At 61.2% G+C, this 54,850-nt stretch carries 58 protein-coding genes and 5 pseudogenes (1 of these 63 cut by a window edge); 24 read left to right on the top strand and 39 right to left on the bottom strand.

Features of this window, described 5'->3' with window-relative positions; translation table 11 throughout:
* The 3 genes in view from XH80_RS16035 to XH80_RS16025 are tightly spaced (at most 24 nt apart) and all read right to left on the bottom strand, a layout consistent with a single transcriptional unit that may run on beyond the window.
* Nucleotides 1-260: the beginning of a baeRF10 domain-containing protein gene (locus tag XH80_RS16035; RefSeq protein ID WP_271599398.1), read on the bottom strand. It extends 964 nt beyond the left edge of the window; only the first 260 of its 1,224 coding nucleotides appear in the window; it begins with the start codon at nt 258-260; the stop codon falls past the left edge of the window.
* A complete protein-coding gene (locus tag XH80_RS16030) occupies nt 235-945 on the bottom strand; it encodes an RNA polymerase sigma factor (protein WP_271599397.1) in 711 nt (236 codons plus the stop codon). The genes XH80_RS16035 and XH80_RS16030 overlap by 26 nt, the downstream gene beginning before the upstream one ends.
* A 24-nt stretch (nt 946-969) precedes the next feature.
* Nucleotides 970-2,094 carry a glycosyltransferase family 4 protein gene (locus XH80_RS16025; protein ID WP_271599396.1) on the bottom strand — a complete coding sequence of 375 codons (1,125 nt, stop codon included), beginning with the start codon at nt 2,092-2,094 and terminating at the stop codon, nt 970-972.
* A 594-nt stretch (nt 2,095-2,688) separates the two neighbouring features.
* Between XH80_RS16025 and XH80_RS16020 the strand changes: the two genes are divergently transcribed.
* The 3 genes from XH80_RS16020 (at nt 2,689) to XH80_RS16010 (ending at nt 3,974) form a co-directional block, all read left to right on the top strand.
* Nucleotides 2,689-3,141 (top strand): Hsp20 family protein, encoded by a 453-nt coding sequence (locus XH80_RS16020; protein ID WP_271599395.1) that lies wholly within the window; start codon nt 2,689-2,691, stop codon nt 3,139-3,141.
* Between the two features lie 79 nt (nt 3,142-3,220).
* A complete protein-coding gene (locus XH80_RS16015; protein WP_271599394.1) occupies nt 3,221-3,718 on the top strand; it encodes an Hsp20/alpha crystallin family protein in 498 nt (165 codons plus the stop codon).
* Nucleotides 3,719-3,779: 61 nt separating this feature from the next.
* A complete protein-coding gene (locus XH80_RS16010) occupies nt 3,780-3,974 on the top strand; it encodes a hypothetical protein (RefSeq protein WP_271599393.1) in 195 nt (64 codons plus the stop codon).
* Between the two features lie 38 nt (nt 3,975-4,012).
* On the opposite strand, the gene XH80_RS16005 is transcribed toward XH80_RS16010, so the two are convergent.
* Both XH80_RS16005 and XH80_RS16000 read right to left on the bottom strand, forming a co-directional pair.
* Nucleotides 4,013-5,701, bottom strand: coding sequence for an ATP-binding protein (locus tag XH80_RS16005; protein ID WP_271599392.1), 1,689 nt, complete (start codon nt 5,699-5,701; stop codon nt 4,013-4,015).
* Nucleotides 5,691-7,202, bottom strand: coding sequence for an ATPase domain-containing protein (locus tag XH80_RS16000; protein WP_271599391.1), 1,512 nt, complete (start codon nt 7,200-7,202; stop codon nt 5,691-5,693). Before XH80_RS16000 ends, XH80_RS16005 begins: the two co-directional genes overlap by 11 nt.
* 112 nt (nt 7,203-7,314) lie before the next feature.
* Here XH80_RS16000 and XH80_RS15995 point away from each other — a divergent pair, with 112 nt between their 5' ends.
* Complete coding sequence (locus XH80_RS15995) at nt 7,315-8,127, top strand: MarC family protein (RefSeq protein ID WP_271599390.1); 813 nt, start codon at nt 7,315-7,317, stop codon at nt 8,125-8,127.
* A 254-nt stretch (nt 8,128-8,381) separates the two neighbouring features.
* Here the strand turns inward: XH80_RS15995 and XH80_RS15990 are convergent, their stop codons facing one another.
* Nucleotides 8,382-8,564 carry a hypothetical protein gene (locus XH80_RS15990; protein ID WP_271599389.1) on the bottom strand — a complete coding sequence of 61 codons (183 nt, stop codon included), beginning with the start codon at nt 8,562-8,564 and terminating at the stop codon, nt 8,382-8,384.
* A 661-nt stretch (nt 8,565-9,225) separates the two neighbouring features.
* Between XH80_RS15990 and XH80_RS15985 the strand changes: the two genes are divergently transcribed.
* From XH80_RS15985 to greA, 4 genes are all read left to right on the top strand, one after another.
* Entirely contained in the window at nt 9,226-10,392 is a 1,167-nt protein-coding gene (locus tag XH80_RS15985) for a COG1470 family protein (RefSeq protein ID WP_271599388.1), read from the top strand.
* Nucleotides 10,389-11,375, top strand: a complete 987-nt coding sequence (locus XH80_RS15980; RefSeq protein ID WP_271599387.1) for an ABC transporter ATP-binding protein — start codon at nt 10,389-10,391, stop codon at nt 11,373-11,375. Before XH80_RS15985 ends, XH80_RS15980 begins: the two co-directional genes overlap by 4 nt.
* Entirely contained in the window at nt 11,365-12,327 is a 963-nt protein-coding gene (locus XH80_RS15975) for an ABC transporter permease (RefSeq protein WP_271599386.1), read from the top strand. Before XH80_RS15980 ends, XH80_RS15975 begins: the two co-directional genes overlap by 11 nt.
* A 137-nt stretch (nt 12,328-12,464) precedes the next feature.
* Nucleotides 12,465-12,944, top strand: a complete 480-nt coding sequence (gene greA, locus XH80_RS15970) for a transcription elongation factor GreA (protein ID WP_271599385.1) — start codon at nt 12,465-12,467, stop codon at nt 12,942-12,944.
* A gap of 84 nt (nt 12,945-13,028) precedes the next feature.
* On the opposite strand, the gene XH80_RS15965 is transcribed toward greA, so the two are convergent.
* From XH80_RS15965 to rpoH, 9 genes are all read right to left on the bottom strand, one after another.
* Complete coding sequence (locus tag XH80_RS15965) at nt 13,029-14,123, bottom strand: Do family serine endopeptidase (RefSeq protein ID WP_271599384.1); 1,095 nt, start codon at nt 14,121-14,123, stop codon at nt 13,029-13,031.
* A gap of 5 nt (nt 14,124-14,128) precedes the next feature.
* A complete protein-coding gene (locus XH80_RS15960; protein WP_271599383.1) occupies nt 14,129-14,257 on the bottom strand; it encodes a hypothetical protein in 129 nt (42 codons plus the stop codon).
* Complete coding sequence (locus tag XH80_RS15955; RefSeq protein ID WP_271599382.1) at nt 14,257-14,592, bottom strand: hypothetical protein; 336 nt, start codon at nt 14,590-14,592, stop codon at nt 14,257-14,259. Before XH80_RS15955 ends, XH80_RS15960 begins: the two co-directional genes overlap by 1 nt.
* A 175-nt stretch (nt 14,593-14,767) precedes the next feature.
* Entirely contained in the window at nt 14,768-15,226 is a 459-nt protein-coding gene (locus tag XH80_RS15950) for an Hsp20 family protein (protein ID WP_061027349.1), read from the bottom strand.
* Nucleotides 15,227-15,431: 205 nt separating this feature from the next.
* A complete protein-coding gene (locus XH80_RS15945) occupies nt 15,432-15,683 on the bottom strand; it encodes a hypothetical protein (RefSeq protein WP_271599381.1) in 252 nt (83 codons plus the stop codon).
* Between the two features lie 59 nt (nt 15,684-15,742).
* A complete protein-coding gene (locus XH80_RS15940; RefSeq protein WP_271599380.1) occupies nt 15,743-15,979 on the bottom strand; it encodes a hypothetical protein in 237 nt (78 codons plus the stop codon).
* Nucleotides 15,980-16,274: 295 nt separating this feature from the next.
* Nucleotides 16,275-17,897: a chaperonin GroEL gene (gene groL / locus XH80_RS15935; RefSeq protein ID WP_271599379.1), complete on the bottom strand. Its 1,623-nt coding sequence runs from the start codon at nt 17,895-17,897 to the stop codon at nt 16,275-16,277.
* A gap of 36 nt (nt 17,898-17,933) precedes the next feature.
* The gene (groES, locus tag XH80_RS15930; RefSeq protein WP_271599378.1) at nt 17,934-18,248 is read right to left on the bottom strand and encodes a co-chaperone GroES; all 315 of its coding nucleotides are present in this window, start codon (nt 18,246-18,248) and stop codon (nt 17,934-17,936) included.
* A gap of 517 nt (nt 18,249-18,765) precedes the next feature.
* Nucleotides 18,766-19,644, bottom strand: a complete 879-nt coding sequence (gene rpoH, locus XH80_RS15925; RefSeq protein ID WP_271599377.1) for an RNA polymerase sigma factor RpoH — start codon at nt 19,642-19,644, stop codon at nt 18,766-18,768.
* Nucleotides 19,645-20,380: 736 nt separating this feature from the next.
* Here rpoH and XH80_RS15920 point away from each other — a divergent pair.
* Entirely contained in the window at nt 20,381-20,833 is a 453-nt protein-coding gene (locus tag XH80_RS15920; protein WP_237863274.1) for an Hsp20 family protein, read from the top strand.
* A 113-nt stretch (nt 20,834-20,946) separates the two neighbouring features.
* Nucleotides 20,947-21,174, top strand: coding sequence for a hypothetical protein (locus XH80_RS15915; RefSeq protein WP_237863275.1), 228 nt, complete (start codon nt 20,947-20,949; stop codon nt 21,172-21,174).
* Nucleotides 21,175-21,206: 32 nt separating this feature from the next.
* Here XH80_RS15915 and ftsH read toward each other — a convergent pair whose 3' ends face one another.
* Together ftsH and XH80_RS15905 are read right to left on the bottom strand one after the other, a co-directional pair.
* Nucleotides 21,207-23,048, bottom strand: a complete 1,842-nt coding sequence (gene ftsH / locus XH80_RS15910) for an ATP-dependent zinc metalloprotease FtsH (protein ID WP_271599376.1) — start codon at nt 23,046-23,048, stop codon at nt 21,207-21,209.
* Nucleotides 23,049-23,667: 619 nt separating this feature from the next.
* Entirely contained in the window at nt 23,668-23,958 is a 291-nt protein-coding gene (locus XH80_RS15905) for a glutaredoxin family protein (protein WP_271599375.1), read from the bottom strand.
* Between the two features lie 471 nt (nt 23,959-24,429).
* Here XH80_RS15905 and XH80_RS15900 point away from each other — a divergent pair, with 471 nt between their 5' ends.
* Nucleotides 24,430-25,254, top strand: coding sequence for a ribonuclease HII (locus XH80_RS15900; protein ID WP_271599374.1), 825 nt, complete (start codon nt 24,430-24,432; stop codon nt 25,252-25,254).
* 31 nt (nt 25,255-25,285) lie between these two features.
* Here the strand turns inward: XH80_RS15900 and ligD (XH80_RS15895) are convergent, their stop codons facing one another.
* The 5 genes and pseudogenes from ligD (XH80_RS15895) to ligD (XH80_RS15875) form a co-directional block, all read right to left on the bottom strand.
* Entirely contained in the window at nt 25,286-26,233 is a 948-nt protein-coding gene (gene ligD, locus XH80_RS15895; RefSeq protein ID WP_271599373.1) for a non-homologous end-joining DNA ligase, read from the bottom strand.
* Between the two features lie 12 nt (nt 26,234-26,245).
* Nucleotides 26,246-26,770: an MOSC domain-containing protein gene (locus XH80_RS15890; RefSeq protein ID WP_442869147.1), complete on the bottom strand. Its 525-nt coding sequence runs from the start codon at nt 26,768-26,770 to the stop codon at nt 26,246-26,248.
* 38 nt (nt 26,771-26,808) lie between these two features.
* Nucleotides 26,809-28,488, bottom strand: coding sequence for a DNA polymerase/3'-5' exonuclease PolX (locus XH80_RS15885; protein ID WP_271599371.1), 1,680 nt, complete (start codon nt 28,486-28,488; stop codon nt 26,809-26,811).
* Nucleotides 28,489-28,812, bottom strand: coding sequence for a hypothetical protein (locus tag XH80_RS15880; protein WP_271599370.1), 324 nt, complete (start codon nt 28,810-28,812; stop codon nt 28,489-28,491).
* 9 nt (nt 28,813-28,821) lie between these two features.
* Nucleotides 28,822-29,738: pseudogene (ligD, locus tag XH80_RS15875) on the bottom strand (non-homologous end-joining DNA ligase).
* Nucleotides 29,739-29,853: 115 nt separating this feature from the next.
* Here ligD (XH80_RS15875) and XH80_RS15870 point away from each other — a divergent pair.
* A complete protein-coding gene (locus tag XH80_RS15870) occupies nt 29,854-30,039 on the top strand; it encodes a DUF3606 domain-containing protein (protein WP_271599369.1) in 186 nt (61 codons plus the stop codon).
* A gap of 4 nt (nt 30,040-30,043) precedes the next feature.
* On the opposite strand, the gene XH80_RS15865 is transcribed toward XH80_RS15870, so the two are convergent.
* Nucleotides 30,044-30,307 carry a hypothetical protein gene (locus XH80_RS15865; protein WP_271599368.1) on the bottom strand — a complete coding sequence of 88 codons (264 nt, stop codon included), beginning with the start codon at nt 30,305-30,307 and terminating at the stop codon, nt 30,044-30,046.
* 187 nt (nt 30,308-30,494) lie between these two features.
* On the opposite strand from XH80_RS15865, the gene XH80_RS15860 reads away from it, so the two are divergent.
* Nucleotides 30,495-30,995, top strand: coding sequence for a hypothetical protein (locus XH80_RS15860; protein WP_271599367.1), 501 nt, complete (start codon nt 30,495-30,497; stop codon nt 30,993-30,995).
* Nucleotides 30,996-30,998: 3 nt separating this feature from the next.
* Here the strand turns inward: XH80_RS15860 and XH80_RS15855 are convergent, their stop codons facing one another.
* The 3 genes from XH80_RS15855 to XH80_RS15845 are packed head-to-tail and all read right to left on the bottom strand — an operon-like array spanning nt 30,999 to nt 32,605.
* Nucleotides 30,999-31,727: an SOS response-associated peptidase gene (locus XH80_RS15855; protein ID WP_271599366.1), complete on the bottom strand. Its 729-nt coding sequence runs from the start codon at nt 31,725-31,727 to the stop codon at nt 30,999-31,001.
* Between the two features lie 2 nt (nt 31,728-31,729).
* Nucleotides 31,730-32,179 carry a hypothetical protein gene (locus tag XH80_RS15850; protein ID WP_271599365.1) on the bottom strand — a complete coding sequence of 150 codons (450 nt, stop codon included), beginning with the start codon at nt 32,177-32,179 and terminating at the stop codon, nt 31,730-31,732.
* Nucleotides 32,180-32,209: 30 nt separating this feature from the next.
* On the bottom strand, nt 32,210-32,605 hold the full coding sequence (locus XH80_RS15845) for a hypothetical protein (protein ID WP_271599364.1): 396 nt from the start codon (nt 32,603-32,605) through the stop codon (nt 32,210-32,212).
* A 139-nt stretch (nt 32,606-32,744) separates the two neighbouring features.
* Here XH80_RS15845 and ku point away from each other — a divergent pair, with 139 nt between their 5' ends.
* The 6 genes and pseudogenes from ku (at nt 32,745) to XH80_RS15815 (ending at nt 36,767) form a co-directional block, all read left to right on the top strand.
* Nucleotides 32,745-33,668 (top strand): non-homologous end joining protein Ku, encoded by a 924-nt coding sequence (ku, locus tag XH80_RS15840; RefSeq protein ID WP_271599363.1) that lies wholly within the window; start codon nt 32,745-32,747, stop codon nt 33,666-33,668.
* A 20-nt stretch (nt 33,669-33,688) separates the two neighbouring features.
* Nucleotides 33,689-33,934 carry a hypothetical protein gene (locus tag XH80_RS15835; protein WP_271599362.1) on the top strand — a complete coding sequence of 82 codons (246 nt, stop codon included), beginning with the start codon at nt 33,689-33,691 and terminating at the stop codon, nt 33,932-33,934.
* Between the two features lie 27 nt (nt 33,935-33,961).
* Nucleotides 33,962-34,204: pseudogene (locus XH80_RS15830) on the top strand (cell envelope biogenesis protein TolA); the annotation flags it as partial.
* Between the two features lie 978 nt (nt 34,205-35,182).
* Nucleotides 35,183-35,341, top strand: coding sequence for a hypothetical protein (locus XH80_RS15825; protein ID WP_271599361.1), 159 nt, complete (start codon nt 35,183-35,185; stop codon nt 35,339-35,341).
* Complete coding sequence (locus XH80_RS15820; RefSeq protein WP_271599360.1) at nt 35,328-36,044, top strand: hypothetical protein; 717 nt, start codon at nt 35,328-35,330, stop codon at nt 36,042-36,044. The genes XH80_RS15825 and XH80_RS15820 overlap by 14 nt, the downstream gene beginning before the upstream one ends.
* 423 nt (nt 36,045-36,467) lie before the next feature.
* On the top strand, nt 36,468-36,767 hold the full coding sequence (locus XH80_RS15815) for a hypothetical protein (RefSeq protein WP_271599359.1): 300 nt from the start codon (nt 36,468-36,470) through the stop codon (nt 36,765-36,767).
* A gap of 181 nt (nt 36,768-36,948) precedes the next feature.
* Here the strand turns inward: XH80_RS15815 and XH80_RS15810 are convergent, their stop codons facing one another.
* Complete coding sequence (locus XH80_RS15810) at nt 36,949-38,031, bottom strand: hypothetical protein (protein ID WP_271599358.1); 1,083 nt, start codon at nt 38,029-38,031, stop codon at nt 36,949-36,951.
* A 501-nt stretch (nt 38,032-38,532) separates the two neighbouring features.
* Between XH80_RS15810 and XH80_RS15805 the strand changes: the two genes are divergently transcribed.
* Complete coding sequence (locus XH80_RS15805; RefSeq protein WP_271599357.1) at nt 38,533-39,489, top strand: DUF4145 domain-containing protein; 957 nt, start codon at nt 38,533-38,535, stop codon at nt 39,487-39,489.
* A gap of 448 nt (nt 39,490-39,937) precedes the next feature.
* On the opposite strand, the gene XH80_RS15800 is transcribed toward XH80_RS15805, so the two are convergent.
* The 5 genes from XH80_RS15800 to XH80_RS15780 form a co-directional block, all read right to left on the bottom strand.
* Complete coding sequence (locus tag XH80_RS15800) at nt 39,938-41,014, bottom strand: relaxase/mobilization nuclease domain-containing protein (RefSeq protein ID WP_271599356.1); 1,077 nt, start codon at nt 41,012-41,014, stop codon at nt 39,938-39,940.
* Nucleotides 41,011-41,526 carry a plasmid mobilization protein gene (locus XH80_RS15795; RefSeq protein WP_271599355.1) on the bottom strand — a complete coding sequence of 172 codons (516 nt, stop codon included), beginning with the start codon at nt 41,524-41,526 and terminating at the stop codon, nt 41,011-41,013. The genes XH80_RS15800 and XH80_RS15795 overlap by 4 nt, the downstream gene beginning before the upstream one ends.
* A complete protein-coding gene (locus XH80_RS15790) occupies nt 41,517-41,777 on the bottom strand; it encodes a hypothetical protein (protein ID WP_271599354.1) in 261 nt (86 codons plus the stop codon). Before XH80_RS15790 ends, XH80_RS15795 begins: the two co-directional genes overlap by 10 nt.
* 161 nt (nt 41,778-41,938) lie before the next feature.
* Nucleotides 41,939-42,925 carry a ParB/RepB/Spo0J family partition protein gene (locus XH80_RS15785; protein WP_271599353.1) on the bottom strand — a complete coding sequence of 329 codons (987 nt, stop codon included), beginning with the start codon at nt 42,923-42,925 and terminating at the stop codon, nt 41,939-41,941.
* Nucleotides 42,915-43,721: a ParA family protein gene (locus XH80_RS15780; RefSeq protein ID WP_271599352.1), complete on the bottom strand. Its 807-nt coding sequence runs from the start codon at nt 43,719-43,721 to the stop codon at nt 42,915-42,917. The genes XH80_RS15785 and XH80_RS15780 overlap by 11 nt, the downstream gene beginning before the upstream one ends.
* A gap of 366 nt (nt 43,722-44,087) precedes the next feature.
* Here XH80_RS15780 and XH80_RS15775 point away from each other — a divergent pair.
* Nucleotides 44,088-44,343, top strand: a pseudogene (locus XH80_RS15775) (type IV secretory system conjugative DNA transfer family protein); the annotation flags it as partial.
* A 370-nt stretch (nt 44,344-44,713) separates the two neighbouring features.
* Here XH80_RS15775 and XH80_RS15770 read toward each other — a convergent pair.
* The 4 genes from XH80_RS15770 to repA form a co-directional block, all read right to left on the bottom strand.
* Nucleotides 44,714-45,025, bottom strand: a complete 312-nt coding sequence (locus XH80_RS15770) for a DUF736 domain-containing protein (RefSeq protein WP_271599351.1) — start codon at nt 45,023-45,025, stop codon at nt 44,714-44,716.
* A gap of 999 nt (nt 45,026-46,024) precedes the next feature.
* The gene (repC, locus tag XH80_RS15765) at nt 46,025-47,257 is read right to left on the bottom strand and encodes a plasmid replication protein RepC (protein ID WP_271599350.1); all 1,233 of its coding nucleotides are present in this window, start codon (nt 47,255-47,257) and stop codon (nt 46,025-46,027) included.
* 197 nt (nt 47,258-47,454) lie between these two features.
* On the bottom strand, nt 47,455-48,474 hold the full coding sequence (gene repB, locus XH80_RS15760) for a plasmid partitioning protein RepB (RefSeq protein ID WP_271599349.1): 1,020 nt from the start codon (nt 48,472-48,474) through the stop codon (nt 47,455-47,457).
* Complete coding sequence (repA, locus tag XH80_RS15755; RefSeq protein ID WP_271599348.1) at nt 48,471-49,685, bottom strand: plasmid partitioning protein RepA; 1,215 nt, start codon at nt 49,683-49,685, stop codon at nt 48,471-48,473. The genes repB and repA overlap by 4 nt, the downstream gene beginning before the upstream one ends.
* Nucleotides 49,686-51,414: 1,729 nt before the next feature.
* On the opposite strand from repA, the gene XH80_RS15750 reads away from it, so the two are divergent.
* From XH80_RS15750 to XH80_RS15740, 3 genes and pseudogenes are all read left to right on the top strand, one after another.
* Complete coding sequence (locus XH80_RS15750) at nt 51,415-51,660, top strand: type II toxin-antitoxin system VapB family antitoxin (protein WP_271599347.1); 246 nt, start codon at nt 51,415-51,417, stop codon at nt 51,658-51,660.
* A pseudogene (locus tag XH80_RS15745) lies at nt 51,660-52,054 on the top strand (type II toxin-antitoxin system VapC family toxin). The gene XH80_RS15750 and the pseudogene XH80_RS15745 overlap by 1 nt, the downstream one beginning before the upstream one ends.
* A gap of 294 nt (nt 52,055-52,348) precedes the next feature.
* Nucleotides 52,349-53,545, top strand: coding sequence for an RHE_PE00001 family protein (locus XH80_RS15740; protein WP_271599346.1), 1,197 nt, complete (start codon nt 52,349-52,351; stop codon nt 53,543-53,545).
* Nucleotides 53,546-53,843: 298 nt separating this feature from the next.
* Here XH80_RS15740 and XH80_RS15735 read toward each other — a convergent pair.
* From XH80_RS15735 to XH80_RS15725, 3 genes and pseudogenes are all read right to left on the bottom strand, one after another.
* Nucleotides 53,844-54,003: pseudogene (locus tag XH80_RS15735) on the bottom strand (type II toxin-antitoxin system mRNA interferase toxin, RelE/StbE family); the annotation flags it as partial.
* Nucleotides 54,000-54,308 carry a type II toxin-antitoxin system RelB/DinJ family antitoxin gene (locus XH80_RS15730; protein WP_271599344.1) on the bottom strand — a complete coding sequence of 103 codons (309 nt, stop codon included), beginning with the start codon at nt 54,306-54,308 and terminating at the stop codon, nt 54,000-54,002. The gene XH80_RS15730 and the pseudogene XH80_RS15735, both read right to left, overlap by 4 nt.
* A 140-nt stretch (nt 54,309-54,448) precedes the next feature.
* Nucleotides 54,449-54,760 carry a DUF736 domain-containing protein gene (locus tag XH80_RS15725; RefSeq protein ID WP_028343038.1) on the bottom strand — a complete coding sequence of 104 codons (312 nt, stop codon included), beginning with the start codon at nt 54,758-54,760 and terminating at the stop codon, nt 54,449-54,451.
* Nucleotides 54,761-54,850: the final 90 nt, after the last annotated feature.

Here is a 54,850-nt window from a genome sequence, read left to right as displayed (position 1 = left end):
GTCCGAGAGATCCGGTGGCTGAGGGCTGATAGCGCGGACCGCCAGCCGCTTCCCACGCGCCGTTCCGGGGTCAGCTGTAGATAGAGGCTGACGACGGGAGGGCCGGCCGTGTCGAGCGCAGCGAGAGCACGGAAATGCTCGGGGGAGAGCAAGCGATAGGGGTGCTCTTGCATCCGCGTGCGAACGTTCTCAACGATCCGTTCCCGCAACTCAGGAGTAAGTGCATGATGCGCGTCAATGGCGAGGCTGAGAGCCCTCATTTGCAGTCCTCCTCATCAGTTCAGCCAAGCGGGCTTGCCCATCTCGCCAGAGTTGCGACAGGCTTTCCCGCGGAATTCGCAAACCAACTGCAATTTCGGTAAAGCTGAGGCGGTGGACATGACGCATCACCAGCACCTGGCGAGCGATGGGCGATAGACCCGGAATGTTCTGGTCGAACACTCCCGTGGCGGGCTCCAGATCGGACTCGGCACACAGAATGTCCTCCCAGCGCACCACCTCGTCCGGTTGAAACCATTCGTAGAAGCCTTCGTCATCGTCGTAGATCGGCGGCTCCGGCGCACGCGACTCCAACGAAACCGAAACGAGACGCCGTAACAGTTGCTCCTGCCGGACGATGCGCATCAGCACGCGGAACTGGAGCCCGAGCAGCCATGCACGAAGTCCGAGGGCTTGCGGACGAGTTCGGCGGTCTCGCCATGCCCTCAGCAGGGTCTCGCCAACGAGTTCCTCGGCAGACAAATCGCCGTCGCGCATATCGCCGACGGCGACGTGATATCGGAGGTCCCGCTCAGCGGCAGCGAACAGCTCGGCCAGGTGAGCGCTGGCCAAAACCTGGAAGGCGTCCCGATCGCCGTCCAGGCAACGCGCCCATGCCGTGCTGTTGTCCAACGTCGCAGACGCAGGGCCGGATGTACTGGCCTCCGAGACATCGATGGGCGTCATGGTTATGTCCCGTATTGGGCCTCCTCAATTGGCTTCATTTTGAAACCCAGTTTCCGCCTGAGCATGCAATCTTGCGATTGAATGTCCCGCGAGGCTATGCAGGTGACGTTCGGATGCAGGGCGCTTTCGCAGCTGCTTCTGGTAAAGCTTGACGTATTCGGCAGCCATACGGGTGGCGGAGAAGCGCTCCTCGAAACGGGCGCGCACGGCCTTGCGGTCCAGCGCCAGAAGAGACGGCATGGCTTGCACGGCCTCCTCGACGCTCTCGACGATGCGTCCGGTGATCCCGTCCTCAACGATCTCGGCGACCGATCCGCCGCGGAACGCCAGGACCGGCGTGCCGCAGGCCATGGCCTCGATCATGACCAGGCCGAAGGGCTCCGGCCAATCGATCGGAAACAACAGCGCTGTCGCGTTGCCAAGAAATCCGGTCTTTTCGCCCTCGTTGATCTCGCCGATGAAGTCCACCCCTGGACCGTCGAGCAGCGGCGCGATGGTGCCACGGAAGTAGGCCTCGTCGGCATTGTCGACCTTCGCGGCAATCTTCAACGGCAGTCCTGCTGCTCGCGCAATCTCGATGGCGCGGTCAGGTCGCTTCTCCGGGGAAATTCGTCCGAGGAAGGCTAGATAGCCGCCAGTAGGCTGGAGAGTTGGTTTGTGCAGATCGAGCGGTAGTCCGTGGTAGACGGTTGCAACGAAATTGGCCCTCGGCAGCGGCGCTCGTTGGGCGTTGGAGATCGAGACCAGGGGCATCTCGGGGAAATGGGCGTAGAACGGCATGTGGTCGGGCAGGTCCTGGCGCCCATGGAGGGTCGATAAGGTCCGTCCGGCCTGCGTGCGGAACAGTGGAAAGTGCATGTAGTCGACGTGGAAATGAAGCACGTCGAACTCCTCAGCGCGTTCGCGGACCTTGTCCAGCAGCAGCATCTGGTGCGGAATCGAATTTCTGACATCCGGATCGAGCCGGAGGGCCTGGGTCGTGCAGGGGACGAGTTCAGCCGATGTGATCGAATCCCCGCTCGCAAACAGAGTGACCTTGTGCCCTTGCCTGACCAGCTCCTCCGTCAGGTAGTGCACGACCCGCTCGGTCCCGCCATAGAGCCGGGGCGGTACACTCTCGAATAGCGGGGCGATCTGCGCGATCTTCATTCGGTCCTCCGTTCGTCTAGTCGGATGTATTTTTTAAGCGTGAGATTCGGCCGGCTTTGCCAGATGGCCAAGCCGGCGTGCGGCAGCGCTATGAATCCGAGAAGCAGCCACTCGTTCCAGGATCGCTGCCGTGGTGCGGCCTGTGGGCGGTGACAGCGCGCTACCATCGCGGCTTGGCCGCGCGCGCCGGGCGCCAGTCCGGCCTGGAGAGCCGATGTTGACACCGAGGGCGGCAAAGCACGGCGGATCACTCGCTGGAAAGGATTCCAGAAGCGCCGTTTCGATAACGTCATCATCAAGGGCTGCTGCCATGGTCACTCTCGCGAGTCAGTGTGCTTGGCGGGACCGGCCGCGGCGGGGCAGAGCTGCCAGGAATGAATCCTTCACCTCAGCGGACCCGCCGAAGAACATGGGTGCGGCATTGCAGTTTTCGCAAGATGCCGGCGGGACTTGAAACGACCGGGTCCGCTTCTAACTTGATGGGTGAAAGCGCGAGCCATCGCGCACCGGGCGCCTGTGACAGGGCCCGGTCAGCGGGCGCCAGGCAGGTGTCCGAAGCGCCCAGAACCATGTTGCTCAATGGAGGATATGGCTATGACCACGCTTGATCTTGCTCCCCTGTGGCGATCGACCGTTGGTTTCGATCGTCTGTTCGACCTTCTCGAGGACTCCGGCCGATGGACCGGGGACAACTATCCCCCTTACGACATCGAACGCGTCGGCGAGGACCACTATCAAATCTCGCTGGCTCTTGCGGGCTTCACGCCCGACGAGGTCTCCATCACGGCCGAGCAGAACACGCTGACCGTTGAGGGTCGCAAGGCCGAGAAGGGCAGTCACCAATACCTCTATCAGGGCATCTCTTCACGCCCGTTCCGGCGGATGTTCAATCTGGCCGAGTACGTGCAGGTGAAGGGCGCCTCGTTCGAGAACGGCATGCTCAAGATCGATCTGGTACGGGAAATCCCGGAAGCGATGAAACCCCGCCAGATTGCGATCAGCACAGGTGGCGACCACCAGCAAGTTGAGAACAAGCAAGCGGCCTAATACCGCCTACTCGCAGTTGGAGTTCGTGGCGTGGCCTCGCCGCGTCGCGAGCCTTTGAAAAAACGAAAGGAGAAACACTATGGCTATCACTGATCTGATCCCCTGGGGCCGTGGTCGTGATCTGACCACCCGTCGCTCCGAAAACTACAATCCGGTTCTTGCCCTGCATCGGGAGATGAACCGGCTGTTCGACGACGTCTTCCGCGGCTTTGATGTCGCACCAATCGGTGGCAGCTTTTTCGAGCAGTCGATGAACTGGCCGAGCATCGAGGTCAATGAGAGCGACAAGGACGTGAAGGTCACGGCAGAGCTGCCGGGCCTGGACGAAAAGGATGTTCAAGTCGAACTCGCCAACGGCGTTCTCTCAATCAAGGGAGAGAAGAAGACCGAGACGGAAGACAAGGATCGCAAGTTCAGCGAGCGCTACTATGGCCGGTTTGAACGCCGTATCCCGGTCGAGGACGTGGATCAGGACAAGATCTCTGCCGCGTTCAAGAACGGGGTGCTGACGGTCACCATGCCGAAGCTGCCACAAGCGGAATCGAAGGTGAAGCGCATCGCGATCAACTCCAAATGAGCGCAGATCGACGGGAGCGGGTCCCCGCTCCCGTCTTCAGTCACGGGGGTGTGTGCCCGCCATGGACACCAAGCGTAAATCCAGTTTTGCAGGGGCTGCGGATGTTGTCGCACACGCGGAGACGGCAGTGCAGCACATTAAGGAACTGAAAATGGCCTGCGCAAACGGCGACAAGAGCGCGGCCCGCAGGTTATTGCGGCAAGCGATCAGCGAGCTGGAGTTGGCTCGCGCAATGGTGCGGACCGGCATCGACTGAATCCAAATAGAGCCACACTCTGGGTTGCCTCGCCCGTCTCAAGCAGTGTGTTGACTGGTCCTTTCGCGCAACACCGTTTCGAGTGTGGCGGAGAGCTCCCGGGAAGAAAACGGCTTGCTTAGCAGCATGTTGCCGTTCATGCGCTTACCGGTCTGTTCAATGAGATCCGGATAGCCACTGCAGTACACCACCGGAAGGCCGGGCTGCTTTCGTTGAAGTTCAAGTCCGACGTCCACTCCCGAGACGCTGGGCATGGCGAGATCGATGATTGCCAAATCGATGGCTTGGTGGGACAGAGTTGACAGCGCCGCATCCAAATTGTCAGCCGCTATAGCCTGATACCCGAGATCATCAAGCATGCTCCGCGTCGTTTCGAGCACGCTGGCGTCGTCGTCCACGACAAGGATGCGCTCCCTTTCCCCCACACTTGAAGTACTCGATTGTCGATCGTTGCTTCCGACAACAGCGTCGGTTGATCGTGGCAAGAGGATTCGCACTACCGTTCCCCGGCCAACTTCGCTTTCAATTTTCACGGACCCTCCGGACTGGCGGGCAAACCCGTAGACCTGCGACAGGCCCAGTCCCGTCCCCTTGCCGGGCTCTTTGGTGGTGAAGAACGGATCGAAAGCTCGGGCCAGAACATTCGGAGGCATGCCGGTGCCAGTATCTTTCACTGCGATTGAGACATACTCACCTGGCTTGAGGTCGGTCCGCAGGTCTTCCGGCACACCATGGAGGACGCTTGTCTCGATCGTAAGAAGGCCGCCTTGCGGCATTGCGTCTCGCGCATTGATCGCAAGATTGAGCAACATCAGCTCAAGTTGGGTCGCATCAACCAGTGCAGGCCAAAGATCCTTTTGCGTGACGACGTCGACCCGTATGGAGGCGCCAAGGGTTCTGGACAGCATCTCTGCAACTGTGTCCACGAGCTGGTTGACGTCGACAGGCTCCGGCGCGAGACGCTGCTTGCGGGAGAATGAGAGCAACTGTCCCACGAGCTTGGCTCCGCGCTGCGCGCCGTGCATGGCGTTGCGAACATATCGCTGAATGCGCTCGTCCTCGACCCGCCGGGCGATCAGCTCGAGATTGCCAATGATCGCCATCAGAAGATTGTTGAAGTCGTGGGCAATGCCACCTGTGAGTTGCCCCACGGCCTCCATTTTCTGGGCCTGACGCAGTGCCACTTCGGTACGCTCTCGTTCCACCATCTCCTCTCTCAGCCGCTTGTTCGCTGCGGAGAGCTGCGCGGTTCGCTCTTCCACGCGCCGCTCCAGCGTGTCAGTCATCCGCTTCAACTCCCCGAGGTACTTTTCAGCTTGCCGTTGCCGCCTGCGACCGCGCACGGCTGCCAATACCGCGCTCCTGAGCGAGGTCGCGGCCAGTGGTCGCTCGAGAACCGTCACGTGACCAAGCAGCTCAATCTGCTCGTTAAGAGCTGCGCCGTTTTGGCCCGTCCTCAGTGTCAGCAGCACGAAGGGAAAATCCGACCAAGGTGGCTGATTGGCAATCCAATCGGCCAATGTGCCACGATGCTCGTGGACCAGCGCTTCTTCGGCAATAACCGCCGCGGCGGCATCATCCAGGTTGCCCACCAACTCTGAAAGGCTCGATTGCTGCAACGCGTGGATGCCGACGTCACGCAGCGCCGAGCAGACCACGCGGGCATCACGGCCGAACGGCGCCAATACGAGCACCGGCCCCTCCGGGCTTGCATCACTATTGTCCATTGCTCCTCGTCGTAAGGAGCGCGCCGTGTTGGCCTGTATAGACGGGAGAACCGGATAGGACGCCTTGGAACTCCGCCAAGGGAGGACCGACACGGATCCCACGGTTATCGAGCCGGTACTCTCGGATTTCGTCTTCGTGGCGTCCGGTGCGCTTCTTGAGCACCGAGATCGCCCGGCGAATTCGTCCGGCGGCCTCGAAGAAGCGCAACAGCAGCACCGTATCGCTCAGGTAGGTGAGATCGACGCTGGACTGCATCGAACCAACAAGTCCGTGCTGGGCAAGAGTCAAAATCGTCACGACTCCGCGGTGATTGAGATAGGTCAGCAGCTCATGCATCAGCAGTAGCATGAACTGCTCGGCGGGCATCGCATTCTGGTAGCCGCTCAAGCTATCGAGGACTACAACCCGCACATTGTCAGTCTCGACGCGCCGGCGCACCATTCCAGTGAGCTCACCGGGAGAAAGCTCTGCAGGGTCGACCTGCTCGAGCAGTAGCTGTCCCGATGCGATAGGCTGATCCAAATGCCAGCTCATGCCAGCTGCGCGCTTCATCAGGATCGCTTTGGTCTCGTCGAAGGTCACGAAGAGAGCGCGTTCCCCTTGGCCAAGAGCCGCCATGACGAATTGCATGGCGATTGACGATTTGCCAGAACCCGACGGGCCGATCAGGAGAGTACTGGTACCCCGGTCAAGCCCCCTTCCCAGCAGCTGGTCCAACTCGTCGATGCCGCTCAGGAGCGGCTCCGCCGCCGACGAGCCATCGACGTGCTCGGACGCGATCAAGCGCGGAAACAGGACCAGTCCACCCTTGCGAATGACGAAATCATGGAAGCCGCCCCGGAAGCTGCGCCCACGCATCTTGAAAATGCGCAGCCTGCGGCGTTCGGCGCCGTATTGCAGCGCATTATGTTCGAGCCGGATCACGCCATGTGCGAGACTGTGCAGATTGAGATCATCGGCTTCGTCGGTCAGGTCATCCAGAAGAAGCGCGGTGCAGCCCTCTTGGGCAAAGAAATGCTTCAGGGCAATGACCTGCCTGCGATATCGCAGCGGGTTTTGCGCGAGCAGCCTGATCTCAGAGAGACTGTCGAAGACCACGCGTGAAGGCGCCACACGCTTGACCTCATCAAAGGTCATCTTCGTGGTTTCCCCGAGTTCTAGGTCGGACGCATAAACCACCGTCTGCTGCTGCTTGGGGTCGAGGCTGAGTTCCGCCGGGACGAGCTCAAAGATCTCGATGCCCTCGAGATTCCAGCCGTGGGTTTCGGCCACTTGCCTCAGTTCGTCCTTGCTCTCGGAGAGCGTGATGTACAGACAGCGCTCGCCCTTCGAGGCGCCCTCAAGGAGAAATTGCAAGGCCAGCGTGGTCTTGCCGGTTCCCGGCTGGCCTTCGATCAGATGCACGCGGTGTGACGCGTAGCCACCATCGAGGATGCCGTCAAAGCCGGCGATTCCTGTGGAGATGGCATGCGTCTTGGTGCTCGTTTCAGGGATGTTCATTCGTCTTCCGCAAGCGCGCGCCGACGAGCAGGCTTCGTTCGCCCGACCGCATGGCTGGATGTGGTTGTCGTGATTTTCGCGAAGACAAGGCCCAGGCCCTTCAGCAGGCACCTTGGCGCGGACATCTCCCGGTGTCTATTTCGTACGAATTTCTGCTGCCGAGTCAAGCTGCTACACCGGCACGGGCCGAAACCACGATCTCGGATCGGAGTTAGCCGATGCCTGCCTCAAGATCTCGGAAAACGACAGTCGCTTAGCTGACAGAGAGGAAGTAACGACCGTGGCGTGGAACCAGTTTGTCGGCACCACTATCCTCCTGTACGCCCTGACGAACCCGGTCGGAGCCATCCCCTTGTTCTTGGCGATGACCGGGCGTGCTGGCGCAGTAAAGACCCACCGGATTATCATTTTGGCATGCGGCGCAGTCGCCGTGTTCTTCGTTGGATCTGCGATGTTCGGCAAGGAGATTCTGGCTTTCTTCAATGTGGGCCTCAATGATTTCCGGATCGCAGGCGGGCTGCTCGTGCTGGTGATCGCGTTCGAGATGTTCCAGGCGCAACATGGAAAGTTCATTCCTCGCGCCGACGAAGCGAGTTACAGCGAGGTCGACGTACATGGACTCGCCATCACGCCGTTTGCATTCCCCTTGCTCGTGGGACCGGCCGAGTTGAGCATCATGGTCACTCTTTCGAATGACAATCCGGGATGGCTTGGCAAGGCATTCTTGGCGTCGGCGGCTGTCCTCGCGACCGCGTTAATCGGCCTGACACTGTGGATGGCTGCTGCGGTTGAGCGGTTCCTGGGACGAACCGGCATCAACGTCATGACGCGCGTGATGGCGCTCATCATTGCGGCGATCGCGGTAAATTTTATCATGACCGGAATCAAGAGCGAGCTACCCGGCCTGGTAAACCGAGCCGCCTAAACGAGTAAACTAGGCCGCGGAGTTGGACCGAGTCCTCCTGGACCGCTCGTCCGCGGCGCGCCGTGCCGCGACCGCCATCCAATCGCGCAGCAATCCTCTGTCCTCTCTTGAAAAGGCTGCCCGGCGTTTGAGATCGTCAAGAGTCTCTCCGGGATGGCATCGCTCAAAATCCTGGCGGATCAGCGATTCAAGATATTCGGCGTCCTCCTGATCGGCACCGCCAAGGTCGCAATAGGAACGCATCGACATAATGCTCAGAGCCGATCCGTGCTATCAAGTGCGTCCAGCTCGGCATCTACCCTTTCGAGAAGACGCTCGATCTCCTCGCGCTCCCTTGGTCCAGGATTTTCTTCCAGGCGGCTGATCAGGTGCTGCTTGCGCGTGAGGAGCATTGCTATGCTCGTCATCGCAGGCGTGAGTTCGGTGTGCTGGTACATTGGTCTGAACCCGGTGTTGCTCTTTCGCGACAACAAGGAAGGCGATCGTGGGACGCTCAGTCTCGCCGAAGTGGGCTCTCGATACGCGCTAAACTCTTGACCGTACCGGCAGTTCCTCGGGCTGCAGCCTCTACGTGGACAAGCGACCCGGGTGCGGCCTCGGCAAGGTGCTCAAGGACGACATGGGCTGCAGCCGGGTCTATACATCGGCGGCTTCAAGGACTGCGCGGGTTCCGGCGGGGCGGTGGAGAAGCCGATCGAGCCGGGAATGTAGGGCAGGAATCCGGGTGGGCAAAGGCTCCGCCGGACCTCGAAGAGCGAAGGCGGATGCGTGCCCACTTTTCTGGCCAGCCGCTCTTCGAGACAGAAGTGGTGGGCACGTCGCTCGCGCTCCTTTGCCCACGCTAGCGCTTACTGCGCTGCCGCGCCGGTTGCGCGTGTATGAAAATCACATATCGCGTCACGATGCGTTCGGACGACGAGCACAATACCAACCAAAGTCTGAGCCGAAAATGCCTGAAATCACAGACTTGTAACTGGCCGGCTCGTTTCCTTCCCCAACTTCGTCACGATTGCTTCCATCATGCGACATGCCGGCGCCCCGGTTTGGGCGGCGTGCGATAGCCATCCCGGGTTCATCTTCCTTGCAGGAGTGTCGTCCATGCGAGCGCTTGATGTCGCGCGTCTTGCATTTGTCCTCACACTGATCAGCCCCCTGGCCCATGCTGCCGAGCCGGCACGCGAGATCAAGGGCCTCTACCTTATGACCGATTATCCTTCCGTCACAGCGAGGCCGGGCACCACCTCCAACATTTCGCTGCGCCTACAGGACTATGGCCTTGCGCCGGAGCCCTATCAGCTCTCGGTCGCCGGCGTGCCGGCCGGGTGGACCGCGACGCTGCTCGGCGGCGGCCAGCCGGTCGCTGCGGCCCAGCCGGCGCCTGACGCCAGCGTGTCGCTGCAGCTTCGGCTCGAGATTCCGAACGGTGCCGATCTCAGCCAGCAGACAATCACCGTCAAGGCCCAAGGCCAGGGCGCCAGTGCGGAGCTTCCGATCACGATAGCACTTGCCAAGGAGCTGCCGGCGAAGCTCACGGTGACTCCGACCCTGCCGTCGCTGCGCGGCAGCCCGAAATCGAACTTCGATTATACGCTCGCGATCAAGAACGATTCCGGCCGCGACGTGGTCGCAAGCTTCGATGCACAGGCGCCAAGCAACTTCGAGATCTCCTTCGCGGAAGCCTATGGTACGCAGGAGTTGTCCTCGATCCCGATCAAGGCCGGCGAATCCAAGGACATCAAATTGAAGGTGCGGCCGCCGAGCACGGTCGATGCCGGGCATTTCCCGGTCAAGGTGACGGTGAAGGCCGAGGACGTTTCGGCCTCGACCGAGGTTGCGCTCGACGTGGTCGGCCAGCCGCAGCTCCAGATCTCCGGCCGCGACGGATTGCTCAGCGCCCGCGCGGTCGCAGGACAACAGAGCTCGATCCCCGTGGTCGTTACCAATTCCGGCACGGCGCCGGCGGAGAACATCGTGCTTGCAGCCACCGCCCCGACAGGATGGAAGGTCACCTTCGAACCCAAAACCATCGATCGCTTGGTGCCCGGCAAGGACAGCGAGGTGCAGGCGCTGGTGACCCCCAGCGATAAGTCGCTCGCCGGCGACTACCAGGCCACGATCCGCGCGACCTCGCGGGGCGAGAGCGCCTCCAGCCAGTTCCGCATCACCGTCGGCACCTCGACGGTGTGGGGTATAGCGGGAGCCGGGGTCATCGGCATTGCGCTGCTCTTGATGCTGGGTGCGGTGGCAAGGTTCGGACGGCGATGAGCGACAGCCAGGCACAGGGCGCCGGCGTCCCGCGCGACATCGTGATCAGCGCGCGCGGCCTGACCCGGCGCTACGGCAACACCGCCGTGGTGGACGCCATCGATTTCGACATCGCGCGGGGCGAGGTGTTCGGTCTGCTCGGTCCGAATGGCGCCGGCAAGACCACGACCATCCTGATGATGCTCGGCCTGACCGAGATTTCCGGCGGCACGGTCAGTGTGCTCGGCTTCGATCCCGCGCGCGAGCCGCTGAAGGTAAAGAGCCGTGTCGGCTACCTGCCCGACGCGGTCGGCTTCTACGATCAGCTCACGGCAGTGGAGAATCTCGCCTACACCGCCAAGCTGATGGGCCTGCCCCGGGCCGAACGCGCGCGGCGGATCGAGGGGGCGCTGGCGCGGGTGCGGCTCAGCGATGTTGCCAACCAGCGCGTCGCGACGTTCTCGCGCGGCATGCGGCAGCGGCTTGGCCTCGCCGAGATCATCATCAAGCGCGCCGAGATCGCGATTCTCGACGAGCCGACCTCCGGGCTCGATCCGCAGGCGACGCTGGAGTTCCTTGCGCTCATCGACGAGCTCCGGAGCGAGGGTGTCACGGTGCTGCTGTCGTCGCACCTGCTCGACCAGGTGCAGCGCATCTGCGACCGTGTCGCGCTGTTCCAGGCCGGCCGCATCGTGCTGATGGGATCGGTGCCGGAACTGTCGGTCAAGGTACTCGGCGCGGGCTTTGTGGTCGAGGTCGAGGCGGAAGGCGCGGGCATCGCCCGGCGCTTGTCGATGATTCCCGGCGTGACGCAGGTGGAGACGCTGGCGTCCGATCGCTTCCGCATGACCGTCGAGCGCGATGTGCGGCCGGATGCCGCACGCGCCGTAGTCTCGGTCGACGGCGCGCTCAAGCGGTTGTCGGTTGATGAGCCTAGTCTGGAAGCGATCTATGCCCGCTACTTCCAGGCCGCGGCTCAAGGAGGCGACCGTCATGCGGCGTGAGGGTTCACCGTTCCAGGGCCTCGGCACGGTCTTCGTCAAGGAGCTTGCCGATCACATCTCCAGCGTCCGCATGCTGATGCTGGAGCTCCTGATCCTGTTCACGGCGCTCGCCGCGCTTTACGAGGCGATCACGAGCCTGCGGCAGAACACGGCGGAAGACCCGTTCCTGCTGCTGCGCCTCTTCACCACCGACCAGGCGCCGCTGCCGTCCTTCGTGGCCATCCTCGGCTTCCTCATCCCGCTGATGGCGATCGGGCTCGGCTTCGACGCCGTCAACAGCGAGCATAGCCGGCGGACGCTGTCGCGCATCCTCGCCCAGCCGATCTACCGTGATGCGCTCCTGATGGGAAAATATCTCGCCGCGCTCGCCACCATCGGCATCAGCCTCGCCGCGCTATGGCTGCTGGTGATCGGGCTCGGTCTGATCTTCCTCGGCGTGCCACCCGGCGGCGAGGAGATCGCGCGCTCGCTGGTATTCCTCGTCGTGGCGGTCTTCTATGCCGGGGTCTGGCTGTCGCTTGCCATGCTGCTGTCGATCGTGTTCCGCTCGCCGGCAACCGCGGCACTGGTGGCGCTCGGCATCTGGCTGTTCCTGACCGTGCTCTATCCCATGCTGGCGCCGGCCATCGCGCAAGTGATCTCGCCGCCCGACCCGCGCTACGCGATGCTCGGCCTCAACGATCCGCAGACCGCGATCTGGACCAGTATGCTGCAGCGGGTGTCGCCGAACGACCTGTTCGGTGAAGCCATGATCGCGGTGCTGTCGCCGACCACGCGCACTTTGGGCCCGGTCTTCATGGATCAGCTGCGCGGCGCGGTGATGGGTTCGCCCCTGCCGTTCGGTGAGAGCGTCACGATTGCCTGGCCACAGACCGTCGGCCTCATCGCCGGCACCATCGTACTGTTCGTCGTCGGCTACGTCCTGTTCCAACGGCAGGAGGTGCGGGCGTGAAGGCCGTTTGTAGGGTGCGCAAAGCATCCGAAGGTGGCGGTGCTCTGGAACAACGATAGTTCCGGGCAGTTTCCAGCCGATGACCCCAAGTCGGGGCTTGCCGTCGGCTAAAGCGCCTCCGAAAGTCAGCTATTTCCATGCCGAGCCTTCCCATGACTGCGGCGGGCTACGCCGTCCTCCAGGCGGAGCTAAGTGACCGCACCAGGATCAAGCGGCGGCAGATTGCCGAGCGCATCCAGCAGGCGATTGGCGACGATCCCAATCTCGTCGAGAATTCGGAGTATCAAGCTGCGCTGACTGAGCAAGGTCTCAATGAAGCTCGCATAGGTGACTTGGAAGCCAAGCTTGCGCGCGCGGAAGTCATCGATTTCTCCAAACTTTCCGGCGAAACTATCAAGTTCGGCGCAACGGTCTCGCTCAGGGACGAGGATACAGGCGAGAAACGAACTTGCCAGATTGTCGGCGAGCCCGAAGCCGATCCTGCTCAAGGCAAGATTTCGGTGAGCTCACCGATCGCCCGGGCATTGATCGGCAAGTCGAAGGGGGCGTTCGTTACTGTGGAGGCACCGGGCGGCGAGAAGAGCTACAGGATTGAGGAAGTCAGGTGGCTGCCATAGAACACTAGCCCTCTCCGCTCCGGCTGAGCGCGTTCCACCCAACCGCTCTATTCTGCTCGGAGTGCGAACCTCTGGGCCTTGCATCTAACGCAAGCCAGTGGATGCGCTACTCGCCTCAGCTGGCGGGGCGACTCTGACGACCACTGAGCTCGTGGCTTCGCCGCGCACGAGCGTAAGCTTCACGTCTTGGCCGACACGCGCGAGACCGATCTTGTTACGAAGTTGCGAGGCCGTGCGGATCGGGCGGCCATCCGCCATAGTAACGATATCACCCTTCCGCAAACCCGCCTTCTCAGCGGGAGAGTCCGGCGACACCTGCGCAATGACCGCACCTTCGTTGCGGCCTTGATTGGTCGATGGCTGGACGTCGCGCAGTGAGACCCCGATGCGGCCGCGCTCGACGCGTCCCTTGTCTACAATCTGATCCATGACCATCCGCGCCATGTTTGCAGGAATTGCAAAGCCGATCCCCACATTACCTCCACCCGGCGAAATGATAGCCGAGTTGATCCCGACCAACTCACCGTGAAGGTTGACCAATGCGCCGCCGGAATTTCCCGGATTGATTGCAGCATCGGTCTGGATGAAGTCCTCATAACCTTCTTTGCTCAATCCTGTACGACCCAGCGCACTCACGAGGCCAGACGTGACGGTTTGGCCAAGACCAAAGGGATTGCCTATCGCAAGTACGAAGTCTCCCACTTCAAGCGCATCACTGTCGCCGAAGCGAAGCCCTTGAAGCCCGACAGGGTTCTGGATCTGCAGTACAGCAACGTCGGTAGGGGGATCGCGCCCGATTACTTTTGCAGAAAGCTGGCGGCCGTCCTTGGTCGTAATCTGGACCATAGAGGCACCCTCGACAACATGGTTGTTGGTCAGAACGTACCCGCGCGTGGCATCGACGATGACTCCCGAACCCGTGGAATTGACCTCTTTCTCGACCTGCTTGGGAATGTCGAAGAATTCGCGGAAGAAGGGATCACGATAAAGCGGATTGTCTTCGCGCACACGGCCATGCACGGAAATGTTGACTACGGCGGGCGTCACTTGTCGAACCACCGGCGCCAATGTTGGCACAGTACCGCCTGTCTTCAGGTCCGGCACTTGAGCTGAGGCTGGTGGAGACGCGAAGAACGCGGCAACTAAAACCCATGCCAATATTGTTCGCTGACCAAGCATCTCGATCACTCCTGCATGCGCGTGGAGTCATCAAGCAGAGGCAGCAGCTCTCGTTGCCATGCCACGATCGGAATTGCCCAGGCCGCTGCGGCGTGGCCAAGCAGAACGATGCCCAGAACGGCTTCTGTAACCATCACAGGCTCCTCTGCTGTGCGGCGGCCGCCCAAGGCCGCCGCAACCGCATGGGGACGCCGCCGCCACGGGGCGGATCGTCATCGTCGCCGCCATCGAGCTGACGCAACGCTCCAAGTATGTCGCTCAACCGTACCGAAGGGCCGGTGCCAGGGATCTCCAGCAAATCGGGACGGGATTCCACGGCGTACATGTCGGACGCCCATGAAGACAGGATGATTCGCTTCTCGGGGGTCGAGAGCTCCTTGTCATTCAGGACTTCCGTCGGCGAACCGTAATGAGCGGCGGGGTGGAAGAATGGATGCATGCCACCGCCATCAATGTTGACGTTGGTCATGGGTGCCTCCCTATAACTCCTTTCTAAAGGGATGGTGCTTACGTTATGAGCGGCGGCGCGACGTGCGTCGCCACCCGGGGTTCCGTATTGGTGAGCAATGATGCTCGCGGCGAGATCGCTCCGAGGGAGCGCGACCTAGCTCGAGGTCACAACTCAGCATCCAGGTCGAGCGAGTCTATGCTGCCTTCTTCTGCTCAATTTGAGACGAAGAGGCCTCTCCACTTCCGATCTGGATCTTCCGCGGTTTCATCGCTTCCGGAATTTCTCGAACGAGATCCACGATCAAGAGACCATCCTGGAAGGATGCCTGCTTCACCTGAACATAATCGGCGAGGCTGAAGACTCTCCGGAACGGTCGCGCCGGGATACCGTGGTACAGATACTCGCGCGCGGCACCATCAGACTTCTTGCCCTCGATCGTGAGAGCATTCTGCTCGGCCGTCACGGAGATATCGTTGGCGCCGAAGCCGGCCACGGCCAGCGTGATTCGATAGTGATCCTCACCGGACCGCTCGATATTGTACGGAGGATAGTTGTCCTCTGTCGGCTGGCGCGACATGCCCTCGACAAGGTCAGCCAGATGATCGAAGCCGACGGTGGTGCGCCAGAGTGGCGTAAAATCAAGTGTCCTCATAGCCAAGTCCTCGTAAGAGCAATATGGATACGAAGCTAGGCAGGACGGGAGTTTCGGTTGGGTCGAATACCTCCGGTCCAGCGTCTTGTGCCGAACCCCGCCTGGCGCTCGACACACCGCAGTCGCGGCTGAGAAACGAACTAGAACTGACATGCGCGAGTTCAAGAGGCCATGCGCACTTTTTCCGCGGAAGCTCGCTCAGTGACTACGCGGCGAAGCGTTCCGGGAGAGCACCCTGTCGCAGATCATCTATCACGCGCTGCTCTCGCTCAATTCGGGATTGATAGAGCTGGCGTTCTTCCTCACTCTTGGCGGTCGAAAGGAGGCGCTCGTAGTGACCGATCACCTTCTGACTGCCCCAGATGAGAAAGTCGCGAACGTCAGGTCGGAATGTTGCGCGGAAGGCCAGGTCGGAACTTCCGCGTACGGAATGCCTCGCCGAATTCGGTCCCGACATGATCGCCGCTCCCTCTTCGCACTGAAATGGGAGCGGCCTGACGGACCGCTCCCTGAGGTTCAGCTTGTTGCAGCCGGTCCGATAGGACGGGGCGTCGGCTGCGGAAAGATGCTGGTCGGCGCAGAGGTCGGCGGCAGCAAGATGTCGATCTTCATCTTTGCTGGCTCCGGCTGCCATTTCATCCAGGGCATCGTATCGAGATATGGGATTGGCGGCAGCGGCAGGCCCGTGAAAGCACTCTGCATCGTCTCGGCTCCGCGCGGGCTCTCCATGCCGTAGGCGCCGAAGGCGGTCATGGAAATTGCGCCGCCCATTAGCAGAGCGAGCAGCCGTTGCCGCAGATTTCGGTTAGTCTCCGTCCGGGCGGAGAACGTATGGTGATGGCTCAGCATCTATACTCCTCCAATCGTTCGAAAACAGATCCAGGCGATGGTGAGAAAGCTCAGGGAGAACATGAACCAATGCATCGCGTCCTGTTTCATCCTGAGCCGACGACGGTCAGACCTGTTCATGCGAGACTCCGTCTTTGATTCTCTCCTCTCATCGGCAGAGCCCGGCCGTCCTCGGCCGTCCTCGGCCGGGCTCAATTGATCAGAAGTCCATAGCGGGAGCTGCCGGAGTTGGTTCTGCCTTCTTCGGCTTCTCGGCCACGAGCGCCTCGGTGGTGATCAGCAGCGCAGCCACCGACGCAGCGTCCTGCAAGGCGGTACGGACGACCTTGGCAGGATCGATCACACCGGCTTTCACCAGGTCCTCGTACTCGCCAGTCGCCGCGTTGAAGCCCCAGTTGTAGCTCTGATGCTCCAGAAGCTTGCCAACGACGAGTGAACCATCCTCGCCGGCGTTTTGCACGATCTGGCGAGCCGGCATCTGAATGGCACGGCGAACGATATTGATGCCCGCCTTTTGGTCGGCGTTCGCCGTCTTGATGCCATCCAGCGCCTTGGAGGCACGCAGGAGGGCCACCCCGCCGCCCGGGAGAATGCCCTCTTCGACCGCCGCGCGAGTTGCGTGCATCGCATCATCGACGCGATCCTTGCGTTCCTTGACTTCGACCTCCGTCGCGCCGCCCACGCGGATCACCGCGACGCCTCCGGCAAGCTTGGCCAGGCGCTCCTGCAGCTTTTCGCGATCATAGTCGGAGGTCGTGTCCTCGATCTGGAGCCTGATTTGCTGGGCGCGCGCCTCGATATCCTTCTTGGCGCCCGCGCCGCCGACGATGGTGGTATTGTCCTTGTCGATGACCACCTTCTTGGCGCGCCCGAGCATCTTCACCGTCACCTTTTCCAGCTTGATGCCGAGTTCCTCGCTGATCACATTGCCACCGGTCAGGATGGCGATGTCCTCCAGCATGGCCTTGCGACGGTCACCGAAGCCTGGCGCCTTGACCGCCGCGACCTTCAGTCCGCCGCGCAATCTGTTGACGACCAAGGTCGCAAGCGCTTCGCCTTCGATGTCCTCCGCGATGATCAGGATCGGCTTACCGGACTGAACGACCTGTTCCAGCAACGGCAGCATGGTCTGCAAGCCGGAGAGCTTCTTCTCGTGAATCAGGACGTAGGGATCCTCGAGTTCGACGCGCATTTTTTCGGTGTTGGTGACGAAGTAGGGCGAGATGTAGCCGCGGTCGAACTGCATGCCTTCGACCACTTCGAGCTCGGTGTGCAGGCTTTTAGCCTCCTCGACGGTGATCACGCCTTCATTGCCCACCTTGTTCATGGCATCCGCGAGAAAACGCCCAATTTCGTTGTCACCATTGGCCGAAATCGTGGCAACCTGGGCGATCTCGTCATTGGATGTAATCTTCTTGGCGTGTGATTTCAGATCAGCGACGACGGCATCGACAGCGAGGTCAATGCCCCGCTTCAAGTCCATCGGGTTCATGCCGGCGGCGACCGACTTGCTGCCCTCTTTGAAGATGGCTTCAGCGAGTACGGTCGCTGTGGTGGTGCCGTCGCCGGCCACATCACTCGTTTTGGACGCGACTTCGCGCACCATCTGCGCGCCCATGTTCTCGAATTTGTCTTCCAGTTCGATCTCCTTAGCGACGGTCACACCATCTTTGGTGATGCGCGGCGCACCGAACGATTTTTCGATCACGACGTTGCGACCCTTCGGACCGAGTGTGACCTTCACCGCGTTAGCCAGTGTGTCGACGCCCCGCAGCATGCGCTCTCGGGCCTCGGTTGCGAACTTCACGTCCTTGGCAGCCATTTTTGTTTCTCCTTTCCCTTTATGACTGCTAGTGCGCTAGGCTGCCTTCTTGACGGTGCCTGTTTTGTCGATGACACCCAGAAGGTCGCTCTCCTTCATGATGAGGAAGTCCTCGCCGTCGATCTTGACCTCCGTGCCGGACCACTTTCCGAACAGGACGAGGTCGCCTGACTTGACGTCGAGTTGAACGAGTTGGCCCTGTTCGTTGCGCGCGCCGGGGCCAGTGGCGACAATCTCACCCTGCTGCGGCTTCTCCTTTGCTGTGTCTGGAATGATGATGCCGCCAGCGGTTTTTTCTTCGGCGTCGAGACGTCGCACGAGCACGCGATCGTGCAAGGGACGGAAATGCATGCACATCCTCCTTGGGCAGGTTCAGCGATGTCCAAAACCGGGTCCATAGCGGCCCCCGGGCGAAAATCCACCTAGGAGCCGAGGTTCTACTTTCAAGAGGAAGTGAGCAAATTTTCTGCGCCGGGCGAGGCTTAGCTAGTGTCGGAATCGCTCGCACGTTGAAAAGTTGGACCACCGAACCGAGATGTTGCTCGGCCGCGGAGCATCCGGGCGCGGCAGATTGGAGCATCGTCGAAAGGAGGGTGATCAGAGATGCGGACGTTATTGGTACTTGCTGCTCTACTCGGGATGGTGGTTTCGCTACAGGCGAAACAAGCGGATTCGCCGCGAGCCGTGCGAGGCCCCGACGCCACCGTCAAGCAGATTGTCAGCAATCAAAGCGGCCAGTCGCCGGCCAAGCCTGCAAGAACGAGGTCCGATGGCCGGAAGGATCGTGATTTTTCGGCGGAGGCTATTGTGCCTGACATCTGCGCCGGCTGCTGAGCGATCAGCAGCCGGCCAGCGTTCAAGCGCTTGCTCAAGCAGGCTCCAGATCCGGAAGGCGTGCGCATAGCATGGTCTTGATGCGCTTCAACGCACGGTGCTCGATCTGGCGGATGCGCTCACGGGAAATACCGAAAGTATGCGCAAGATCGTCGAGCGTGCTTTGCTGTTCTGCCAGGTAACGCGCTTCGACGATGGTGCGTTCTCGCGGGGAAAGCGCATTGAGCGCCTCCGAGAGTGCGGCCCTCTGCCGTTCGCGCTCTCCGGCCTCGGTGAGCAGGGACTCGGGGTCAGGAGATGAATCGGCGAGCCGGTCCTGCCATTGCTCGCCTTCGTCGGCACTGAGCTGAACATTCAGCGTCATGTCGCCACGGATTCGCCCGTTCATCTCGACGACATCGGCTTCCTTGACTTGAAGATGCTCTGAGATCTGCCTCACTTGGTCTGCCGAAAGCTCGCCATCATCAGGCGCACCCAGCTGTCGCTTCAGCTTGCGCAGGTTGAAGAACAGCTTTTTTTGCGCCGCCGTTGTGCCGAGCTTCACCAGTGACCACGACCGCAGGACAAATTCCTGAACGGATGCCTTGATCCACCACGTAGCATAGGTGGCAAGGCGAAATCCCTTTTCAGGGTCGAACCGCTTGACGGCCAGCATCAGTCCGACATTGGCTTCCGAGATCAGGTCCGCAATCGGCAAACCGTAGCGCCGATATTTCAGCGCAATTTTGGCGGCAAGCCGTAGATGGCTCGTCACCAACCGATAGGCAGCTTCGCGGTCGCCAGAATCCCGAAGACGTCTCGCATACATCACTTCTTCCGACGCATCGAGCAGCGGGAAGCTACGTATCTGTTGCAGATACCGGGACAACCCCGCTTCCGAATGGATGGCAGGGAGGGCTGAGGCAATTGACATGACTTGCCCTCCTTCAGACGCCAGAGCCGTTCTTGAGTTCGAACGGGCTGCCAAAAGGAAGATGCGACCACGCGAGCCCACCGAGGTGAGTGAGACCGGTGGAGCGCAAAGTGAAGGGACAGGTGGCTTTCATATCCAAATCCTCCATGGAGCAAAATGGCACGAACCGCCCCGTTGCCCGGCTTAGCTGGGCCCAGTAGGCGCCCAGTGACACTCAGGCCGGCGGCGCCGAAAGAACTGCGAAGCCAGTGGGTTGTTCCATGTTTCGACTAGCCCATTGGTCGGAAATTCTCCGTCTCGGACCATCGTCGACGATCGAGCGGCCGCCATCCGCCGGCCGAGCGAACGGTCCCAATCGGTGGGGCTTGCCATCGTGCCCGCAGTCACCCGCTCGAGTGAGATGGAGCGCAAATCCGCTTGCCCCAGGCCTCTCAAACCTGGCGCGGAGCTACATACTCGGTGATCAGGTAATCGCCGCCATTTTGTCGCCGATACGGAATCGGCGAGGGTGGCAAGCGACTGCATGCGCTCCTGCAGACCCTCGGCATCGCGTTCGAAGGGTCCTGTCGACTCCGGCGCGACGCATAAGGCCTTGAAACTGACTGAGCCCGTTCTAATTCCATTAGTGCAGCGCCCATGATGCGCTGCTCCGGGTGCCTTCTGAGGACCCGGTGATCGGGCGCCGGATACGGTGTCCGTGCGCCCCTAACCATGTTGCTCAAAGGAGGATGTGGCTATGACCACTTTTGACTTCAGCCCGCTCTGGCGATCGACCGTCGGTTTCGACCGCCTCTTCGATCTGCTCGAAGATTCCGCCCAATGGACGGGCGACAATTATCCGCCCTACAACATTGAGCGGAGCGACGAGGACCACTATCAGATCTCGCTCGCGCTGGCCGGCTTCTCGCCTGACGAGGTGACCATTACGGCGGAGCAGAACGTGCTGACCATCGAAGGCCGCAAGGCCGACAAGGGCGCGCACCAGTTCCTCTATCAGGGAATCTCGTCCCGCCCGTTCCGGCGGCAGTTCAATCTGGCCGAATATGTGCAGGTGAGGGGCGCTTCATTCATCGACGGCATGCTCAAGATCGAGCTGGTGCGTGAGGTCCCGGACGCCATGAAGCCGCGCCAGATTCCGATCCAGGCCAGCAACGACAACAAGACGATCGAGCACAAGCAGACGGCCTGAGGCCTGCCGGCTGACTGCATCCTCCGCGCGGCTTGCGCCGCGCGGAGGAGACAGCTTGTCTGTGTCGGCAGGAATGCTGATGTTCTCTCCTCGATCAATCGGGGTTACGCGGGATGGACGATTATCGAGATTTGGTAACTGTCAGCCTGACACTTGTGTGTGCCGGTGTCATGCTGGTCACAGGGCAGCTCTACCTCGAACAACACCCTACGCTGCTGAACCATCCGGTCGAGCAGCCCGAGCAACCTCAGACGCCGCCGGCCCTGATCTCGCGCGCGCCGTTGCCACAAGAGAACGCGACTGATCCGCACCAGGGCGTCAAGAACAACCGCAATGGCTGAACATACCGCCCTCCGGACCTGCTCCACCCTGCTCAAACGGCGCGCAGGCCTTCCTTGGGCATTTCCCGGACCAGCGCCTCAATATCGGCCTGCTCCAGCGTCTCCTTCTCCAATAGCTTCTTGGCCGCGCGGTCGAGGATCGAACGGCGCGTCGTCAGTATGCCTTCGGTCCGCTCAAGCACGCGATCGACAATATCCTTGACCTCGCGATCCACGGCCGCAGCGGTTTCCTCGGCATAGTCGCGCTCGCGAACCGGGTAGGGCCGGTCCGCGCTCGCCAGGAAATTTCCGGGATCGCGCTCATAGGCGACGCTGCCGAGCTTGTCCGACATGCCGTAACGCGTCACCATGCTGCGGGCGATGTCGGTGACGCGGCGTAGATCGTCGGCCGCCCCCGTCGAGAGATGGCCGAACACGATCAACTCCGCAGCTCGGCCGCCCAGCAGGACCGCCATCTTGTTCTCGAGCTCCTCCTTGGTCATCAGGAAGCGATCCTCGATCGGCCTTTGAATGGTGTAGCCGAGCGCGCCGACACCCCGTGGAATGATCGAGACTTTGTGCACGGGATCAACGCCGGGCAATGAAAGCGCGACCAGCGCGTGCCCCATCTCATGAAAGGCGACGATCTCCCGCTCCTTGGGATTGAGCAGTCGATTGCGCTTTTCCAGGCCGGCGACCATACGCTCGACGGCATTGTTGAAGTCGCTCATGCTAACGGAATCGCCGCCGCGTCGGGTCGCCAGAAGGGCCGCCTCATTGACCAGATTGGCGAGATCGGCGCCGGTAAAGCCCGGCGTCAATGCCGCGACAGCATCGGGTGCCACGTCAGTTGCGATCTGCACCTTCTTCATGTGAACCTTGAGAATCTCGATCCGGCCTTTCTTGTCCGGTCGGTCAACCAGGACCTGTCGATCGAAGCGTCCGGCCCGCAGCAGAGCGGGATCGAGGATTTCCGGCCGGTTGGTGGCAGCCAGGATCACGAGGCCAGAGCCAGAGTCGAAACCATCGAGCTCGACCAGCAGCTGGTTCAGCGTCTGTTCCTTCTCGTCGTGCCCGCCGGCAAAGGGGCCGATGCCGCGGGCCCGGCCCAGCGCGTCGAGCTCGTCGATGAAGATGATCGCCGGCGCCTTCTCGTGGGCCTGCTGGAACAGATCCCGCACGCGCGCCGCACCGACGCCGACGAACATCTCGACGAACTCCGACCCCGAGATCGAGAAGAACGGCACCTTGGCTTCGCCGGCGACGGCCTTTGCCAACAGCGTCTTGCCGGTGCCGGGCGGCCCGACCAGCAATACGCCTTTCGGCATCCGGCCGCCGAGCCGGCCGTAGTCGGTGGGGTTCTTCAGGAAATCGACGACCTCGCGAAGTTCGTCCTTGGCTTCATCGACGCCTGCAACATCCGCAAAGGTGATGCCGGTGTCGGATTCGACGTAGATCTTGGCCTTGCTCTTGCCGATCTGCATCAAACCGCCGCCAAGGCCGCCGCCTTGGGCGATACGCTGGCCGATGTACCACCAGACGCCAAAGAACAGCAGCACCGGCATGAGCCATGAGAGCAGGTCCCGAAGGAACGTGCTTTCGATCTGGCCGGTGAAGTGGACGTGGTATTTTTCAAGCTCCTGCGCGACGTCCTGGTCGACGCGGGTGGTTACGAATTGCTTCTGTCCGCCGGGCAGCGGCTCCTTCAACAATCCTTGTATCGTTCGGTCGGAAATGCCGACGCTACCGACCTTACCGTCGCGGAGCAGTTGTTGGTATTCACTGTAGGGAATGATGGCGATCCTATTCGCCGTGGTGATGACGTACTGAATGAAGAACAGCGCGCAGACAGCGAAAATCGCGTAAGCGACGTTAAACCGGCTCTTTTTGGTCATGCGGCAAACCCGAGTTGTCTGCGGAACAACCGGGGAGAACGAGCTTGGTTTCAGCGCCCGCGGCGTGTCGCGCACTCCGGGCCTAAGAAGAGGCCCGACGGAGTCGGGCCTCTCCTCATCACCAGGCGTACCAGTAGGGATCAACCGGCCGATAGTAGCGGACTACCCGATATGGGCGCCCGTAGTAGTAGGGCGGACCATAAACCGGTCCATAATAGATCGGGGGTGCGGTAGCGGCCGCTAATGTTCCCGCGAACAATCCGAGAGCAAGCCCAGGACCGATACCCGGACCGCCCCAACCATGGTGACGCCAATGGGCCGAAGCCGGCGCAATCGATCCGATGAGGAGCGTTGCCGCCGCGACGATTGCAAGAGCAAGCTTTCTCATGTCGTTTCCCTCAACTTTCTACGCGCTTTGCGCACTTATCTCATCATGGTCCTCTTAGCCGAACCACCGTTCGGCTATAGACTGAATTAGAAGTGTCCGCGGCGAGTTCAAGTAACAAGCGCACATCGCATGCCGCTGCGTGTACGACCATCAGCGCAACGTGGATGATATCGTTCACTCGCCGCGGATGCGCCGACCGCCGACGAGTGGGTCAGCTACCATTGGTCGCGGTTAGCGATAACCGGCGCGGGTCAAAGCCCAGTCGAGTTCGCGCAACGAAGCCTGGACCAGCACTTGCCCGCCGATCGTGACGGTTGGACTTGCAATCCGTCCGCCGGCCAACCATTCGAGCTGACTTCGCGCCTCCGGATATGCCTCCAATCCACGAAGTGATAAAGGCACGCCAGCCCGATCGAGATGACGGCGCACCATCATCGTGGTTCCACGCCAGCGGCTGCCATAGACAACGATATCGCCGGCATGTGGCGGAGGTCGAAACACAGAGGAAGTGGACGCATACATGGGAATGCTCCATCAAGCGGCCTTGCGCGTTCGCAAGTCCGTCCCGGACCTCGAACAGTTCATAGATGTCCGGGACATTTTTTGGCGAGACGTGTGCGTAGCGAATGATGCCACAGCATCGATGACATACAGGGCGCGCTCGGAAAATCCCTCAGGTTCGCGCCAGACACGGTAGCTCCGGACGACATCGCCCATTCGCAGGTTGCGAGGTTCGCCGTGCTCCCATCGCCATGTTAGATCTTGTTCTCTGGAGGACACTCCGGGCACGTATCGCCGATCGAATCCAGGACATCTTTAACTTCCGCGGTCGCTTTATCCGGAGAGACGCCGGCCGGCGGGTCCTGGTGCTCGTGCCGATCCTGGTTTGATCGTCGGGACGCGATCAATATTCGCTCCTGGCCTGCAGGAAACGCAGACAATCGCCACAAAGTTCACCGACACGCTCCCCAGTCAGTCTCCACGCAGGCCGCGATGTCCCAGTATTCACTCGAAGTGTTGCGTCAGCGCTATGTCGTCGAGAAAAGACCGCTCGAGGCCAGCGTCGAGCAGATCTTGCGGGCCGACACCCGGGCGGGAGCGCGTGCCATCCTGGCTTTGATCGATAAACGCCGCTTCGAAAATAGATCCGAAGGCCAGCGCCTCCGCAAGATGCTCCGCTTCGAGACCTCTCTCTGGGAAAGCGGCCATCATGCCGTGGCCGGCGTGGACGAGGCTGGAATGAGCCCTCTCGCAGGGCCGGTCTCCGCTGGCGCCGTGATTCTAAAACCAGGCACACGGATAGTCGGCATCGACGACTCGAAAAAACTCGACGCTGCGGCTCGCGATGAACTTGCCAAGGAGATCAAGGAAAAGGCTGAGAGTTGGTGTGTGGCGTTCGTCGAAGTCGAGGAGATCGACGCGATCAATATCTATTGGGCGGGCATTCAGGCTATGCAGCGTGCGGTCCGGGGCCTGGGATTGACGCCGCAGCACTTGCTGATCGATGCGAAGCGGTTGAAGGAAATCGACATCCCTCAGCAGGCCATCGTTAAAGGCGACGCCAAGTCCGCCAGCATCGCCGCCGCCTCCATCCTCGCGAAAGTCGAGCGCGACGCCGTCATGCGGACGCTCGACCTGCGTTACCCCGGCTACGGCTTCGCGGATCACAAGGGCTACCCGGTGCCGGCTCATTACGACGCGCTCGCCAGGCTTGGCGCATGCGCCGCTCACCGGAGGTCGTTCGGACCTGTACGCAAAGCTCTCGGGTTACCGCCCCTGCCGCCCTGGCCTTCGGCATCCGAGCGCGCCGCCGGCTGAACTCTACATCGAACGCTTCGGCTCGGCGGCATTATTTTCGCGACCAGTTCTTTTCGCGAACAACGTCCTTCGCGTTCTTGTCGGACCGCAGGCCGAGATAGACCGGCTGGCGCAGCTCGCCCTTGCTGGTCCACTCCGCGAACTTCACTTCCGCGACCAGCGAAGGGCGCACCCAGGTCGTGACCCCCTCATCCTTCACCTTGGCAGGAAAGGGCGACTTCGCCGTCTTGAGCCTCATGAGCTTGCCGTGAAGCTGTTCGAGAACTTGGTGGCTGAACCCGGTGCCGACGTGGCCGATGTACCGCCATACATCACCTTCCCGTACCGCTAAGACGAGAGCGCCGAAAAAGGGTCGGGTTCGCCTCGGGGCGGTGAACCCGGCGATCACGACCTCCTGCCGCTGAGCGGTCTTTACCTTCAGCCAATCGTTGGTCCGGCGTCCGGACGCGTACGGGCTGTCGGCGCGCTTGGCCATGATGCCTTCGAGATGTCTCTGCTCGGCTTCTGCGAAGAACTTCGTTCCCTTACCTTTGCGGTGGTTGCTGAACGCGATTAGCTTGTGGCGCGGCAAGATGGTCTTGAGCCGCTGCTTGCGCTCGAGGAGCGGCAGCGCGCGCAGGTCCTCGCCGTCTGCGAACATGAGATCGAACGCGCAGTACAAAAGCTTGGCCTCATGGCGCAGGGCATTCTGAAGCAACTGAAAATGGGATACGCCGTCTTTGCCGATCGCGACGAGCTCGCCATCGATCACGGCGTCCGCCTTCACGCCCTCAAGGGCTTTCGCGACCTCGACATAGGAGTGGCTGATGATTTTCCCGTTGCGGCTGTAGAGCGCGACCCGACCATGCCGGATTTCCGCGACCATGCGGAAACCATCGTATTTGTCCTCGAAGACCCAGTTGGGATCGTCGAACGGTGAATCGGTCAGCGTGGCCAGCATGGGCTGCAGGCGAGGAGGCAGGGTTGATTTTCGGGGCATGGCCGGATCTTTCTACAGAGCTGGCAAGGCCCGAAACGAGGAGAGCGGAAGGCGAACCCGCGCGGCATCGCCAGCCACGACCGTCCCGCCGGTCCGTACCACGCCCAGCACGCCGGATTTGAATGGAGGGCCCCTTTCCGCCGACGAGAGCACCTGCCGCTTAAGGCCGGCTCGGAAGCGGTCGATGAGGACGCAGGGCGTCCGGAGGCCGGTTAGCTCAACGACCGCGGCTGGCCCGAGCTCGATCAGCGTCCCGAGCGGCATCCGTTCGAGGTCCAAGCCGGCGGTGGTGATGTTCTCGCCGAGCTCTCCCGCTGCAACTGAGAAGCCCGCATCCGAGAGGGTCGCGAAGAGCTCGGATGGGATCATGTGAACCTGCCGCAGTTTGGGAAGATGCGGCCGACGACGGGCGAGATAGCGATGCCGGACGAACGCGCCGGCGTGGGCGTCCCCTTCAACGCCATGGCCTTCCACCAGGACTATGCGGTCCTGGATCGATTTGCTGAAATGGTGCCCACGGCCGGAGGCGACCGCCACGACTCTCCCCTCGAGCGCTATATCGTGCCCCTGCGGCATCAGGCGGCGCGGTCAAGCGAGCGCCGCTTCTGGCGCAGATAGCGCGTGATCTCCGCAAGCGTCATCGCGTTCAGGACCCGTTCGGCAGGGACACCGCCCTTGCGGGCCATCATGACGCCCCAGTGCATGTGGTCGAGCTCTGGAATCGAGTGCGCGTCCGGATTGATGCTCAGCATACAGCCGAATTCCAGCGCCGCCTGGTGCCAGCGCCAATCTAGGTCGAGACGCCATGGGTGCGCGTTGATTTCGACCACCACGTCATGTTTGGCGCAGGCCCGCAGCACCTTCTCGACGTCGATTTCGTAGCCTGGCCGCCGCTGCAGCTGCCGGCCGGTCATGTGGCCGATGATGGTCGTGTGAGGATGGGAGATCGCCCGAAGCAGGCGCTGCGTCTGCGCCTTGCGGTCCAGCTTAAAGCGGCCGTGGATGCTGGCGACGACGAAGTCAAACCGTTCAAGCACCTCGTCTTCGTAGTCGAGCGAGCCGTCCGCCAGAATGTCGGACTCGATGCCCTTGAGGATCCGGAAATCCTTGCCGAACCGCTTGTTCAGGCGGTCGGCTTCCCGGTGCTGCTGCGCGATGTCCTCGACGGAGAGGCCGCCGGCATAGTGGGCGGACTTGGAATGGTCGGCCACGCCGAAATACTCAAAGCCCCGCTGGCGCGTGGCCTTCGCCATGGTCTCGAGCGTCTCGGTGCCGTCGGAGGCATCGGTGTGGCAGTGAAGGATGCCGCGCAGGTCCTGGTCGGTGACGAGCTTCGGTAACTTGCCTTTCAGAGCCGCCTCGATCTCACCGCGCCCCTCCCGGAGCTCAGGGTCGATGAAGGGCAGACCGAGGGCGCGGTAGATCTCAGCCTCCTCGCCGGCGATCAGGGTGCGCCCCTTGTGCAAGCCGTCGGGCTCCAATCGCATCCCCTTCTCCGCCGCCAAAGCCTGGAGTTGTTCGATATGAGCGGCGGAGCCTGTCGCGAAGAGGAGAGCAGCGCCGAAGTGCTTGCGGTCGGATACTCGGATTTGCAGCCCATCGGCCGATGGCGTCGATGTCTTGTCCAGCTTGGCAGCCTCCGCAACGATCGCGAGGTCGCCAACGAGTTCGCAGCCGCGGCGGAAATCGCCGGCGATCGTCACACGCTTGAGTTCGGGGCGGGACTTGCGGATCGAGTCCTTCGCATGCGCGAGCAGCGCGGCAGCGCGGTGCAGGTGGAGGCGTCCTTCTCCGCTTTTGGCGATCGCGACGTTCTGCAGGATCTTGGTCTGCAGCGCGGCGCCGAGTCCTTTCGCCTTCTTGATGCGGTCATCCTTGGCGGCGGCCTCCAACTCCGAGAGCGAGCCGATGCCGAGATCCTTGTACAGGCGCAGCACCTTCTCCGGACGAAGGCCAGGCACGGCGAGCATCTCGAGTACGCCCGCGGGAATCTCCTTCCGCAGCTTTTCGAGGCTGGGATGACTGCCCGTCTTGTGAACCTTGGTGATAATGTCGGCAATAGCATCGCCGACGCCTGGGATCTCAGTAAGTCGATCTTCGGCGACGAGCACGTCAAGAGGAACGGCTAGGGCCGCCAAGCTGTCGGCGGCCCGAGAGTAGGCTTTTGCACGGTAGGGGTTGCCGCCAGCCAAGGCGGTGCGCTGCGCATATTCCCGCAGGAGACTTGCTACGGCGCGAGCGTCGAGGGAGGCCACTCAATGAACCTCCTGCTCTGGGCGATGAGGACTCGTTGTGGCAAAGCGAGCTCGAGCGGCCGGCTCATTCGGGCGACCATCCAGAGATCTTTCTAGTTTCTGCGCTGCCCGGAAGTCTTCCAGGTGCTGCGTGTTCGGGCCATACGCCGCCTCCTTCTTGAGGAGGTTATAGATTCGTGCCGCCACCAGTTGCAGGTGCTTCAATTTACCTCGCGGCATCGATCGGGCCTTGCAAAGAGCTCGGATCGCGTAGGCTCGGAAATAGTCGAATGCGTCTGACATGATGTCGGTAAACGCTTGTTCCCGCCGATAGTTCAGCCGCACGGGGCCACCTCAAAGGTCTTCGCGCAGTCCCTTGAACAAGGGTGCCGGACCTTGCCTTCGGCAGACTTCGCCCGGTACTCGATCTCGGCGAGCAGCTTTGGCTCGACCCAGATTCCCTTGTGCGCGATCCGCTTGGCATAGGGCTGCGTCTTCCGGATCAAGGGCTTCAGTCGCTTCTGCAGGTCGGCGGCGGAGACCTTGTCGAAGCCGTGGTCAACCTTGCCCGCGTAGACCAGGTCGCCGCCCTTGCGCCGGCCCAGGTAGATGCCGTCCCACTTGCCCTCGTCGAGTGCGAAGCCGGCGATGGCCAGCGTCTCCCGCTGCGTGCACGTCTTCTTGACCCAGGCGTTGCCGCGCCCGCTCGCATAGGCGCTGTCGCGCACCTTCGAGACCACACCTTCGAGGCCGAGCTTGCAGGCGTGCGCGAACATCGCCTTCCCGTCGATTTCAAAGCTTTCGCTGAACTGCACGTCGGTGCCGGCGATGATCTTCTTGAGCTCGGCCTTACGGCGGAGCAGCGGCTCCTTCCGGACGTCGCGGCCGTTCAGATAGAGAAGATCGAAAGCCACCAGGACGATGCTCTTCGAGGAGCCCTTGAGCTCGTTCTGCAGCACGGAGAAGTCGGTGCTGCCGTCCGCCGCGGGCACGACGATCTCGCCGTCGATGATGGCCGATCCGGCCTTGATGTGCCAGGCGTCGTCTGCTGCTTTGCGGAAGCGCTTCGTCCAGTCGTGGCCTCGGCGAGTGAAGATCGTGATCGCCTGGTTGGCCAGGTGGACCTGGACACGATAGCCGTCGAATTTGATCTCGTGAATCCACCGCGCTCCCGACGGCACCTTCTCGATCGAGGATACCAAGGCCGGTTCGACGAAGCCGGGGAACGGCGCCTTGACGCCGATCGCCGGTTTTCCTCGCGGCAACGCCACTTTCGAACTCCACACAACTCGAACGATGATTCAAACTGGCACAGAAGCATTCGTTCCGGAACCCGTGAATCCTATGCCGCGTTGGACCTTCATCGATCTACGACAGGAGCATCAGATGGCGACGGCGAAGAAGAAGACGGCGCGCGGGCGCAAGCAGGACCGGGCTCGGGTGGCCCGCGGGCAGAATTACGAGGTGCGGTACGAAGCGAAGAAGACTGGTCGCTCCGCTTCGGCGGTGAAGAAAGCCGTAAAGAAGGTCGGAAGCTCCAGGAAGCGCGTCGAGAAGCGACTGGGTCGCTGAGGGTCTATTCAGGGGGGCACTCGGGACAAGTATCGCCGATCGAGTCCAGCACGTCGCGCACCTCGGCAAGCGCTTCGTCCAGAGAGACGCCCGGCGGAGGATCCCGGCGGGCGAGATCGAGCGCGCGCTGGCGGGCGTGCGGGTCGGCGCGGTCCTGCATCCAGCCGTGCTCCTCGCATTCGCGGATCGCACCAGCCTCCTGCAGCACGGAGATTGCCCAGCCGCGCAGCGTCCGGATCGGCGGTCTCCGCTCCTTGAACATCAGCATCGAATTCTCTCCTGGTGCCCTCGACGAATCCTTGAGGGGGTCGGTGCGTTCCGCGCTGCTACCACAGCCCTGGGATTCGGAATCGTGGGGTCGCCGCTTTTCCACGTGTTCCCCGCTGTACGGCTTCGGAACAAGCCGCCAGCGCCTTGATTGAATCGAGAAGTGTCAGTTGCGTGGAGTGGGTTCGATGAGCGCCGAGAAGCAGGTACTGGAAGCCGTCGAGCGGGCTCAGGCGATCCTCGGGCGCTACGTGGAACCGGGTGAGCGGGACTGCGAGCGGACCATCAACGATCTTCTGGACGTGCTCGATCGCGACCAGGTGGTCGCCGCGGTCGAGGAGCTCGCGAGGCGCGGAGAGGCTGTCGACGAACTGCGGCGCCTGCTCAAGAGCGGCGCGCCTTCGTGGAGCTCTCCGCCCCGGAATTCGGTCGAACCGGACTTACCGCCGATGCCTCGCGACAAGCGACCGCAGGATCCCGCGATGGACGGAAGCGACATGCGCTTCGAGGGCTATCGTGTCGAGACCCGCGAACACGCCGGCGAATACCCCGACACCATGCCGCAAGTGATCGAGGTGACAGATGCCGAAGGGCGCAAGGCGGCGTACGTGCCGCTCAGCCGCGATGGCAAGGTGGTGGATAGCTCGGCGGTGGTGGAGAAGCTGAAGGACTGCAAAGACAGCGGCTGAAGCTCAGGCGGCGAGCGCCTTGTCTTCCTTCTCGCCCGTGGCGACGATCTTCAGCGCCGCGTCCGGAAGCGGCCGCTGCAGCGCCTTGGCTTCGTCCCAAGGGGCGCGCATCCAGACGTCGTATTCCTCGGTGGTGGTGAGGATCACCGGCATGGCCTTGGGATGCACACGCTTCACCTCGGCATTGGGCTCACAGGTCAGGAAGCCGAACACGTCGCAGGTCACCTCGCCCTCTTTAGCCTTCCGAACGCAGGTCCAGTTGGTCCAGAGGCCTGCGAACGCGAGCAGGGGGCGGCTCTCGTCCGGCGCGAACCAGACCGGCACTTTCTTGCCGTCGATCGCGTCGTACTCGGAAAATGACGTGAATGGCACCAGGCAGCGATGCTCCGGTCCGAGCCATCGCTTCCAATGCGCGCTGCTGATATTCCTGATGTTCGTCGTGCCGCCGTCCGGCTCCATCCGGAGCAATTCCTTGAAGTCGACCGTCTGGCCCTTGGCCTGCAGCTTCTCCGCGCGCTTCTTGGTCGCGTCCATCAGGGCCCGCTGCGAGCTCGGCATGCCCCAGCGTGCCATGACGATCTCCCGTCCCTCAGCACCGTTGCGCACGATCGGTGCGGGGTAGTCGGGAAAAATGCCTGGCATCGATGGCAGGTTGCCGACACTGCTGTTGAGCGCTCCGAACAGTCGACGGATCGCGTCGACGTTTTTTGTCATCGAGTAGAGATTGCACACGATCAAGTCTCCGAAGCGACCAGGCGGGGCCGCGACATCAGTTGCAGCAGCGTGGCGGACGGCCGACGGCCGGCCTTAGCACATTTGCTGCAGCGAAGCCGGCCGGCCAGGTCGTGGACAAATGTGGTCGGCGGATGACGCAGCGCCGCGAGGTCGACATCTCTTTTCGCCTTGCAGCGCGAGCATTCGATCTCGAGCGAGGCGAAGCCCCCGTTGATGGCTTGGTCGACCGTCGGCGATGGGTCAATGGGCCCGCCGTCCGCCCACATGCGCTCGTTCCAGGATTCGCAGAGTAACCTGTCGGCCTGACGAATGAGCGCTTCGCCTTTGGCCCGGGCTTCGGCAGCCTGTCCTGCGAGGATCGTCGTCATCGCGCGTGCCCGGCCGAGCTCCTTGCTGAGCGCCTTGCGGTCTCCTCCCGAGAGGGGCGTCGGATGATGTTTCGGTGCCATGGCAGCATCCAGGTCCGCACGCGCCGGCGACTACTCGAACGCAGGCCAACAGCCGTCTTCCTCATGACGCCCAGTTCGCTGGGTGCAGGTCTTGTCCAACAGCCGCTGGCCGACATCCTTCCAGAGCGCGTCCGGACCGTAGAGACGAGCGGCATCTGCCTTCTGGATCTCGACCACCCTGGCGCAGCGGCGGCAGCTCACCCGCAGAATATGTTGAGGAATTTGGCTCAGCCGCAGCCCCGCCCCGGATGGGACCGAGCGGGCCTCGGCGCGCGGGTCATCCAAGAGCGCCTCCCAGTATTCCTGCGGCAGATCATCGTCCGAAGCCAATCCTCGCTCCCAGGGCACGTTTTTGCGGACGAGGGCTGCCATCTTTTCCATCTGCTTGGGGGTCGGCATGCGCCAGCTCGCGGGTCGATTGGTCATGCCGCATTAGAACATAACAAGAACAAAAGAGTCGAGTCCCGGATCGAAAAATTGGGCCTTAGGCAAGGCGGCCCTTGTCGGAACCATGGTCTGCCGTTCGTCTTGATTCCAGGCCGTCTCGAACCGGAGTTCTGCGTACATGGCCCCCCGCGCCAACTGGAAAGGCTTCCTGCGTTTGTCGCTCGTGACGTGCCCTGTGGCACTCTATCCAGCCACCTCCGAGTCAGAGAAGATCAGCTTCAACCAGCTCAACCGGCAGACCGGCCATCGCATCAAGTACCTGAAGGTCGACGCCGACACCGGCGACGAGGTGCCGAACGAGGACATCGTCAAGGGCTACGAGCTCGACAAAGGGCAGTACATCGAGGTCACGAAGGAGGAGCTCGAGGAGATCGCGCTGGAGTCCACGCGCACGATTGAGATCGACGAATTCATCGACAAGTCCGACATCGATCCGCGCTATCTGATCCGCCCCTACTACATCCGTCCCGACGGCAAGGTCGGGCATGACGCCTTCGCGGTGATCCGAGAGACCATCCGCGAGATGAACAAGGTCGCCATCGGTCGCGTGGTGCTGACCAACCGGGAGCACATCATCGCGCTTGAGCCGCTCGACAAAGGTCTCGTCGGCACGCTGCTGCGCTACCCCTACGAGGTGCGCAGCGAGCAGGAGTATTTCGACGAGATCCAGGACGTCAAAGTGACGAAGGACATGCTCGATCTCGCCCGCCACATTGTGAACCAGAAGGCGGGGCGCTTCGAGCCCGAGAAGTTCGAGGACCACTACGAGACAGCGCTCATTGACCTCATCAACAGGAAGCGCGCTGGCAAGCCGATCACTCCGAAGGAGCGGCCCACGGCGACCAACGTGGTCGATCTGATGGAGGCGCTGCGCCGATCCGTCGGCAAGGAGGCCGCGCCGGCGAAGGCCACCAAGACAGCCAAGAAACCTCACAAGGCGTCGAGTGGCCAGAAGGAGATGCTGATGCCGATCGAGGGCAAGAAGCCCAAGGAGACGGCGGCGAAAAAGCCGGCGGCCAAGCCGCAGCGGAAGTCAGCCTGAGGTCGGAATAGGAGGACCGCATGGATATGAAAGAAGCTTCCGCGATGACCGAAGCCTCTGGCCTGGTCGATCATCAGGCTGCCAACAGCGCACCGCAAGAGAGCGGCCAGACGGAGTTTGCCGAGACCCGAAGGTCGCTGCGCCAGCCTTCGAACGAGGCGGCGCTGCGCTGGGCCGAGCGGCTGCGCAAGCTGACGGTGCAGGCCCCACTGTCATCGCTCTTCGTTGCGTTCCTGCTCGGCACCTGGGTCGCGCGCCGGCGCTAGGACGAAGCCGCAGGGCTGCCGACATCCATGGCAAGGAAGCTCAAGACATTTCAGACGTCGCTGGGCTTCTACGATCTCGCGGTCGCGGCGCCCACGATGAAAGCTGCGCTAGAGGCCTGGGGCGCGGGCAGCAATCTCTTCCATCAGGGTGTCGCCAAGGAGACCGACGACCCCGACGTGGTCGCCGCAACGATGTCGAAGCCAGGCGTGGTGCTCAAGCGCCCGGCGGGATCGAACGGCCGTTTCGCGTCGCGGGTGACCGCGCCCACCTCGCCTATTTCAAGGCGGACATGTCGAATTCGTCCATGACCAAGCCGGCTGCGGCCAATGACTGGTATCGGTTCGAGTCCGTGGACCTCATGAACGGGGGCCGGGACGAAATGGGTATGCCGCTCCCCGGCGACAGGGTAGGAACAAATGTTCACTTTGGCACTTAAGTAGCGAGTTGAGGGGCCTTAGTAGATGACCCAAGACAAGCAAACGCAGCTACCGCCGCAGCCGACACAGGATCGTGGCCCGCGATGCCCGACCTGCGCCGCGTTTCCGCGCCTCGCCACCCCTATCCTCGACCCACGAACCGGAAAGACATTCCGTCTATATCGCTGCGAGACCTGCGGCGAACGCATCTGGGACGATTGACTTAAATCAAGCGGGCGCGAGTGGAAGAGGGCTTGTACATAGGGCCATGAAGCTAGAACCGGGTCGGCTCGTCCTAGTCCTGTGGTATTCGTGGTGCGCCGTCCTCTTCGGCACCATTGCCTATTTCTTCTTTGGATAGGCCCACAAGTACAGCAAGCGGATGCCCGACAACGCGCGGCGGTTCTCTGCAGCACTGCTGCAGCATCTGCTGCAACGCTGCAAAACCATTGCAAGGGCAGCGCTGCAGTAGTCCCCCCTTATAAGGGACTACTGCTGCTGCAGCACTGCGTCATGGAAACATCAAATTAATTCCGTCATCGCCTCCTCTTTCTCGATTGTCCGACAGAGATGTTTACGGCCCATCCGGGTCCTCTGCGCCGTACGATGCAAAGCGGGCATAGGCGGAGCGCGGAACTCGGCCAGCGCCAGAAATTAATTCAGTAGGTTTGGTACGCGCAGCACCCATCATTGCGCATGCGTAATTCGTTACAGGACGGCGCATCGGATCGCTGCTAGCTTCGGATCATGGCGCGTGAGCGCGGGGCCGGATCATTGTGCATGTGTATTTTGTTACAGGACGGCACGTCGGATCGACGCTAGCTTCGGACCATGAACAACGGTGATGAAAATTGCATTGCGCGCTTGCACCTTGCCGTGCGCCCGCGCGTGAAGCGCGAGATGGTACGCCAAGCAAGAGCGGCGGGGCTATCGCTCGCGGCCTATCTGACGAAGTTGATTGCGCGTGAGGAAGAGAATGAGTTCGGTTGACGACTTTGAATCTGAGTTCGAACCGGAGCCCGAGTCCATGACGACCGGCAAGGGCGTGATTCAGACGCGCGCGGACTTCTCGCGATGGACCGGGCAGAGCCAAACCACGGTGGACCACTGGCTCCGCGACGGAATGCCCGTGGTGCAAAAGGCAACGAAGCGCCAGCCCTACAAGATCAACTCAGCGGATGCGTTCGCATGGCTCCGGTCGAAGTGGCGCGGCGGCGAAGACGTGAATGCCGCGAAGCTCGACGCTGTGAAGGTCGCAACCCGCTTGAAGAGGTTGGCGTTGGCCGAGCGCGAAGGACTCCTTGTGCCTGTTGACGCCGTGATTCAGGAGGCGACGGAGCAACTAGCGGCCTTCAAGAGAGCCGTGCTGAACATCCACACACAAGTTCACGGCTTGAGTCCGGAACAACGGGAACAACTTCAACTCGCCCAGAACGACGCGCTTGGCACGATGCGGGGTATCTGGCGGAGAGCATCACGACGAAGGGCGGTGAGCCCGTTGACGACGACGAAGAGGATTTTGGATATGAGCAACAAGACGAAGAAGACGCCGCCGATTTCGAAGATGTCGGAGGCATCCCGGAAGCAACTTGACGCCGCCGTATGCCATGCACTTCGGCGGCCGACAGAGGCCGAATTCGAGGAAGCGCGCAAACGGTCGCAGGATCACCGTAGCGCTGCAGTGGGCGATTAACCATCGATCTCAAGAAGCGCTTTTCTTAAAAAGGCGAGCGCGTTTTCATGTTCGCAACTGGCGCCGCGCGCGCTTCACGCGATTGAGCCGTCACCCGAAGAGCATTCGCGCGATTTGCGTTTTTAGAAATAGACCAGAGGCTACCGCGACTCGCAACTAGGCGGGGCTTGTCGCGGACCGGCGGCCCCGCTTAGGTCACGACGGACAACGAGACCAAAGGAGAACGTGAATGTTGTACCGCGCGAAACTGACGGCTGACTTTTTGGTGTTGAGTAACCGAATTGAGTTCTGGGGGCGCCCCTATAAGACGCGTGTTCGATGCGAGGCTGCCGCAAAACACAACAGCGCACGCGTTCAAAGGGAATCTCGGCGGTTCGGTCCGAGGCGCCTTCGTGTTGATTTAGAAATCGTGGAGATTGCAAAATGACTGTTGTCGGGTTTCCGAAACTGAATGTGCGACACCTCGCGATGCCGAGCGTGCGCGAGATGCTTGCAAGCGGCTACCCCGTGTCGGTCATCACGGACGTGCACCGCGAGTGGATGAACGGCGGAGACACAGCCGGGGCCTTACTAAGACGGCTTCAACATATGACTCTCGAAGAGCGCACGGAGCACGAAGAGCGAGCGGAAGCCTTCGGCAACTTGCGGACGTGGCGCTGGACCAACGAGGACTGGCGGGCGGCAGCGCCGCTCTTCGTTTCGTCCACCATTGGAGGGAAATAGGAGGTATCGCGTCGCAGTGCATAGACCTTTGACTGCGATTCCAAGGAATTATATGCTGGAAGTGTTCGATTGGCCTCCGGCTCAGCCGCAGGCGCATCGAAACTCTCCCCGGGGTGGCCGGTCCACAGCCGACCCCCCGGGGCTCCCCTCTCAGGGCTTCCATGGTCGCCCTGAGAAGTTCTTAGGAGGCTTTTTCAGCCTCCAATTCCGAATCCCCTCCATCATCTGACTTTGATCGGAGTGACACTCCCGCTTTCTCCGCCACGATTTTCAGCTTCCGCCGAAACTCATTGCCGGACCACGGCAGGCCAGAGAACTCGCAGATAACCATCGGCCCGTTGCGCTTAGCCTCTGGAACGCGGTTGATTTCTTCCATGGTCATCTGTGAACGGCTCAACCTAAATTGTTGCTCTTTCTGCTGCTCACGTCGGCTGCGCGGAGAAACGCGATGCAAAACCAAATCATCATCTAGATCGGACCACCTGAGGCCACGAACCCATTTTTCCGAACCCTTGATGATGTCGGATTTCGTCGGGTCACTTAGCGGGACCCACTCGCCGAGAACATCTACTTGCTTCAGTTTCGGAACCTCAAACAACAGAGCTACTGCGAGCGCAATCGAATCCCAACCAAAATGCTCACGTGCCGCAATACGGAGCGCCCTCGCTTGGTCTCGCGTAAAACGTGGTTGCCCGTCACCCTTTGCAACGGCAAAACGCATATTGCCGAGGATGGTGCTCAACCTAATGCAACCATCGTCATTCAAAACGGTAGATCCAAAGGTAGCCAGCAAGCGTAGTTTAGCGATCATGTCGTGGCCCATTGCCACCTTGCCATCGGCCGCCCAGATGGAATCGTAGAGACTTTGAATTCGTTGAGCACTGCACTCCGCGACTCGTTCAGAACCAATGTCCTTTTTGAGACGGCGGAACGAGCGAAGATAGTTTTGCTGAACGGAGTGTTTGACGTTGTGGAATGACGACTCGTCGAGGGAGCAATAGTTATCGATCAGACTTTTGAAGGTTCCGTCGTAGGACCGTGACGCCTCCTGCTCAGCGGTAGGCGTGGTCGCAACGGCCCCGGAAACAGGCACCGGGGCAGCTTTGATGATGCTGAGGAAGGTATCCACGCTAATGCTGTACTTAAGAGCGATCCGCTCAAACTCCGCCATGTCACGCGAGATTTCTGCCTCCGCCTCAGCAACTAGGCGAGCCTTTTCGCGCTGAATGACTTCTTGAAAGGTTGTCTTGGCGTCGTCAGTCATCTGGCCACACTGCCGAATCGTCAACAAAGCATCTCCCTGCTTTTGGCTTTTAGGCCGTTCCGCAGATTTGTCAACGTCGGGGAAGCCTTCACTGACATGCACACTCTTGGAATAAGAGTGATCTTACTGCGGATTTTGCCTATTTTTTGAGCAATTAGCCGCCTCTAATCAATTAAGTGCCTACGTTAGGCGTTGCATGCAGGAGAGCTTTGGTGTCAGATGCAGCCCGCGTCCATGGAGATTCGCTAACGTGCCATAGACGTCGCGTGGTGAAGGCGAGGTCGCCGAGCCACAAACGAAAACGGCGGCCGTTTCGGCCGCCGTTTCCTGAAGTCACCGCCGGAAGGGTAGTCCGCCAAGATCATCCCCTTCGGCCCTTCGTACACGGGCCGCGCCCGGTTAGGAGCACCCCATGTGGCAAGCCGCCATAATATGAACGGCCCGCTGGCACCGGGGCGAAAGCCTCGGTGCTCGCGGGATATGTAGTCTAATCACCCTTATATGTCCACTTATCCCGGAGTGTTGAATGCCGAGGAAACAGTCCTCCAGCAAGCTTTCCACGTTGGCTTCGAAAGTCCTCAGCGGCGACAAGAAGCCCACCGTTGCGGAGAGCAAGAAACTCGCCGCGTCTGTCCTCTCGCAAGACGAGAAGAAGGGCCAGCGCAAGTAAGAGGCGGCGCGGGCGGGCAACTTCCCGCGCCATCACCATACGTCGAGGTCTACATGCCGACCTTCATCATCGACTGCCCACGCTGCAAGGCCAAGGTCGGCGCCGACATGCACGGCTGCATCGATTATTACAACGACGCCGACGGTGAGCCGTTTGGCGATCGCGTGGTACTCGGCAGGTGTCCGAGCTGCAAGATTGCGCTGGTTGGTCGCTCCGAGCAATTGACCTTTCAGGGTTATCAGGGCGACGAGGACGACACATTCTCGGACGTGGTGCGCGTCTTCCCGCTCCCGCCAAAGCAGTTCACCAGCTACCGAATACCCCGGCCCTTGAACCAGTCGCTGCTTGAGGCCGATAGGTCATTCCAGGCCGGCGCCAACATCGCGGCCTGCGTTATGCTCGGGCGCGCGCTCGAAGCCTTGTGCCGCGACGTGCTCGACGAAAAGGGCACCGCGACGGGCGATAAGGCTAAGCCGAAGAAGCGGGTCATGCTCGGCAGCGGCATCAAGGAGCTGCGCGACAGGAAAATAATAGACGATCGACTCTACGATTGGAGCGTGAGCTTGCAGGCAATGAGGAATCTCGCCGCCCATCCGGAAGACATCACCGTCTCTCGACAAGATGTCGAAGACCTGCAAGCCTTTGTCTACGCCATCACCGAATACGTCTACGACCTGACCGACCGCTACAACGAGTTCAAGGAGCGCGAGGCGGAAAACAAGAAGCCGCGCAAGTCCGCCGCCGAGATGTTCGCAGGCGTGATGATTCCGAAAGGTGAGACGCCGTAAAATGGCAGGAACTATTGCGGGGCAACTCTCGTCTCGCCGGCATCAAGTCTAGATACTCTTGAGCGCCGCGAATTTTGGACTCGTATTGGACTCGCGAGCGAAGGCTCCAGCTAAGTCTTTGATTTCTTGGCGCTCCCTAGGGGAATCGAACCCCTGTTTCAGCCTTGAGAGGGCTGAGCGCATGTTTGTACGCGTACTCGCTGCCGGAGTTGGCTGATCTGCCCACTGTCTGCAGGCGCGATGCTGCAAAGGATTTGCAGTCAGAACTGTCTCAAGGATTAGATTACTCTCGGCGCTGAGGGGCAATGCTACGGAATTTGCTACGCCGCAAGGCTGAAGGATTCGCGCGAAAATACCTTTCGCGACAAGTACTTGATTTGAAGGGGCTTTTTGGTAGCGGGGGAGGGACTCGAACCCCCGACCCCAGGATTATGATTCCTGCGCTCGGTTATCTGGTACGCTCGTTGCCTCGTGCTTTGGCGCCCCCTTCTACCTCGGTTCTGTGCTCCGCGCTGCGTTCCCGCGTATTGGCAAGCTCCGAAAGCGCGTTCTTCAGCGCATGCCGACGAGTTTCAACGGCGGGCATTTCGTTGACGAATTGCCGTATCTGTCGCGCTAGCGCCTCATCTGCTGCCACTCCAGAGCGCTGCAGCTCGGCTGCATACTCGAGATATCGCCTCCTGATCGCGTCCTGACGTGACTTAATCTGTTCATCCCAAGGATATTTGGCAGTTCTGCCGCCCCTCACCTCCGAAAGCACCTGCTTTCTAGCGAGCCGATCGACATCGGGAGCGATCTTTCGCTTTCGCATAGCGATGACCGCCCCGCGGTCGGCCTTTCGAACCCGTCCGCGGGTTCGCCGAGGCGTGGCCTCGGCGGCGATCCCGCGAAGCCGGAGTTCGCCAGCAAACCGCTCCCGCCACGCCTGAAGATCCGCCTTGCGAGGATTGAGGCGCTTGCGGTCGTCGCCGAGTGAGCGAACCGTCAAGTGCACGTGGGGATGCTTGTCATCAAGGTGCTGGACGAAGACGTAGTCGTGATTGTCGCCGAACGTCTCGATGGCAAATGCCCGGGCTGAATCCTTAACGGCGACGGCGTCGGTGCCAGCCGGCATCGACAGAATGATGTTGATCGAAAGCGATCCATCACGGCGGCGTTTGTGGTCGAGACTAGCATCATCCACCCAGCGTTGTTGCAGATCTTTCAAGCCGGAACGACCCGCCAGCGTCGCGCCCTGCTCTGTTTCCCCCACGAGCTCACCGTTTCGCGTGATGTATGCAAGGTGCGACTTCAGATTTGCCACGCCTTTGGTGCGGCCCGTGATCTTGACCATCACCTCTGGTGCTCGGCGCACGATGCGCTCGAGCTTTGCACGCATCGCCGGCGTAAGGCGGCCGGGAGCTGCTGGATCGGGGATATCCCACTCGGCTCGCCGTGGGCGCCGGTTCGGCGTTTCCCAGACATACGAGATCGGCGGGAGTTCCGGGGCCAAGTCGGCCGGCCGCGGCGAGTAGCGCCGACTCATCGCCGCCCGTCCCAATAATCCGCGTTGCTATTCAGCGCATTACGCAATTGCGCTAGCTCTCTTTCAATGACCAATTTGGCTTCTTGAATTGCGGACAGATCGGGCTCAACCGCCCTGCCCCGCAGCACACTGGTGTTCGCGGCCCGCGCGATCTGATTGATGTTGCCGCCGATCCTATTGAGCTCTCGAACGATCGCACGAAGCGCGTCATGCTCATTCGGGGAATGCTGTACGGGTGATCCCAACCGCGATCGCACTAACGCGATAATCCAACCAGTTCGGGTCATGCCACGTTGCTGAGAGACTTCAGCGAGCTGCTGCATCTCACTCTCGCGAAATCGCACCGTCACCTTTTCTGGCCGTCCAATCGGCAACGCGATGCGCGGCGCTGGTGCAGCTAGTGCATCAGCAATGAGACGCCGCAGCAGCGCGGACTTACCGCCCTGGGTGGCTGCAAGAGCTGAGAACTTCGCCGCGAGTTCGTCGGAGACGCGAAGCGAGATCAGAGCCATGCACTCAAATCCCAATCGCGATGTAATACATCGCTGGCGCGAAGCCTATCCTGCACTAGAAAGAAAGAAAATTTTCCCCTTGATGTTGGTTCAAGCCAACACTCTTCGCATTTGGCGCTCGCCAGGATAAAGCGATCGAAGGCCCCTGCTCTCTGCGCCAAATTCTGCTCGCGGCGGTCACTTGCCGGGTTATGCATCGCAAATACCGATCCGCCGGCAAAGGAAACGAAGGCTCTAACTGACACCGACATTGTGGGCCGCGACTTTCCAGCAGTCTGCGGCCTCTCTACGGCGCTATGGGGAGCGCGTTCGGCCTTCGGCTGCTGCGCTGACGCGCCATCCTTCTGATGGGAAAGTCGCTCCGCCGGCGCACACCGATAGTCTGCCGCCGCAGCGAAAGTGTCCAACGAGCTCATCTTGACAGGATCTCCTCGATCGTGAGCGCCGACGCCGGAAATTCCTCTTCTTTATCCGCACCATCGACCAACACCACGGCGTGACGGGAGCCCTGCGTCGCGGGCCGATCGACAACAAGCTGCCCGGTCCGATCCTGATACCGAACCCTGATTGCCAGCGACGCTGCCGGTTTCGATTGCGAAACGACGCGGGTCTTTAGCGGCTGATCCTCAGTTGCCGCTTTGCGGTCGGTCACACCGTTGCGCGGGAGCACTTCTTCCGGGAGGAGATCGGATTTTTCGGATCGAGGTCGCCCAACCGATAATTCGTTCCGAGGATTGGCGCAGCCGCCCTCCCTGCGAACGTCCCGGGCCAGTTGTCGAGCCTGTGCGTCGGTAAAGCTGTCCTGCGTCGCGCATCGCCGTTCGATCTCATCGGGGTGCGTGCGCCAAGCCTGGTAGAGTTCATAAAGAGCACGGATAGAACTGCCCTCAAGTCGAGCCCGAAGAAATTCCGGCATGCTTTGAACCGAGGCGTAACGCGACACCCAGTCTCTTGGCTTGCCTAGCTTGCGCGAGATCTCCGCCTGGCTATCGCCGGCGTCCAATCGGTTTGCGATGAACCTCGCGATCTCAGGCGCGCGCAGATCATCACGCTGGATATTCTCGATCATCTGGGCGTATCGGTCAGGCAAATCGACGTCTTGAATGAACGCGGGCATTTCTCGTAGCCCGGCACGCTGCGCGGCGCGGTACCGGCGCGCGCCCATGGCGATGACGTAGCGTCCATCTTCACTAGAACGGCGAAGCACGATGGGTTGCAGTAAGCCATGTTCGGCAATCGATTGGGAGAGCTCCTCCAATTCCTGTTCGCTGAAGGTGCGGCGTGGTTGATCGGGATCTTCGTCAATGCAGTCAATGGCGACCAGGAGCGGCCGCCCGGTTGGGTCGCCAGGGTTTGCGGCGGCATCGACGAGCTCCTTGAAGCTGAGATCAAGCGTCATTCGTCGTCTCCTGATCGAGCCGTTCCACGATCTTCGTGAGAACCGCGCGGATTTCCCGACCGGCTTCTTGCGCCGAGCGACGCTTCAAGCTCCACACCGGCACCCGCTCCGCAACGGCTTCGGCGTAGCCGTCCCGTGCAACGATCTGGCCTGGGAACACGTACTTGCCTGCTTCGCGCAACAACTGCTCCAAGTGTGTTCGTTGACGCGGCGACTTGGTATTGAAGTTCGACGGCAGCAGGCCGAGGAATCGCGTCTCCTGACGGCCGTAGCGTCGTTGCACACCGATCACGGTCTGCATCAGGGCTTTGACGCCCTTTACAGAATAATCTTCCAGGTAAATCGGCGCCAACACATGCGAGGCGGCGATCAGGCAAGCGACGCTGCGAAAGCCAAGCGATGGCGGGGTGTCGATCACGCAAACATCGAACCGGTCGGCGGCATCGGCGAGATTCTGCCGCAGGGACGTGACGGCAGCAGCATTGCCGCGATCGATATCCGTCAAGGAGCTGTCTGCCGGCGCCAGCGTTATGCCGTTGTTTTCGCCGGCTACAAACCGGATGGCCGGCTTGAAGAAATCGGCCGCCGAAATCGGGCCTGTATGCTGCCTGAGCGTATCGGTCGCGTTGCCCTGCGCATCAACATCGATCATCAGAACACGGCGGCCGGCTTCCGCCATGAACCAGGCCAGATGCACGGCAAGCGTCGTCTTGCCGACGCCGCCCTTTTGGTTGTTGATGACGATCGTGTTCACCGGGTCGACCTTGGTGCGAGCATCTGCGCCCGTTTCATCCATGTTCCTCCAGACTTTGCCTCGGCTGCCGGCTCGGTCCTCATTTGACCGGCCTCTTCATCCTGAGTGTTGGTTTGAAACCAACGCCCGCTGCGAACCAGCACGCGGCAGAGTCTTGAAGGCCAGGCACAAAATCCCCTGCCAAAAGAGTCAGGTGGACCGAGCCACCTAGGAACGAGGTGCTCGGTCGATGAGCTCGCATCGATTAGCAGGCGCACACAGGAGTTGAAGCAAGACAACGAAAACCAAATGCGTATGCCCCCTAGCCTGTTGGTTCAAACCAACACGTTCTGAGGCAGCGACACCTCGCAATGTCCGTACAGTGAAGGAATACGAGACGGAGCCGACGCCCACCAAACCTGGACGACAGTAAGAACCGCGCGGCGCCCTCGGGCGCAAATACAGATTAACCTGCTAATGCTCTTCCAGTTGATCGGCCAGATGCGGGAAGCCAATGGCGGCCGCGATGCGATGAGCAAATGGTTCGAAAGCGGCGTCCAGGATCTTGTTCTCGACGATCAACGATCCCGAGACAGCGAACTATATGTCGAATCGCTGCGGCGACACGACCGTGGAGGTCGATCAGCTCAGCCAATCTTCGCAAATGTCGGCTCAGGCGCGGACGTGATCGAAGCAACTCGCCAGCCGCCCGCTGATCATGCCGTCGGATCGGCACGAACGGTAAGACGATGATGCAAACCTTCGACGACAGCGCGAGAGCCGGCCAGCCGTTTGGCCGGTCGAGCGGACAAGGCAATGCCCGAGGCTATGCCCCGGTGGAAGCGCTGATCCGCGGGCGATGCGTCGCCGGACGTGGTTGGCTGGTTGCGTTGCCGGATCACCTCAGCGAGTTGCGCTTCGAGGGCCTTGCGCTTCGCGGGACTGAACAGGCCGTCGCGCGGCGCGCAGTTCCTCAATAACGTCGACCGGCATCAGCTTCTCTCCGTTCGAAGGGAAGAAGGCCCCGCCTCGCGGCGGAGCCTTGTTTGGGAGGCTCAGTCCCGGTTCGGGCGTGACCAGATCATCTGGAGGCCTTCCTCGCCCTCCACCTCGATGAGGGTGGCGTAGATCGGAGCGGGAAAGCTCGGATCGTCCAGCTTGACGGAGAGGTAGTCGCGCTCGGTATCGCGGGCGACCTTCTGCCAGGCGGCGCCCAGCTCAACGTTGCCGGAATAGATGCGGAAGTGCGGACCCTTGTCGGAGGGCGTCTCGACGCGGACGAACTTGGCCTTGACGTTGAGGTTGAGAGTCTTGATGGCGCCGGAGAAGCCGTTGTCCGTTACGATGAAGGTGCCGATGGTAGCCATTGTCTCATTCCTTTGGTTTTCTCGGGCCGCGCCCATCGCGACCTCGATGGCGGTCGTGAGACCGGAGGCGATCGACCCGCACCTGAAGGGCCGAAACGAAGTGGAGGGCGGCCGGCAGCGACTTTCTTGTCTCGCGAGGAATGGCGCAAAGCGCCAGGGGAAGAAAGTCGAGGACGGGCGTTGCGGGGACAAGATCGAGGGCCCGCACAGCGGAACCGTCCTTCGGTCAGACCAGCCGTAATCGAGGACGCAGATGGGCTGCCCGTCGTGAAAACAGTTGGATTGAAGCCAGGCCCGTCGGCAACCTCACATCGTGCGGTCACAAGCACTTGCGACAACATCCGATTGTCCTGACGAGGCCGGCTGAAGACCGCATATCCCCGCGCAAAGGGTCCGGGGGAGCAGCAGATGCGAGTCGGAGTTCGCCGCCGCCGCAAGGTCGACAAACACCATGCCGACGAAACTGGCATGCCCGGATATCCTGCGTCTGCTGCATCGATGCTGCGATCTTCGATGAGGGCAACAGCGTCCACGATCCGGTCGAAGCATCGCGGATGGCTCCGGAGGTTTGCGACGGCGAGGCCGGGCGCGCGCGGTTGGGTGCGTGACCCAAATTGGACCAAAACGGAGTCGAAGCGCCGCGCCACCGGATGTTGCGATGACCCCACGCCGGTGGCAGGCGCCACACTACTTTCGCACTCGTTCGGCCATAGATCGAGCCGACCACGGTCAGCATCCGTCGAGCGGATCTGCCTCGTCCAGCGGGGCGCAGGAGCGATGCAGAAAGACCAGGCCACAGGCACCGCAGTGCTCGAGCGAAGCGCACGAGCGGCATCGACGTCCGTCCCGGCTTCGGGATGAGTGATCGCAGATTTGACGCTAGCCCGCGTTATCGTTAACGGGCAATCGATGGTTACACTCTTCAGCGGGATCGGATAACGCCACATCGCTTCTCGCGGCGAACGACATGAAGCCAATCCAGCTGGGTCCACCCATTGCTCACGCTCGTCGCTTTTCGCGGCGCTGGGAGTTGATCTGCGACATCAGGATTGGCCCAAGAGAAAACTCTCCGACCTCCGCTTTCCGCGTCAGCCCGCGCAAGTAGCCGCCAGCTGATCTGATCGTCGTGCCACGCTGCAGGATGCAGGCGACAACGACCGCCGCTTGCATTTCACCCAGGACCGTTTGCGCTTCCTCCCAGGCGCTCGGGCTGATCCCCAGCATTGATCTCACAACGGCCGCGGTGGCGAGGAAATCGCGCCAGCTCGAAATCCCGCCCTTCGCATAATCGACGATGTCCGGGCATGCACCGAGGACCATTCCCAATGGATACGAACCCTCGGCGACTCGCGATGGTTGAGGTTTAGGCTCAGCTCCCGCCGCCCTGCCTTCTGGAAGGCTAGGTTCAAGGTCAATTAAGGTCTCGGTATTTGAACTCTGTATGTGGCGCTCAGAATGGGACTCATTGGCGCTCGAATTCTTGGATTTGATGTGCACTTCCAGGAGATTGAGCACGTCGTCAGCAAGCTGCGACAGCTCGTCGGCGATCGGCTCAAGCTCCTGGCGCGTCGCGGTGCGCGGAATCTGAGTGACCATTGCGCGGAAGGCGGCATGCACCTCCTGCCAATCCGCGGGCCCCTGCCCTGCCCTTCGCGTCGGGACACCTTCCTCGATGCCCGTTGCGATCATCTTCGCAATGTCGCGCCGGCACAGCGTGATCCGCTCACGCACGAGCTTGAGGGCGCGGGCTTCGGCTTCGATATCAGCCGCCAGGCTCTCGAACTCTTCCGAGCGCACGACGAGCGGCGACAGATCGAAGCCGAAGGCGAGCTCGATTTCGCCGGCATCGTCCTTCCGCGCATACCGCTTGCCATTTGGACTGTCGCGCCGAACGATCAGTCCCGCATCGACCAGCACTGCGAGGTGACGCCGCAGCGTCGATGCCGGCATGCCATGCGCCCGCCGGCTGAGCTGATGGTTCGACGGGAAGACGATCAGATCATCCTCTCCTGTCAGCGCAGTCTCAGGATGAAACGTCAGGAGCGCGTTTAACACCGACAGTGCGCGCTCCGATACGCCAAGGCGCGGCCGGGCCGTGCAGATGGCGTGGAAGATCTTCCATTTGTGGACGATCTTTTCGGGGGGGCGTCCTGTTGCGATCATTTGGCTTGCCACATGGGCAAGCGTCAACGATCGCCGCCCAAAAGGCGTCGTTGGAAAGTGTGACTGCATGTCTTTGCCTCAGCTGGGCAAAGAAAACCTGCTCGCCGAAACGACGATAAAATCGCGTAGAAACTCTTGACTGCGATTCGCGAAAGTGATTCTCTGTCAGTCGCCAAACTTGAAGAGAAGGGCTTCCGGAACTCCGTTTCGGGGGCCTTTTTCTTTTGCCTTGTCTGCTCCTGGTTCGTGTTTACGGGACGAGGCCCTCAGGCCTCGCTAGTTTCCTGACCGCCGCTCGTTTTGGAAAAGGCGTCGAACAGCGTCGGGAGTTGGTCGACAAGAAACGCCGCAAATGTCGCCGAGACATTCTTGTCGAGGGTAAGCTTCAATTCGCGCTCGGCCTGGCGCACGTGCGCAATCTTGTCGCCGGATACGGAAAAGACTGGCTTCTCTTCCGAAGCCTTCGAAGTCCCGGCAGAAGATGGACGGCTTGCCGCTGTGAATGCTGCGAGAAACCGGGCGTCGGTTTCTCGCTCTGCAAATATTGGTTCAGCGATCGCCGCTCTGACACGTTTGAGCGCCGCGTCATCTTTGATCAATTCAGCGAATGACTGCCAGCGACCGCGGCCAACTTTCGGAGCCTTCCCGATGGCGTGAATAACATCGGTTGGAACTGACCGGGCCACGGCAAGAAGTTTGGAGGCCTCCGCGCGATCGATCGACAACGCATCTTGCACGATTGAGCGGCTATGCCCGGCATCTTCGATATGCATCGCGAAGGTGGCGCGCTCAATGAAGCTGAGATCTTCGCGCGGTGCGTTCTCGAGGCCTTGCGCCACGACAAGCGCTTCATCTGACAGCGATCGCAGGATCGCTTTGACTTGAATGCCGAGTTCACGCGTGGCGCGGACGCGACGATGACCATAGGCGCTCTGGTAGCGCCCCTTTGCTTCAGGGTGTTCCCGAACGAGAATGGGCACCTCTTGACCGCGCTGTGCGATCGACTGCTTAAGTGCCTCGAAAGATCTATCGTCCTTGTCTCGAAACCGGTCAGCCAGCGGCGACGGATCAATAAGCGAGGGGTCGATTTCAAGGATCATCGCCCCGGAGGCAATCCTTTCGCGAAGCTCCTCGTTCTCTTTCTCGACTCCGGAAAAAGTGTCTTTCAAGGAGCGGACTGAGCCCGAAGAGACCCGCGGCAAAGCGCCAGGCATGTTGTCAGCTGACAACGCGGGTGATTGCGGGGTCGTGAAAAGGCTCTTGATGGTGTCAGTACGTTTGCTCATCGACCCCACACCTTCTTGAGAAGTTGCGCGATTTCAGCATTGACCGCATCGACCGATTCCAGTGCCCGGTCGTAGGCGCCCCGCCCTACGGCGCCGCGCTCCAGCTCATAAAGTGATTGCTTGGTGAGACCAGCATTGGCGATCGCGGTCGATTTCCACACCGTGGCCTTGAGCACATCCGATCCAAAAAGGGTCCGGAGGAGAGCCACGATTTGCGCTTCGGGCACATCGTTGGGATCATGACGCGTGATGACGTACCGGATGAAATCGTGGTCGAGGCGCCCCCCCGCTTCCTCGATGACGGACATGAGGTCCGACGTCATGAGGAGAAATTGGCTCATGGATGCGACATCGACCATCTGAGGATGGATCGTCACGAGCATCGCCGTCGCCGCGTTCAGCGCACCCATGGTCAAGTAACCAAGTTGAGGTGGGCAGTCGATGACCACGACGTCATAGTCGTCGGCGACCTGGTCGATAGCGCCGGCGACACGGCGAAAGAATAGGTCGTGTCCGCGTTCACGCCGCTCAACCATTGCTCGAGGCGTGGTGTGCTCGAACTCCATGAGCTCGAGATTGCCTGGAACGAGACCTATCCCGTCAAAATAGGTCGGTCGGACCACCTCCTGCATTTGCCGCCGGTGTTCGTCATACCGTATGGCGCCGTAGAGGGTTTCGTTCGCCGCGATGTCAAACTCGGGCTGGTAGCCGAACATGGCAGACAGCGAAGCCTGCGGATCGAGATCGATCGCCAGGACCCGAAAGCCGGCAAGGGCGAGGTATTGCGACAGATACAGCGCTGTCGTCGTCTTGGCGGAGCCACCTTTGAAGTTCGCGACAGTGATGATTTGTAGCTTGTCGCCTGGTCGCCGCCGCGGGAGGAATTCCATTGCTTCGCGCGGCCGCGCAGTGGCTAGATACTCGCGCAACTCATGAATTTGACCCAGTGTATAAGACCGTCGTCCCCCGGTTCCTATTGCTGGGGTCGGTCCAAGTCCGTCAAGAGAGAGCTGCCGAAGGTACCCATCGGATACGCCCGCAATCCGTGCAACCTCCCCTGAGGTGAACGACCGGAGCGATTTGCTTGCTGATGGCGGGAACAGTGTCGTCGCGAGCGAGCGAAGCTGACCAGAAAGAATGCCGGCATGCCGAGAGATCCGCGCAGACGCAGTCTCGCTCATCGTAACCGAATCTTCCGCTAAGATCGCCATTTGCCTTCTCGAGACGGCTTCTGCGCGTCAGACGCCTAATCGCCGTCTTGAGAGATGGCCACGATTCTATGATTTGAGCAAGAAATAAAGAGTTAATGAGTTCTTAATGCTCGACGGTGTGCGTAACGGCGAGCAGCGACCTTTTGGGCGCGTCGTTTGTTGTCAGCCGACAACAATGGCCTCAGCCGGCCAAGCGAGCCTTTACCATAGGCACTATAGGGCGATTCGGCGCGGGTGTGTCCCCAAGCGTCATTCGGTATGATGCCACCCGCTGCTCCGATCAGTGTTGCTATCGTGCGGATACGCCGGGGCGTCTTTCAAATGCGCGTCAGCCCTCGCTTCTGAGGTCGCGTCAGCGTACAGCGGCGCTTGACGAGCACGTGCAGCGCGCCGGGATCTGTGTATTCCCCCGTTTCCCGGAAGCCGTTGCCCCGGAGGATCGCTTTCCTCGTAAGATGCTGTGGTCTCGCACCCGATACCCAGGACCGGCGGCTCCCCGAAAAGCGCCCTCCCCTTCTCGTTGAAGCGCCGGGGCCGTGGCGAGCGAAGGAGTTTTGTGGTGTTGGTTCGCTAGGTCCAGCAGCGCTCCGGGCGTTCGCAGTGTGAACCGAGGCGGCCACTGCGGCACTTCGCTGGGCCGCCGCTCGCCAGGGTAACAAGCAAGCCCGCACTGTAGCAGGTCTCCACCAATCAGCCGAACGAACAAGCACAGAGTAATCGACCCAGCGCACTCCGGGTCGCTGTTCCGGGACTACCAGCCGCAAGACCGACCCCCAACTGGCGCGGCGGGGGCGCCTCATCATCGGCTGCACCTACGATCTGTTTCGGCGAGGGAAGCCAATGCGCAGTCAGGTCAACACCTTAACCGGCACGGTCGTGGGCGGTTCGAGCCCTGGGCCGTATCCAATCTCAACGCCGGGCGCCCAAATAGCCAATCGCGAGCCTTCGAGTTCGAGGCGAGCGCGCCACATCGGATCGCTTCCTGGACGAGACGCTTCGATAGCAGCGTGAGGGTAGTCCATCGAGACGCCGCGCAGATTGTTGTCAGCTGACAACATCCTCTTAGTCCAGACCTGCGCAACAGGCCCAGGGGCTCACGGTCGGGCAGGCGGAGGCCACGCCGGAGCTTGTGTCATCACGGCCGGCATCGGGGTCGAGCCATGGCCGTAGATCGTGGGGAAGAACCAGCCGAAGAGCCGGCTGAGCTCACGCCTCGATTCGGCCGATCAGGAAGCTGATCCTTGGTTTTCAGTTCAGAACGGCACTCCGTCAGCAGGCCGCAAGGCGGATCTATAATCCAATCTCGCGGGCTCGCGTGACTCCTATGAGGCCGATCGGGAGCTGAAAGTCGCCTCGCGCTGCTGTCTCAGGTCGCAACCGGGCTTGGAGGATTGTTGTCAGCTGACAACAACCAAGCAGATGGATGTTGTCAGCTGACAACAATCTGTGCCGTCCTAGCCGCCGACGCGTCTTTCCAGTCCCCGTCGATCCGCGCGCTGACGAATTCAGGAGCTGGGACGAGGTCGTCCTCCCAGATGATGGCGTGGTCGTGATGAGAAAAAGCGCCCGGAAGGCCCGAGGATGGGATTCACACAATGCTAACCATAGAATTCTACGGCCTCCGTGCGCTCTTACGACCTTCTCCACCAGATCGGAAGAGTAACCAGCCTTCAGGCGGTGTAGCCGAAGTGTTATATAGGGATACACGATCGGGCTAGAGGAGCGCGGGATGGCCTTCCATATCAAGAATCCCGAGACCGACGCGCTGGCCCGCAGGGTCGCGACGTTAAAGAAAATCGGACTGACCGAGGCCGTACACACGGCGCTCACGCATGAACTCGAACGCGAGCAGGGCAGGCCGTCCTTGGTCGACCTGGGCGTCCAATTTTGTCGCGATTTGGGGGCGAAGGGCAACCCACAGAGCGGTAAAGCCGCCGACAAGGCGTTTCGCGACAGCCTGTACGAGGATTCCTGATGTTTATCGACGCTTCGGCGCTCACCGCGATGCTGACCAACGAAGACGAGGCGCGCGAGTTACTGGCGCGCGTGCAGCAAAGCCAACCCGGTTGACCTCGCCGCTGGCCGTGTGGGAGGCGGCGATTACCATCGCCCGGGTGCTCGATCTGCCGATCACCGCGGCGGACGAAGCGGTCGAGAGCTATCTCGCGCTGATGGAAATCAAAATGGTGAACGTGGCGCCCGAAACAGCCCGCATCGCGCTCAAAGCATACGACCGCTACGGTAAGGGTCGACACCCCGCGCGGCTCAATCTTGGGGACTGTTTCGCCTACGCCTGCGCCCGCCATCTCGGTGAACCGCTGATGTTCAAGGGCGCCGATTTTCCGCAGACCGACATCGAGGCGGCCTGACAAGCTCTACTATCGAAGTGAGCCTGATCGTGGCAGAAGTAATGAATGCTGATTCGCGGCGAAGCCACGAACCTGCGCTGGGAAGCCCAGCCCGATAGCCTTGGCGACAGTCAACTTGGCCGACGAGGACATCTGAGCGCGGACGGCGGCCGACGGCGTCCGGAAGAGGGCAGGGGAGCTGACCAGCGGCGCATTCTTTCACGGCGGTTTGGCGCCGACCTGTGCTAGCCTGGCTTACCGTCGTCAGAACAAACTAGTTGGGTTGCAAGCGGACGGTCCGCAACCGACGTCGCTATGACGGAAACGAAACCCCTGTTAGCTTCCGTTTCACCGGTTCTAACTAAGGTTATCAGGACCTTGCTGCCCACCTACAAAATCCCCGATCCACTGCCTTGGGCCCGGCTCGCCGGACCGCTCGCCGCCGCCGAGGACGCCGTGGCCCGCTTCGATGAGCGGCTGGCCAAAAGCCCAATCCGCGACGGGGCAATCAGCCGGACACACTTCACCGATGCCTGCGCCAGTCTGTGGCTGGACGGCGAACTTGTCCACCTCGAAGACCTCGTGCTCCACGACGCCGGCATGGACGTTCGCGCTCCTACCCACGAGCTGACTCGCGCCCACGCCGTGCTGCGCGCCCGTCGGCGCATCGCCGATGCGAAGCCCGATTGGGCGCTGTCCGCGCCGGGACTCTCCAGCCTCCGCGGGCGGGGCGAGCGAGAGGAGACGAGCAACCGGAAGGAAGGTGAGGGAGGTTTTGAGATCGATGAGGCCCCCGAACGGGAGGAGGTGGGTCTCGAATTGCCCGTCGGCGTCCTCGAGACCGATCCCCACCTCGCCGCCGCTTTCGACGCGGTCGACGCAGCGAACGCCAGGGCGGAGCGCAGGCTTGCCGACGAGATTCGGTTTCGACCGGAGCGGGATTCTCTCATCTACGATCCCGACTGGGATGAGGAGGAACGCCTCGATCACTGGCGCGGTGTGGTCAATCAGACTCGCGGCTTGCCACCGACGCTGGCGGGGGCGATTGCCGCCGACGCCTGGGGTGAGATCGAACCGCTCGAGCACATGCCCTGGCTCGGCCGCCTGCTCGCCGCGGCCTTGTTGAGGGACCGCGGCAAAACGCGATCGCATCTGCCGTGCCTGCATGCTGGGCTGAAAAGCATTCCGCGTGAGCGCCGGCGGCCGCGCGACGCCGCAGCGCGTTTGAGCGTGCAACTCGAGGCCATGACGGCCGCCGCCGAGTCTGGCCGAAAGGATCACGACCGTTGGCTGATGACCAGAAACCTGCTCGCTCGAAAACTCGCCGGCCGCCGCGCCACTTCAAAACTGCCGGCTCTCCTCGACTACGTGCTGACGAGGCCGATCGTCTCGGCGGGCATGATCGCGGCGGAACTCGGGATCACTCCCCGTGCTGCCCAAAACCTGGTCGCCGAGCTTGGCCTGCGCGAGGCGACCGGGCGGGGACGCTATCGGGCGTGGGGCGTCTTGTAGAGGCGAAAGTCTGTGCTGTGAACGCTCGGCAGAAAAGCCTCTCGTCCAGATGAAAACGCACCAACAAAAATGCCGCGCGGTTGAAATCCAGCGCAGCGGCCGTTTCCGGCGCCCAGGGGTGTGACGAAAACTCCGGTCGCGCTCGGGGCGCTAACCTAGTCCTTTATTCGTCCGGCACGCACGCGAGACGAAGGCCTGAAGATTTAGTTTGATCGTACTTATCGTAGCCAACCACGATATAAGCAATAGATCGAAACTTGCCCGTCCAGCCGGTGGTACGGAGCCGCCTCAATCGTCGTCGGTAAGTTCGTCGGGCCAACGGAAAGTCGAGCAGGCGCCCGCGCGACATTCTCAATCTGTTCGTCGACATGGACCGCGGCACGAGGATTCTTGGCCTCGATGTAGCTGAAAATGCTGCCGCGATCGGACGACGCGAAGCGCAACCAGACGAGTTTCACCGTTCCTGCTCCGGCGCTTTTCGAAGCGCACCGGTACGACGTTGTGCGAAATGCGCCTCGACGTCGGAATCATCGATATCAGGCCGCGTGTCGGACAACGCCTGGCGCACCTTCTCGCGAAACCAGGTATCGTAAGCTTGGCTGTTGCTCACGAGCTCCAGCGGAAGCATCCCTTCATTGGCCGTGCGCGTCAGCAGGATCCGCACGACGTCGGATACCGTGAGACCCATATTTTCCAAAACCGCAGTGGCCTTTTCCTTCACGTCCGCATCGATACGGGTTTGGACCAGGGCATTCGAAGCCATAGCGATCTCCATATTTTCATTCGCAGCGAGATGTAATACATTTGAATGACATGCACCAGAGGCGATCACGGCGCCGTGACCCGAGGGCTATAACAGCCGGCAACGGCACCGCCTTTCGGCGGGGCCGTTGCCGTGGGTCCTCAATCCCGGTTCGGGCGGGACCAGATGAGCTGTAGGCCGTCCTGGCCCTCCACCTCGATCAGGGTGGCATAGATCGGAGCCGGGAAGCTCGGATCGTCCAGCTTGACCGAGAGGTAATCGCGCTCGGTGTCCCTCGCGGTCTTCTGCCAAGCCGCTCCCAGCTCGACATTGCCGGCGAAGATGCGGAAGTGCGGTCCCTTGTCGGAGGGATTCTCGACCCGAACCAGCTTGGCTTTGGCATTAAGAGCGAGGGTGCGGACCGTGCCGGAGAAGCCGTTGCCGGTCGAGGTGAAGGTGCCGATGGTCGCCATTGTCGTGTCGTGCGCCAGGAGTGCCGGGTGGGATCCGGCACGCGCACTCAATGCCCCCGCAGGGTGGGAGACCCTGCCCTCAACGCGCCG

It is taken from the genome of Bradyrhizobium sp. CCBAU 45384 (assembly GCF_028128665.1).
Lineage (GTDB): Bacteria > Pseudomonadota > Alphaproteobacteria > Rhizobiales > Xanthobacteraceae > Bradyrhizobium > Bradyrhizobium manausense.
This window is presented reverse-complemented; position numbering and strand designations above follow the sequence as displayed.

Coding starts and splice junctions, on each gene's coding strand:
- XH80_RS16030 (WP_271599397.1), bottom strand. CDS start 945: ATGACGCCCATCGATGTCTCGGAGGCCAGTACATCCGGCCCTGCGTCT.
- XH80_RS16025 (WP_271599396.1), bottom strand. CDS start 2,094: ATGAAGATCGCGCAGATCGCCCCGCTATTCGAGAGTGTACCGCCCCGG.
- XH80_RS16020 (WP_271599395.1), top strand. CDS start 2,689: ATGACCACGCTTGATCTTGCTCCCCTGTGGCGATCGACCGTTGGTTTC.
- XH80_RS16015 (WP_271599394.1), top strand. CDS start 3,221: ATGGCTATCACTGATCTGATCCCCTGGGGCCGTGGTCGTGATCTGACC.
- XH80_RS16010 (WP_271599393.1), top strand. CDS start 3,780: ATGGACACCAAGCGTAAATCCAGTTTTGCAGGGGCTGCGGATGTTGTC.
- XH80_RS16005 (WP_271599392.1), bottom strand. CDS start 5,701: ATGGACAATAGTGATGCAAGCCCGGAGGGGCCGGTGCTCGTATTGGCG.
- XH80_RS16000 (WP_271599391.1), bottom strand. CDS start 7,202: ATGAACATCCCTGAAACGAGCACCAAGACGCATGCCATCTCCACAGGA.
- XH80_RS15990 (WP_271599389.1), bottom strand. CDS start 8,564: ATGTACCAGCACACCGAACTCACGCCTGCGATGACGAGCATAGCAATG.
- XH80_RS15985 (WP_271599388.1), top strand. CDS start 9,226: ATGCGAGCGCTTGATGTCGCGCGTCTTGCATTTGTCCTCACACTGATC.
- XH80_RS15980 (WP_271599387.1), top strand. CDS start 10,389: ATGAGCGACAGCCAGGCACAGGGCGCCGGCGTCCCGCGCGACATCGTG.
- XH80_RS15975 (WP_271599386.1), top strand. CDS start 11,365: ATGCGGCGTGAGGGTTCACCGTTCCAGGGCCTCGGCACGGTCTTCGTC.
- greA (WP_271599385.1), top strand. CDS start 12,465: ATGCCGAGCCTTCCCATGACTGCGGCGGGCTACGCCGTCCTCCAGGCG.
- XH80_RS15965 (WP_271599384.1), bottom strand. CDS start 14,123: ATGCTTGGTCAGCGAACAATATTGGCATGGGTTTTAGTTGCCGCGTTC.
- XH80_RS15960 (WP_271599383.1), bottom strand. CDS start 14,257: ATGGTTACAGAAGCCGTTCTGGGCATCGTTCTGCTTGGCCACGCCGCA.
- XH80_RS15955 (WP_271599382.1), bottom strand. CDS start 14,592: ATGACCAACGTCAACATTGATGGCGGTGGCATGCATCCATTCTTCCAC.
- XH80_RS15950 (WP_061027349.1), bottom strand. CDS start 15,226: ATGAGGACACTTGATTTTACGCCACTCTGGCGCACCACCGTCGGCTTC.
- XH80_RS15945 (WP_271599381.1), bottom strand. CDS start 15,683: ATGTCGGGACCGAATTCGGCGAGGCATTCCGTACGCGGAAGTTCCGAC.
- XH80_RS15940 (WP_271599380.1), bottom strand. CDS start 15,979: ATGACCGCCTTCGGCGCCTACGGCATGGAGAGCCCGCGCGGAGCCGAG.
- groL (WP_271599379.1), bottom strand. CDS start 17,897: ATGGCTGCCAAGGACGTGAAGTTCGCAACCGAGGCCCGAGAGCGCATG.
- groES (WP_271599378.1), bottom strand. CDS start 18,248: ATGCATTTCCGTCCCTTGCACGATCGCGTGCTCGTGCGACGTCTCGAC.
- rpoH (WP_271599377.1), bottom strand. CDS start 19,644: ATGTCAATTGCCTCAGCCCTCCCTGCCATCCATTCGGAAGCGGGGTTG.
- XH80_RS15920 (WP_237863274.1), top strand. CDS start 20,381: ATGACCACTTTTGACTTCAGCCCGCTCTGGCGATCGACCGTCGGTTTC.
- XH80_RS15915 (WP_237863275.1), top strand. CDS start 20,947: ATGGACGATTATCGAGATTTGGTAACTGTCAGCCTGACACTTGTGTGT.
- ftsH (WP_271599376.1), bottom strand. CDS start 23,048: ATGACCAAAAAGAGCCGGTTTAACGTCGCTTACGCGATTTTCGCTGTC.
- XH80_RS15905 (WP_271599375.1), bottom strand. CDS start 23,958: ATGTATGCGTCCACTTCCTCTGTGTTTCGACCTCCGCCACATGCCGGC.
- XH80_RS15900 (WP_271599374.1), top strand. CDS start 24,430: ATGTCCCAGTATTCACTCGAAGTGTTGCGTCAGCGCTATGTCGTCGAG.
- ligD (WP_271599373.1), bottom strand. CDS start 26,233: ATGCCCCGAAAATCAACCCTGCCTCCTCGCCTGCAGCCCATGCTGGCC.
- XH80_RS15870 (WP_271599369.1), top strand. CDS start 29,854: ATGGCGACGGCGAAGAAGAAGACGGCGCGCGGGCGCAAGCAGGACCGG.
- XH80_RS15865 (WP_271599368.1), bottom strand. CDS start 30,307: ATGCTGATGTTCAAGGAGCGGAGACCGCCGATCCGGACGCTGCGCGGC.
- XH80_RS15860 (WP_271599367.1), top strand. CDS start 30,495: ATGAGCGCCGAGAAGCAGGTACTGGAAGCCGTCGAGCGGGCTCAGGCG.
- XH80_RS15850 (WP_271599365.1), bottom strand. CDS start 32,179: ATGGCACCGAAACATCATCCGACGCCCCTCTCGGGAGGAGACCGCAAG.
- XH80_RS15845 (WP_271599364.1), bottom strand. CDS start 32,605: ATGACCAATCGACCCGCGAGCTGGCGCATGCCGACCCCCAAGCAGATG.
- ku (WP_271599363.1), top strand. CDS start 32,745: ATGGCCCCCCGCGCCAACTGGAAAGGCTTCCTGCGTTTGTCGCTCGTG.
- XH80_RS15835 (WP_271599362.1), top strand. CDS start 33,689: ATGGATATGAAAGAAGCTTCCGCGATGACCGAAGCCTCTGGCCTGGTC.
- XH80_RS15825 (WP_271599361.1), top strand. CDS start 35,183: ATGAACAACGGTGATGAAAATTGCATTGCGCGCTTGCACCTTGCCGTG.
- XH80_RS15820 (WP_271599360.1), top strand. CDS start 35,328: ATGAGTTCGGTTGACGACTTTGAATCTGAGTTCGAACCGGAGCCCGAG.
- XH80_RS15815 (WP_271599359.1), top strand. CDS start 36,468: ATGACTGTTGTCGGGTTTCCGAAACTGAATGTGCGACACCTCGCGATG.
- XH80_RS15810 (WP_271599358.1), bottom strand. CDS start 38,031: ATGACTGACGACGCCAAGACAACCTTTCAAGAAGTCATTCAGCGCGAA.
- XH80_RS15805 (WP_271599357.1), top strand. CDS start 38,533: ATGTCCACTTATCCCGGAGTGTTGAATGCCGAGGAAACAGTCCTCCAG.
- XH80_RS15800 (WP_271599356.1), bottom strand. CDS start 41,014: ATGAGTCGGCGCTACTCGCCGCGGCCGGCCGACTTGGCCCCGGAACTC.
- XH80_RS15795 (WP_271599355.1), bottom strand. CDS start 41,526: ATGGCTCTGATCTCGCTTCGCGTCTCCGACGAACTCGCGGCGAAGTTC.
- XH80_RS15790 (WP_271599354.1), bottom strand. CDS start 41,777: ATGTCGGTGTCAGTTAGAGCCTTCGTTTCCTTTGCCGGCGGATCGGTA.
- XH80_RS15785 (WP_271599353.1), bottom strand. CDS start 42,925: ATGACGCTTGATCTCAGCTTCAAGGAGCTCGTCGATGCCGCCGCAAAC.
- XH80_RS15780 (WP_271599352.1), bottom strand. CDS start 43,721: ATGGATGAAACGGGCGCAGATGCTCGCACCAAGGTCGACCCGGTGAAC.
- XH80_RS15770 (WP_271599351.1), bottom strand. CDS start 45,025: ATGGCTACCATCGGCACCTTCATCGTAACGGACAACGGCTTCTCCGGC.
- repC (WP_271599350.1), bottom strand. CDS start 47,257: ATGCAGTCACACTTTCCAACGACGCCTTTTGGGCGGCGATCGTTGACG.
- repB (WP_271599349.1), bottom strand. CDS start 48,474: ATGAGCAAACGTACTGACACCATCAAGAGCCTTTTCACGACCCCGCAA.
- repA (WP_271599348.1), bottom strand. CDS start 49,685: ATGGCGATCTTAGCGGAAGATTCGGTTACGATGAGCGAGACTGCGTCT.
- XH80_RS15750 (WP_271599347.1), top strand. CDS start 51,415: ATGGCCTTCCATATCAAGAATCCCGAGACCGACGCGCTGGCCCGCAGG.
- XH80_RS15740 (WP_271599346.1), top strand. CDS start 52,349: ATGACGGAAACGAAACCCCTGTTAGCTTCCGTTTCACCGGTTCTAACT.
- XH80_RS15730 (WP_271599344.1), bottom strand. CDS start 54,308: ATGGCTTCGAATGCCCTGGTCCAAACCCGTATCGATGCGGACGTGAAG.
- XH80_RS15725 (WP_028343038.1), bottom strand. CDS start 54,760: ATGGCGACCATCGGCACCTTCACCTCGACCGGCAACGGCTTCTCCGGC.